Annotated in this window: 39 protein-coding genes and 1 pseudogene; 19 read left to right on the top strand and 21 right to left on the bottom strand. The window is 65.2% G+C overall.

The genetic code is table 11. The features are described from left to right. Positions 1-117 precede the first annotated feature (117 nt). From C2U70_RS15495 to trhA, 3 genes are all read right to left on the bottom strand, one after another. Complete coding sequence (locus C2U70_RS15495; RefSeq protein WP_140979247.1) at positions 118-2,211, bottom strand: methyl-accepting chemotaxis protein; 2,094 nt, start codon at positions 2,209-2,211, stop codon at positions 118-120. 212 nt (positions 2,212-2,423) lie between these two features. Next, positions 2,424-3,218 carry an SDR family oxidoreductase gene (locus tag C2U70_RS15490; RefSeq protein ID WP_140979245.1) on the bottom strand — a complete coding sequence of 265 codons (795 nt, stop codon included), beginning with the start codon at positions 3,216-3,218 and terminating at the stop codon, positions 2,424-2,426. A 37-nt stretch (positions 3,219-3,255) separates the two neighbouring features. Then, positions 3,256-3,951 carry a PAQR family membrane homeostasis protein TrhA gene (gene trhA / locus C2U70_RS15485; protein ID WP_140979243.1) on the bottom strand — a complete coding sequence of 232 codons (696 nt, stop codon included), beginning with the start codon at positions 3,949-3,951 and terminating at the stop codon, positions 3,256-3,258. A gap of 181 nt (positions 3,952-4,132) precedes the next feature. Here trhA and C2U70_RS15480 point away from each other — a divergent pair, with 181 nt between their 5' ends. Both C2U70_RS15480 and C2U70_RS15475 read left to right on the top strand, forming a co-directional pair. Continuing rightward, positions 4,133-5,602, top strand: coding sequence for a YcjX family protein (locus tag C2U70_RS15480; RefSeq protein ID WP_140979242.1), 1,470 nt, complete (start codon positions 4,133-4,135; stop codon positions 5,600-5,602). Beyond that, positions 5,599-6,627, top strand: a complete 1,029-nt coding sequence (locus tag C2U70_RS15475; RefSeq protein WP_140979240.1) for a YcjF family protein — start codon at positions 5,599-5,601, stop codon at positions 6,625-6,627. Before C2U70_RS15480 ends, C2U70_RS15475 begins: the two co-directional genes overlap by 4 nt. On the opposite strand, the gene C2U70_RS15470 is transcribed toward C2U70_RS15475, so the two are convergent. Continuing rightward, positions 6,580-8,184, bottom strand: a complete 1,605-nt coding sequence (locus C2U70_RS15470; protein ID WP_140979255.1) for a glycosyltransferase family 39 protein — start codon at positions 8,182-8,184, stop codon at positions 6,580-6,582. The genes C2U70_RS15475 and C2U70_RS15470 overlap by 48 nt on opposite strands. A gap of 393 nt (positions 8,185-8,577) precedes the next feature. Between C2U70_RS15470 and C2U70_RS15465 the strand changes: the two genes are divergently transcribed. The 4 genes from C2U70_RS15465 to C2U70_RS15445 all read left to right on the top strand — a co-directional run bounded on the left by C2U70_RS15465 (position 8,578) and on the right by C2U70_RS15445 (position 12,581). Continuing rightward, positions 8,578-10,311 (top strand): adenylate/guanylate cyclase domain-containing protein, encoded by a 1,734-nt coding sequence (locus C2U70_RS15465; RefSeq protein WP_140979238.1) that lies wholly within the window; start codon positions 8,578-8,580, stop codon positions 10,309-10,311. A gap of 341 nt (positions 10,312-10,652) precedes the next feature. Further along, positions 10,653-11,852 carry a molybdopterin-dependent oxidoreductase gene (locus C2U70_RS15455; RefSeq protein ID WP_140979235.1) on the top strand — a complete coding sequence of 400 codons (1,200 nt, stop codon included), beginning with the start codon at positions 10,653-10,655 and terminating at the stop codon, positions 11,850-11,852. Positions 11,853-11,863: 11 nt separating this feature from the next. Beyond that, positions 11,864-12,172 carry a cytochrome c gene (locus tag C2U70_RS15450; RefSeq protein ID WP_433960679.1) on the top strand — a complete coding sequence of 103 codons (309 nt, stop codon included), beginning with the start codon at positions 11,864-11,866 and terminating at the stop codon, positions 12,170-12,172. A gap of 208 nt (positions 12,173-12,380) precedes the next feature. Next, positions 12,381-12,581 carry a cold-shock protein gene (locus C2U70_RS15445; RefSeq protein ID WP_027527932.1) on the top strand — a complete coding sequence of 67 codons (201 nt, stop codon included), beginning with the start codon at positions 12,381-12,383 and terminating at the stop codon, positions 12,579-12,581. 165 nt (positions 12,582-12,746) lie between these two features. Here C2U70_RS15445 and C2U70_RS15440 read toward each other — a convergent pair whose 3' ends face one another. Continuing rightward, positions 12,747-13,208 carry an Lrp/AsnC ligand binding domain-containing protein gene (locus tag C2U70_RS15440; protein ID WP_140979253.1) on the bottom strand — a complete coding sequence of 154 codons (462 nt, stop codon included), beginning with the start codon at positions 13,206-13,208 and terminating at the stop codon, positions 12,747-12,749. Positions 13,209-13,321: 113 nt separating this feature from the next. On the opposite strand from C2U70_RS15440, the gene putA reads away from it, so the two are divergent. The 3 genes from putA (at position 13,322) to C2U70_RS15425 (ending at position 18,413) form a co-directional block, all read left to right on the top strand. Next, on the top strand, positions 13,322-16,327 hold the full coding sequence (putA, locus tag C2U70_RS15435) for a bifunctional proline dehydrogenase/L-glutamate gamma-semialdehyde dehydrogenase PutA (RefSeq protein ID WP_140979232.1): 3,006 nt from the start codon (positions 13,322-13,324) through the stop codon (positions 16,325-16,327). A gap of 112 nt (positions 16,328-16,439) precedes the next feature. Further along, the gene (locus C2U70_RS15430) at positions 16,440-17,645 is read left to right on the top strand and encodes a CaiB/BaiF CoA transferase family protein (protein ID WP_140979230.1); all 1,206 of its coding nucleotides are present in this window, start codon (positions 16,440-16,442) and stop codon (positions 17,643-17,645) included. Positions 17,646-17,765: 120 nt separating this feature from the next. Next, on the top strand, positions 17,766-18,413 hold the full coding sequence (locus tag C2U70_RS15425; protein ID WP_140979228.1) for a glutathione S-transferase family protein: 648 nt from the start codon (positions 17,766-17,768) through the stop codon (positions 18,411-18,413). On the opposite strand, the gene C2U70_RS33025 is transcribed toward C2U70_RS15425, so the two are convergent. The 6 genes from C2U70_RS33025 to C2U70_RS15400 form a co-directional block, all read right to left on the bottom strand. Continuing rightward, positions 18,414-18,578, bottom strand: a complete 165-nt coding sequence (locus tag C2U70_RS33025; protein ID WP_186294281.1) for a hypothetical protein — start codon at positions 18,576-18,578, stop codon at positions 18,414-18,416. A gap of 57 nt (positions 18,579-18,635) precedes the next feature. Then, positions 18,636-20,177: a hypothetical protein gene (locus C2U70_RS15420; protein WP_140979227.1), complete on the bottom strand. Its 1,542-nt coding sequence runs from the start codon at positions 20,175-20,177 to the stop codon at positions 18,636-18,638. Between the two features lie 97 nt (positions 20,178-20,274). Then, the gene (locus C2U70_RS15415; RefSeq protein ID WP_140979251.1) at positions 20,275-21,249 is read right to left on the bottom strand and encodes a hypothetical protein; all 975 of its coding nucleotides are present in this window, start codon (positions 21,247-21,249) and stop codon (positions 20,275-20,277) included. Positions 21,250-21,538: 289 nt separating this feature from the next. Then, entirely contained in the window at positions 21,539-22,036 is a 498-nt protein-coding gene (locus C2U70_RS15410; RefSeq protein WP_140979225.1) for a TPM domain-containing protein, read from the bottom strand. Between the two features lie 5 nt (positions 22,037-22,041). After that, positions 22,042-22,938 carry a TPM domain-containing protein gene (locus tag C2U70_RS15405; protein WP_140979223.1) on the bottom strand — a complete coding sequence of 299 codons (897 nt, stop codon included), beginning with the start codon at positions 22,936-22,938 and terminating at the stop codon, positions 22,042-22,044. A 15-nt stretch (positions 22,939-22,953) separates the two neighbouring features. Then, on the bottom strand, positions 22,954-23,556 hold the full coding sequence (locus C2U70_RS15400) for a LemA family protein (RefSeq protein WP_140979221.1): 603 nt from the start codon (positions 23,554-23,556) through the stop codon (positions 22,954-22,956). Positions 23,557-23,721: 165 nt separating this feature from the next. On the opposite strand from C2U70_RS15400, the gene C2U70_RS15395 reads away from it, so the two are divergent. The 3 genes from C2U70_RS15395 to C2U70_RS15385 are packed head-to-tail and all read left to right on the top strand — an operon-like array spanning position 23,722 to position 26,940. Beyond that, on the top strand, positions 23,722-24,576 hold the full coding sequence (locus tag C2U70_RS15395; RefSeq protein WP_140979220.1) for an enoyl-CoA hydratase: 855 nt from the start codon (positions 23,722-23,724) through the stop codon (positions 24,574-24,576). Positions 24,577-24,580: 4 nt separating this feature from the next. Further along, positions 24,581-25,729, top strand: a complete 1,149-nt coding sequence (locus C2U70_RS15390) for an acyl-CoA dehydrogenase family protein (RefSeq protein ID WP_140979218.1) — start codon at positions 24,581-24,583, stop codon at positions 25,727-25,729. A gap of 14 nt (positions 25,730-25,743) precedes the next feature. Further along, on the top strand, positions 25,744-26,940 hold the full coding sequence (locus C2U70_RS15385) for an acyl-CoA dehydrogenase family protein (RefSeq protein ID WP_140979217.1): 1,197 nt from the start codon (positions 25,744-25,746) through the stop codon (positions 26,938-26,940). A 227-nt stretch (positions 26,941-27,167) separates the two neighbouring features. On the opposite strand, the gene C2U70_RS15380 is transcribed toward C2U70_RS15385, so the two are convergent. The 3 genes from C2U70_RS15380 to C2U70_RS15370 form a co-directional block, all read right to left on the bottom strand. Further along, positions 27,168-29,492: a xanthine dehydrogenase family protein molybdopterin-binding subunit gene (locus C2U70_RS15380; RefSeq protein ID WP_140979215.1), complete on the bottom strand. Its 2,325-nt coding sequence runs from the start codon at positions 29,490-29,492 to the stop codon at positions 27,168-27,170. 185 nt (positions 29,493-29,677) lie between these two features. After that, the gene (locus C2U70_RS15375; RefSeq protein ID WP_140979213.1) at positions 29,678-30,553 is read right to left on the bottom strand and encodes a dihydrodipicolinate synthase family protein; all 876 of its coding nucleotides are present in this window, start codon (positions 30,551-30,553) and stop codon (positions 29,678-29,680) included. 64 nt (positions 30,554-30,617) lie between these two features. After that, positions 30,618-31,598, bottom strand: coding sequence for a VOC family protein (locus C2U70_RS15370; RefSeq protein WP_140979211.1), 981 nt, complete (start codon positions 31,596-31,598; stop codon positions 30,618-30,620). Positions 31,599-31,778: 180 nt separating this feature from the next. On the opposite strand from C2U70_RS15370, the gene C2U70_RS15365 reads away from it, so the two are divergent. Further along, positions 31,779-32,645, top strand: coding sequence for a S1C family serine protease (locus tag C2U70_RS15365; protein ID WP_140979209.1), 867 nt, complete (start codon positions 31,779-31,781; stop codon positions 32,643-32,645). Next, positions 32,642-33,013 carry a response regulator transcription factor gene (locus C2U70_RS15360; RefSeq protein ID WP_140979207.1) on the top strand — a complete coding sequence of 124 codons (372 nt, stop codon included), beginning with the start codon at positions 32,642-32,644 and terminating at the stop codon, positions 33,011-33,013. Before C2U70_RS15365 ends, C2U70_RS15360 begins: the two co-directional genes overlap by 4 nt. Here the strand turns inward: C2U70_RS15360 and C2U70_RS15355 are convergent. The 4 genes from C2U70_RS15355 to C2U70_RS15340 form a co-directional block, all read right to left on the bottom strand. After that, a complete protein-coding gene (locus C2U70_RS15355; protein ID WP_140979205.1) occupies positions 33,003-34,070 on the bottom strand; it encodes a sensor histidine kinase in 1,068 nt (355 codons plus the stop codon). The genes C2U70_RS15360 and C2U70_RS15355 overlap by 11 nt on opposite strands. Further along, on the bottom strand, positions 34,057-34,749 hold the full coding sequence (locus C2U70_RS15350; protein ID WP_140979204.1) for a response regulator transcription factor: 693 nt from the start codon (positions 34,747-34,749) through the stop codon (positions 34,057-34,059). The genes C2U70_RS15355 and C2U70_RS15350 overlap by 14 nt, the downstream gene beginning before the upstream one ends. A gap of 94 nt (positions 34,750-34,843) precedes the next feature. After that, entirely contained in the window at positions 34,844-35,293 is a 450-nt protein-coding gene (locus C2U70_RS15345; RefSeq protein WP_140979202.1) for a hypothetical protein, read from the bottom strand. A 128-nt stretch (positions 35,294-35,421) separates the two neighbouring features. Then, positions 35,422-37,755 carry a Tex family protein gene (locus C2U70_RS15340; protein WP_186294280.1) on the bottom strand — a complete coding sequence of 778 codons (2,334 nt, stop codon included), beginning with the start codon at positions 37,753-37,755 and terminating at the stop codon, positions 35,422-35,424. 379 nt (positions 37,756-38,134) lie between these two features. Between C2U70_RS15340 and C2U70_RS15335 the strand changes: the two genes are divergently transcribed. Then, entirely contained in the window at positions 38,135-38,422 is a 288-nt protein-coding gene (locus C2U70_RS15335; protein ID WP_140979198.1) for a hypothetical protein, read from the top strand. A gap of 43 nt (positions 38,423-38,465) precedes the next feature. On the opposite strand, the gene C2U70_RS15330 is transcribed toward C2U70_RS15335, so the two are convergent. Then, positions 38,466-38,828, bottom strand: coding sequence for a hypothetical protein (locus C2U70_RS15330; RefSeq protein WP_140979196.1), 363 nt, complete (start codon positions 38,826-38,828; stop codon positions 38,466-38,468). Between the two features lie 140 nt (positions 38,829-38,968). Between C2U70_RS15330 and C2U70_RS15325 the strand changes: the two genes are divergently transcribed. Both C2U70_RS15325 and C2U70_RS15320 read left to right on the top strand, forming a co-directional pair. Further along, entirely contained in the window at positions 38,969-40,762 is a 1,794-nt protein-coding gene (locus C2U70_RS15325) for an adenylate/guanylate cyclase domain-containing protein (protein ID WP_140979195.1), read from the top strand. 105 nt (positions 40,763-40,867) lie between these two features. Next, positions 40,868-42,343, top strand: a complete 1,476-nt coding sequence (locus tag C2U70_RS15320) for an amidase (protein ID WP_186294282.1) — start codon at positions 40,868-40,870, stop codon at positions 42,341-42,343. Positions 42,344-42,361: 18 nt separating this feature from the next. Here the strand turns inward: C2U70_RS15320 and C2U70_RS15315 are convergent, their stop codons facing one another. Further along, positions 42,362-42,676, bottom strand: a complete 315-nt coding sequence (locus C2U70_RS15315; protein ID WP_140979194.1) for a hypothetical protein — start codon at positions 42,674-42,676, stop codon at positions 42,362-42,364. Positions 42,677-42,806: 130 nt separating this feature from the next. On the opposite strand from C2U70_RS15315, the gene C2U70_RS15310 reads away from it, so the two are divergent. Further along, positions 42,807-43,715: a PaaI family thioesterase gene (locus C2U70_RS15310; protein ID WP_140979192.1), complete on the top strand. Its 909-nt coding sequence runs from the start codon at positions 42,807-42,809 to the stop codon at positions 43,713-43,715. Between the two features lie 68 nt (positions 43,716-43,783). Next, positions 43,784-44,149 (top strand): hypothetical protein, encoded by a 366-nt coding sequence (locus tag C2U70_RS15305; protein ID WP_186294279.1) that lies wholly within the window; start codon positions 43,784-43,786, stop codon positions 44,147-44,149. Positions 44,150-44,160: 11 nt separating this feature from the next. Here the strand turns inward: C2U70_RS15305 and C2U70_RS15300 are convergent. Further along, positions 44,161-44,506, bottom strand: a pseudogene (locus C2U70_RS15300) (2-dehydro-3-deoxy-6-phosphogalactonate aldolase); the annotation flags it as partial.

Raw genomic sequence — 44,506 nt, 5'->3', positions numbered from 1 at the left:
TTTTTCAGCAGACTGCTAGAGCTTTATCCGTTCCGATGGAATCGGAACGGAGCTCTAGATTCTTGTTTTGACGCGTTTTCTTGACGCGAACCGGCATCCACTTCGCTGGAAAACGCTCTACGCTGCGCGAATTCGTCCCAGGAAGGCATCGACCTGGCCGCGGAGCTGCTGGGCCTGAAGCGCCACCATCTCCGAGGCGGTCTTGACGTTCTGCGCCGCCGCCCCCGTCGCATCCGCGCCGGCGCTGACGCCGACGATATTGTCGGAGACGTTCCTGGTGCCTTGCGCAGCCTGCTGCGTGCTGCGGGTGATTTCCTGGGTCGCCGCGCCCTGTTCCTCGACCGCTGCGGCAATCGCGGTTGCGACTTCATTGACCTCGCCGATGATGCCGCCGATCGTCTGGATCGCCTGAATGGCTTCGCCAGCGACTTTCTGGATGTCGGCAATCTGGCCCGAAATGTCCTCGGTCGCCTTCGCGGTCTGGCTGGCGAGCGACTTGACCTCGGAGGCCACCACCGCGAAGCCGCGGCCCGCCTCGCCGGCGCGCGCGGCCTCGATGGTTGCATTCAGCGCCAGCAGGTTGGTCTGCGACGCGATGTCATTGATGAGCCCGACGACCTCGCCGATGCGATTGGCCGTCTGCGCCAGCCCCTGGACCGTGCCGTCCGTCGCACGGGCCTGATTGACGGCGCGGCTGGCGATCGACGCGGCGTGAGAGGCCTGCCTCGAGATGTCGTTGATCGACGCGCTCAGCTCTTCCGCGGCCGACGCGACACTCTGCACATTGACCGACGCCTCGCCCGAAGCCTTGGCAGCGACCTGGATCGTCGCGTTGGTCTCGGTCGACACCGCAGACATGCCGTCCGACGTCGTCCGCATCTGGTTGGAGGCGTCACTGAGCTGCTCGAGTGTCCCGCGCACCTGGCTCTCGAATTCGCCGATCGACTGCGTGATGGTTTGCTGCCGGCTCGCGGCAGCCGCGTTGCGTTCGCGCTCGTGCTGCTCGATCGCCGCCTTCTCGACGGCCTGCTGCTTGAACGTCGCCAGCGCACCGGCCAGCGCGCCGATCTCGTCCTTGCGCTCGCCATAACCGACATCCACCGTGAGGTCGCCGGCGGCAACCTTCAGCATGCCGTCACGAATATTGTGCAGCGGCGTGATGGCGCGACGGCCGACCAGCACCATGCTGCCGACCGCCAGCGCAACGAAAGAGATCAGGAGCGTCAGGTTCAGGATCAGGGCGCGCTGCGCCGAAGCCCAGAGTGCCGCGGTGTAGCTCTTGGCTTCGGCCAATGCACCTTCGGCCAGCACAACCGCCGTACCGAGGCGCGCGACGGCACCCGTGCGCCATTCGCCCGATGTCAGCCCGAGCGGCTCGCCTGCGATCGCCGCATTGAGCAGCTTCTCGGAGCCCGCCAGATGCTGGGAATCGAAATAGCCCGACTTCGCTGCGGCCATGGCCTTGACGAGATTCGGCGGCAGCTGCAGTCCCGCCACCAGGGCCTCAAGCGCATTCCAGCTGAACTCTGCACCGGTGAGGAATCTCGTATAGGTCTGGCGCGCTTCGGGCGGCAGGCGGCCGGTGGCGAACGCCTGCGAAAGCTGCAGCGCGGCCTGACCTCCGGAGTCGCGCACCAGCCAGGCAAGCTGCTTGATCGCGAGCAACTGATCGACCACGGGATCCATATGGTTCACGGCTGCGGTCAACTGCGTCGACGTCCTGTCGAGCGTCTGCAGCAGCGCCGTCGCGGCGTCGGTATATTCCTTGGCAAGCTCAGGCCGTCGCGTGGCCTTGGACTTGCTCATCGCTTCCCAGGTCTCCGCCTGGAGTTTCTTCAGGGTCTCGATCTGGCGATTCAGGGTGGGAAGCAACGTGCTCTTCTCGGCGAACTCGACCTGCGCGCTGAGGTCGGCGGCCGACCTCATTGCGGGATTCTCGGTGTCGCGGTAGTCGCGAAGCGCCTTCTCTGCAGAGGCGTCGATCGCAGGCTCGCCGTTCAAGGTCTGGACGGTGGTGGCACGGTCGGTCCGCAAATTGTGCATCGCCTTGAACGCGCCTTCCGAAGCCTCCGCAATGATGGACATCCGCGCGGCGGCTTGCAGCCGCCCCCAGGACTCCCAGGCCGTCATGAGCAGGAAGATCGTCACGCAGCTGGCCATGACGGCAATGACCGACTTGAGCAGCACGGAAATGGTCAAACGGTTCAACATGAAGAATTCCCCCGAACCCGTGCAGTAGGGGGACAAATGGTAAATATTCGGGCTTGGGGCCGCCCGGTAGAACTACGGTTCGACAGCGAGTTGCGAACGGCCGAGGACAGCCTGAGCTACATAGTAGGTACCGCCGAGGTGAGGACGCAGGCTTGCCCGTCTCGCGTCATTCCGGGATGGGCCGCAGCACCGACCCCGGAATGACCTCACGCTCACTTCCCAAAATCTTCCCGCATCTTGGCCTGGATCTTGGCCATGCCGCCGATCCAGCGGTCGTAGTTCTCGGTCTTCTTGCGCATGTAGCCGAGGACCTGGGGGTGCGGCAGGATCAGGAATGTTTCCTGCTCGATGCCGACGAGCGCGTCTTTCGCCACCTGCTCGGGCGACAGATTGCCGTCGCTGGATTGCGGACCCTTGGGGATCCCGCGCAGCATGTTGGTGTCGACGCCCTGCGGGCAGAGGATCGAGACCTTGATGTTGTCGGCCTTGTGCGAGATCGCGAGGTTTTCGGCAAAGCCGACCGCGCCGTGCTTGGTGGCGGAATAAGCGGGGCTGCCGACCTGCGACAAGAGGCCCGCGGCCGAAATGGTGTTGAGGAAATAGCCGCCGCCGCGCACCTTCATGCGGGGAACGAGGTGTCGCGCGGCATAGACATGGGCCATGACGTGGATCGCCCAGCTGCGCTGCCAGGGTTCGTCCGAGGCACCGCCGGCATTGACCGACATCGGATCAAAGCCGCCGCCGATGCCGGCATTGGAGCAGAACAGCGCGATGGGGCCGAACTGCCGCTCGGTCTCCTCGATGACGTGCAAGATGTCTTTTTCCTGGGCCACGTCGCATTTGAAGGCGGCACCGTCCACTGTTGCCGCGACCGCTCGCGCGTTGGCGGCGTCCATATCCGCGACCACGATTTTGGCCGCGCCCGCCTCGTGAAAGGCTTCGCACAGCGCCCTGCCGATGCCATTGGCGCCGCCGGTGACAACCACGACCTTGCCGGCAACCTGCATCCGACTCTCCCTTGAGATTGAGTTTCTTATGTCGTGCTCAGCTCAGGACCAGATCGAGCACCGCGGTATAATGGCATGCCGCGCCGGCCAAGACAAAGCCATGCCAGATCGCGTTCTGGAAACGCAGCCGCTGCCAGGCGTGAAAAATTACCCCGCAGGTGTAGAGCGCGCCGCCGGCGACCACGAACCACAGCGCCATGGCCGGCAGCGCCTTCACCACGGAATCGTAGAGCATCATGCCGCTCCAGCCCATCGCGAGGTAGATGCCGACCGCGACGCGGTCGAAGCGGCCGGGAAAGACGAGCTTGAGCACGATGCCGAGAATCGCGACGCACCAGACGCCGACGAGCAGCGCGAGCGCGAATGTGCTGTCCTTCAGTTCCAGGATGAACGGCGTGTAAGTCGCCGCGATCAGGAGATAGATCGCGGAATGGTCGAACCGTCGCAGCACCCACTTGGCGCGAGACACGGGCCAAAGATTATAGGTCGCCGACAAGACCAGCATGGACAGCAGGCCGGCGACGTAGATCGACACCCCGACGATATCGATCGCGCTCGCATAGACCACGGTCAACACCACCAGCACGGTCGCGGCGACGATACCGGAGAGCACGCCGATCGCATGGATCACGCCGTCGGCGATCAGCTCGGCACGGTCGTAATTCCAGTGGAAGGCATCCGCCGCGGCATGCAGGGAGGTGGACGCCAGTTGTTTCAGCCTGAAAACGCTCATGCCTGCCCACACGCAACGAGGAGACGATTCAATATTGGTCTTTCGCAGTTAACGCCACGTTCAACGGCTGGTTCGCCCCAAAACGCGGTGGAAGTATGAAGCTTGATTTTCGTCGGACAGTTGCCACTTTTGTGACCAGTCTACGCCATCAGCGCCCGCCGTCACGAGATCTGCTTCACACATGGCTTTTACCTTCCAGGATATGGTCGAGGAGGCACGCCTGTCGGCCCGGGCGCTGCTGGACTATGGCGAGCATTTTTTCAATCCGACGGTGCGGCTCGGCGTCACGGGCCTGTCGCGCGCCGGCAAGACCGTGTTCATTACCGCGCTGATCCACGGGCTGACCCGGGGCGGCCGCTTTCCGGTGTTCGAGGCCTATGCCTCGGGGCGGATCGCACGCGCCAATCTGGCGCCGCAGCCGGACGATGCCGTGCCGCGCTTTGCCTATGAGAGCCACCTGCGCGCGCTGATCGAGGAGCGGCGCTGGCCGACCTCGACCACCGACATCAGCGAACTCCGCCTGGTGATCGACTACCAGCGCCAGAACGGCGCGGATCGCACCTTGACGCTCGACATCGTCGACTATCCCGGTGAATGGCTGCTCGATTTGCCGCTCTTGCAAAAGAGCTACGAGCAATGGTCGGCGGAAAGCCTGGCGCTGTCGCGCGAAAAGCCGCGCGCGCATCTTGCCGCCGAATGGCACGCGCATCTGGCGACCCTGAGGCCGGACGAGCGCGAGGACGAGCAGGCGACGCTGACGGCAGCAAAGCTTTTCACCGATTATCTGCGTGCCTGCCGCGACGAGCGCTTTGCGATGAGCCTGTTGCCGCCCGGGCGCTTCCTGATGCCCGGCAATCTCGCAGGCTCACCCGCGCTGACCTTTGCGCCACTCGCCGTGCCCGTCGACGGACAGGCGCCGGAGGGATCGCTGTGGGCGATGATGGTACGGCGCTATGAGGCCTACAAGGACGTCGTGGTACGACCGTTCTTCCGCGATCATTTTGCGCGGCTCGATCGCCAGATCGTGCTGGCCGACGCGCTCTCCGCCTTCAACTCCGGCCCCGAGGCGCTGCGCGATCTGGAAGCCGCGCTCGCCGGCATTCTTGACTGCTTTCACATCGGGCGCAGCACCATCCTCTCCAGCCTGTTCCGGCCCCGCATCGACCGCATCCTGTTTGCGGCGACCAAGGCTGATCATTTGCACCATTCGAGCCATGATCGTCTCGAGGCCGTGCTGCGCCGCGCGGTGGCTGGCGCCGTGACGCGGGCGGAAAGCACTGGTGCCGAGATCGACGTGGTGGCGCTGGCGGCGGTGCGCGCCACGCGCGAGGCGCAGGTCTCGCGCGGCCGCGACAAGCTGCCGTCGATCCTCGGCACGCCTGCGGCCGGCGAAAGCGCGGGCGGCGAATTCTTTGACGGCAACACGGAGGTCGCGACCTTTCCCGGCGATCTGCCCGCGGATCCCGAGGCGCTGTTCAACGGCACCGATACTTTTCGCGGGCTCTCGACAGCGGCCGCGGAAAAGAGCGACTTCCGCTTTCTGCGCTTCCGCCCGCCAAAGCTCGAGCGCGAGGGCGACGGCGAGCCGACCCTGCCTCACATCCGCCTTGACCGTGCCCTGCAGTTCCTGATCGGAGACCGATTGCAATGAACGACCGATCCGAGCCACGGCGTCCCGCGACGTTCCGCCTCGACGATCCCGGCGTCGTCGTGACGGAAGCCGATGAGACCAGCCGCGCAGCGCGCGGCACGATCCAGATCACGCCGGAGTCCGATCCGGCGCTGCTGCCCGTTCCGGTTCAGGCGCAGCTTCCGGCACGGCGCGGCTTTCCCTGGGGCACGCTGTTCTGGTCCGGGCTTGCGGGCCTGACGCTGCTCGGTGTCGGGCTCGGCGTCGTTCATCTGATCGAGGATCTGTTTGCGCGCAGCGAAACGCTCGGCATTGTCGGGCTTGGCTTCGCATCCGTCACCACGCTGGCGCTCGCCGTCGTGATCGGCCGCGAAGCCTTTGGCCTGGCGCGGCTTACGACCATCGAAAAATTGCACCAGCGCGCCACGGCCGTGCTTGCGAGCGACGACCGTGCGGAGAGCCGCGCCATCGTGCAGGACCTGATCAAGATCGCGCATCAGAACCCGCAGCTCGCCCGCGCCCGCGCGGCGCTGCAAAGTCACACCAGTGAGATCATCGACGGCGCCGACATGGTGCGGCTGGCCGAGCGCGAATTGATGGCGCCGCTCGACGACGAAGCGCGGCGGCTGGTGTCGACGGCGGCGCAGCGGGTCTCGATCGTCACGGCGGTCTCGCCGCGCGCGCTGATCGATGTTCTCTTCGTGTTCGTGGCATCGCTGCGCCTGATCCGTCAGCTGGCGCGGCTCTATGGCGGCCGGCCCGGCGCGCTCGGCATGATCCGCCTGCTCCGCCACGTCATCGCGCATCTCGCGATCACCGGCGGCATGGCGGCAAGCGACAGCCTGATGCAGCAGATGCTCGGTCACGGCATCGCGGCAAAACTCTCGCAGCGGCTGGGTGAAGGCGTGCTCAACGGCCTTTTGACGGCGCGGCTCGGATTGGCCGCGATCGACGTCACGCGCCCGCTGCCGTTCGCGGCACTGCCACAGCCAAAGCTGTCAGATCTGGCGTCGGATCTGCTGCGGAAGAAGGATGACGAGGCGTAGCGAGGTTGTCACGTCAGCCAGCACGCGCCACTGGAACAGCGGCGAATCCTTCGGCGGCGACAGCTCCGGCGTCCAGCCGGTGAGCTTTTCCAGCGCGTAGGTGTCCATGACGAGGCCGCGCCAGCGACGCTCGACCTTCTCGAGCGGCTCGCGTTTCGCCGGGATCGTTTCCCAGAGCGGCGCAAAATTGTCAGGCCAACGGCCGACATAGATGCCAGCATGGTCGCGGATCCTGTCCATGCCGGGATCGCGAAAGCCCTGGAAGCGCCCGCGCTCGTTGATTTCAACAACGGGCACGCGGTCGCGCAGCAGCCAGCGCATCATGGCATAGGTGCGGTAATCCGTTGTCGCGACCCAGGTCGCGCCAGTCTTTTCGAGCTCGGCCTCGACGCGCGCGACGACCTGCTCGTAACCGGCCTCGCCGCCGATCGGATCGATCTTGCCGAGCAGGTTGAAGGGCGCGGCAACGTAGTAGAGGAACACGAGAACGACGAAGGCAATGCCTGTCGTGACCGCGGTATTGGCCCAGAAAATCGTCGACTTGATCATCCAGGCCGGCCAGCCCTCGCGCGTCAGCACCGCGATGTTGATGGCGGCGGCGGCAAAGCCGACCGGCCACATGAACATCGGCCAGGTGTCGCCGACCCGCAGCGTGAACGATTTCCAGAGGAAATAGAGGAACGGCACCAGCACCGCCGTCGACAGCAGGATCGCGACCGGCTCCCGCTTGCGATAGCCGCGCCATGCCGTGAGCGTCAGGCCCGAGAGCACCACCGGCAGCATGACGAAGCCGACCAGCCCGAACTGCAGGCCGATATAGTCGCCGAGCGTGCGCCAGGAGAAATCATAATTGGCGGTGGCGCGCACGAGCTGGAAGCGGAACGTGGCCCAATCATGCTGCGCGTTCCAGATCAGCACCGGCGAGAAGAGGACGATGGCGATGACAGCCGCGAGATACGGATAGGGACTGCGCAGCCAGCGCCAGCGCCAGTCCGGCACCAGCGCAAAAGCAAGCACCGCCGGCGCGAACATGATGGCGGTGAATTTTGCCAGCAGCGACAGCCCCGCAAACAATCCCGCCAGCAGCCACCAGCGGCCGTCGCCGGTCTGCGCCATCAGGACCAGCGACCAGATCATGGCAACCGCGAACGGGATCATCGCGATGTCGGGCGAGACCTTCGACATCAAGAGGCCGTAATAGAGTGCGGCCTCCGGCATCAACACCGCGAACACGATCGCGCGCATATCATGCGTGACGCGGCGGACGATGTCGGCGAGCAGGAGTTGCGTTACCAGCATCGCGAAAATACCGCCGAAGCGCACCCCGAGCGTGGTGTCGCCAAAAATCGCGGTGCCGAAGCGGATGAACCAGGCGATCATGGGTGGATGATCGAGGAAGCTCAGCACGCTCTCCTTCGACCAGGTCCAGTAATAGGCCTCGTCGGTGCGCAGCTCGACGACGCCGGCATAGACGATGCGCAGCAGCGTCATCGCAGCGATCACGGCGACGGCGATGACGAGCGACCGCCGGGCGGCGGCGTCGGGCGGGGCTGGCATGTCGGGGGCTGTCGTCACGGGCGCGCTTTTCCCCGACTTGGGGGGAGGAGTCAATGTGGGGCAGGCGGCGTCTCCCACTCCGCCGTCGTCCCGGACAAGCGCAGCTCTGGGCAACGCGTAGCGTTGCTTAGAGCGAAGCGCGGATCCGGGACCCATAACCACAGGAAGTCGTTGCGGCGCGAAGTTGGCAACTCCGAGTCCCCACAACATATCCGCCTGTGGCTATGGGTCCCGGATCGGCGCCATGCCAACGCCTGCGCGTTGTCATGGCTTGTCCGGGACGACAGTCGTACGTGCGGCCCCATGCCGCGCAAGTGATCGCGGGCGCTGTTCACTGCGGGAATTAAACTCTACGCTACCGGTTCTCCTTACCAAGCTGATACACAAACGCCCATGGCCGCCCTTCAGACCAGACTAGCCGACCTGCTCCACGGCACCAGCGCGCGCCAGATCCGGCTGGTCTGCGGCGTCATCCTGTTTGCCTATGTGGTCAGCCATTTCCTCAACCACGCGCTCGGCAATATCTCGGTCGAGGCCATGGAGGCCGGGGTCTACTACCACACCCTGTTCTGGCAGTTCCTGCCCGTCACGATCGTGTTCTACGGCGCCGCGCTGATCCACGCCGGGCTCGGCGTATTCGCGCTGTATCAGCGCCGGGAGTTTCGCTGGAAGACGATCGAACCGCTTCAGCTCGTGCTGGGCCTGAGCATCCCCCTGCTCGTCATGGCGCATCTGATCGGTATCAGGCTCGGCCTGACGATCTACGGGCACGAGAAGCTTTACCCGCAGGAGCTCTATCTGTTCTTCGTCCTGGCGCCCGCCCGGCTCTGGCAGATGACGATTTTGCTCGTGGTCGCCTGGGTCCACGGCTGCATCGGCATTTACTTCTGGCTGCGCATGAAGCCCTTCTTCGCGCGCGCCGCGCCCTATCTGCTCGCGGCCGCCGTGCTGATCCCGACGCTGGCGATGCTCGGCGTCTACCAGGGCGGGCGCAGCGTCGCCGCCGACAGCGACGATGCCGACTGGCGCAAGACGAATTATACGCGGCAGCAGGTCGGCACGGTTGCCGAAAACAAGGTGCTCGATCGCATCAGCGGCGGCCTTGTCGTGGGTTATCTCGGCCTGCTCGGCGTGGTGCTGCTCGCACGCGGCGTGCGGGCGCTGCGCGAGCGGCGCGGCGGCATGATCGCGCTGTCCTATGGCAACGGCAAGACGGTGCGCGTGCCCAAGGGGCTGAGCGTGCTCGAGGCGAGCCTGCGCCACAACGTGCCGCATGCCAGCGTCTGCGGCGGCCGCGCCCGCTGCTCGACCTGCCGCATCCGCATCATCGGCGATCACGCCATCCTCCCCGAACCCTCGCAGCGCGAAGCCTTCGTGCTCACGCGCGTCGGCACCAACGATCCGTCGATCCGGCTGGCCTGCCAGTTGCGGCCGACCTGCGATCTCTCCTTCTTCCAGCTCTTCATGCCGCAGACGCTGGCGGCGAACGCGCAGGGATCGGCGCCGGCGCGGATCGGCCAGGAGCGTTATCTCGTCAGCCTGTTCGTCGACATGCGCGGCTCGACGCAGCTCGCCGAGAAGCGGCTGCCGTTCGACACCGTCTTCATCGTCAACCGCTTCCTTGCGGCGGTGTCGCAAGCCGTGCTGGAGAATGGCGGCCAGCCGAACCAGTTCGTCGGCGACGGCATGCTGGCGCTGTTCGGACTGACGGCCGACCCGCAAACCGCCTGCCGCCAGGCGCTGAAGGCCGCCGCCGGCATCGCTGTCCATGTCGACGAGCTCAACCAGCTCCTCAGCCACGATCTGCGCCAGCCGATCCGCTTCGGCATTGGCATTCACGGCGGTGAAGTCATCATCGGCGACATCGGCTACCGCGATCACATCGTATTCACGGCGCTCGGCGACGCCGTCAACGTCGCCGCGCGCCTGCAGGACATGACCAAGACGCTCGCCTGCGAGGCCGTGGTCTCCGACGAGGTGCGGCTGACGGGAGGCCTCGCCGAGGAAGCATTGCCGGCGCAGGAAGTCGCGATCCGCGGTCGCGACGAACCGATGGTGGTGCGCGTGGTCGGCGATACCAGGCAGCTCACCTCGCTCGTTGACGGCACCGAGCGCGCAGCGGCGTAACGACTGCCACCCCCTTCACCTCTCCCCGCTTGCGGGGAGAGGTCGGATTGCATCGAAGATGCAATCCGGGTGAGGGGGACTCTCCGCGAATCCAACTCTCACCGTCCCTGCGGAGACTCCCCCTCACCCCAACCCTCTCCCCGCAAGCGGGGCGAGGGAGCGCACCGTCGCTGCAGCCACAGCTCGATCTCGTCGCCGCATAGCCTCGACGTGCTGCAACGCAGCGTCGTGCGCACACTGCGAAAGCACGAATTGACTTCGCGCTGATGGAAGCAACAGATGCGTGCGGGGTTCGTGGTGATGACCCGAATCTCTGAGAACAAGCTCCGTGGGGAGAAACAATGATCGACAGACGCGACCTGCTCAAAGGAGCAGGCTTGACTGCATTGGCCGCTGGCCTCGGCTCAACCAAAGCATTGGCGCTCGACACCGTGACGCTGCCTTTCGCCAACGGCGAACGGCCGCTGGTGAAGTATCCGCAGAAGCGGCCGATGATCGGCCTCACCAGCCGGCCGCCGCAGCTCGAGACGCCGTTCGCGGTGTTCAACGACGGACCGATCACGCCGAACAACGCGTTCTTCGTCCGCTATCACCTTTCCGACCTGCCCTACGATCTCGACCCCGACAAGTTCACGCTCGAAGTCAAGGGCAAGGTCGACAAGCCGCTGAAACTGTCGCTGAAGGACATCCGCAAGATGAAGGCGACCGAGATCGTCGCCGTCAACCAATGCTCCGGCAACAGCCGCGGCTTCTCCGAGCCGCGCGTGGCCGGCGGCCAGCTCGCCAATGGCGCGATGGGCTGCGCGCGTTGGCGCGGCGTGCCGCTCAAGACCGTGCTCGAGATGGCCGGCGTGCAGGCCGGCGCCAAGCAGGTCACCTTCGGCGGCATGGACGGGCCGGTCAGCGACAAGACGCCCGACTTCGTCAAGGCGCTCGACATCGACCACGCTCGTGACGGCGAAGTGATGCTGGCCTATGGCATGAACGGCGAGGATTTGCCGTTCCTCAACGGTTTTCCGCTGCGCCTCGTCGTGCCCGGCTATTACGGCACCTACTGGATGAAGCATCTCAACGAGATCACCGTCATCGACAGCGTCTATGACGGCTTCTGGATGAAGTCGGCCTATCGCATCCCCGACACGCCGAACAATGCGATCGAGCCCGGCACCGCCCCGAAGGCGACGATCCCGATCAACCGCTTCACCATCCGCTCCTTCATTACCAACGTCGCGGACGGCGCCAAGCTGAAGGCGGGCAGCACCACGCTGCGCGGCATCGCCTTCGACGGCGGCAAGGGCATCAAGGAGGTCTCGGTCTCCACCGACGGCGGCAAGACCTGGACGAATGCAAAACTCGGCAAGGATCTCGGCAAATACGCCTTCCGCGAATGGAAGCTGCCGGTGAAGCTTGCGGCAGGTCCGGTCGAGCTCAAGGTCCGCGCCACCGGCAATGCCGGCGAGACGCAGCCGGATACGCCGCGCTGGAATCCGGCCGGCTATTTGCGCAACGTCGTCGAAACCGTTCGCGTGACCGCAGCGTGAGGAGCATGATCATGAATCGGACCTCCCTCACCCTGCTCGGCCTTGCACTCGCCGCCTGCATCGGTGCGGCGACCGCCGCCCCGATCGCCTACAAGACCCCGGACGAGGTGGCGGCGTTCAAGCCCGGCCCCAACGTCGATGTCGTCAAGAACAATTGCAGTGCCTGCCACTCGGTCGACTACGTCGTTACGCAGCCGCCGATGAAGGACAAGAAGGGTTTTTGGCAGGCCGAGGTGACCAAAATGATCAAGGTCTATGGCGCACCGATCGACGATGCCGACGTCGGCAAGATCGTGGATTATCTGGCCGCGACCTATTGAGGGGTCGCGGTCGGCGGATGTGTCAAATGATCGCGAAACGGGCAAATCTGGCAAAACCGCCGTCAAGTTGAGCGATTTTCGGCCTGACGCCGTTGTGGTTTGATCTATCAAGCCCGCAACATTCCGCGTATCCTGTTACGACCGAGCCGGCCGGTTTGCGGGGACTGGCGGCTCGTGCTCGTGGAGGAAGACCCGCGGAGAAGACGTGATGCCCAAAGGTACGGTTAAGTGGTTCAACCCGACGAAGGGTTATGGGTTCATCCAGCCTGCGTCGGGAGGCAAGGATGTGTTCGTGCATATCTCGGCAGTGCAGAAGGCTGGTCTGTCGACCCTCAACGAAGGACAGACGGTCGAATACGAAGAGATCGCAAACCGGGGCAAGACGTCCGCAGAGAACCTTAAAGTTTAAGCCCGACGGCAATTAGCCGCTCCCGGATCCCATCCGGGAGTTGGGCCAAAAAAATTTTAGACGATTGGGTGCATTCGACAGGGCTTGCGATTGCGCGCACGTGGTTTTTTGCGTGCTCAGAACATCTGGTCGTTACCATGCATAAGACAATCGCGGCAGCACGTTTTAGCCGACAGGCAAGGGTGCGTCGCGCTTGATCTCCTCCATCACAGCATAGGTGCGCGTCTCGCGCACGCCCGGCATCGACAGCAGCCGCTCGCCGAGAAAGCGCCGATAGGCCGTCATGTCCGACAGCCGCGCCTTCACCAGATAGTCGAAGCCGCCGGCAACCATGTGACACTCCAGAACCTCGGGCGCCAGTTTCACCGCGCGCGCGAACCGCTCGAAATTGTCGGGCGTGGTCTTGTCGAGCAGCACTTCGACAAACACCAGAAGCCCTAAGCCCAGCCGCTGCGGATTGAGCCGGGCGCCGTAGCCTTCGACAAAACCCTCGCGCTGCAGCCGCTTCAGCCGTTCGCCGACCGAGGTCGGGGACAGGCCAATACGCTCTGCCAAGTCGACATTCGCAATGCGTCCATCCTCTTGAAGAATCGAGAGGATTTTGCGGTCTATGCGATCAATATCCATAATATCTGCGGTCAAATATCGCCCTGGCTTCATTTTCTAAGGCAAAATTGCTATTTTGTCTATCGAACTACGGCCGTGCGGGATTTACGTTCGACTCCGTCACAGGACACGCCATGCCGAACGCCCCTTCCTTGCCACCCTTCAGCGCGCCTTACGCGCCTGATGATGCCGAGATCGCCGTCGCACTGCTGCGAACGGCCCACCTCTCCCCGCCACAGGATGCCCGGATCGACCGAACGGCCACGCGGCTGATCGAGGCGATCAGGACCCGCGACGACCGCCTCGGGGGCGTCGAGGACATGCTTCGCGAGTTCGCGCTCTCGACCAAGGAAGGGCTGGCGCTGATGGTGCTCGCGGAGGCCCTGCTCCGCGTGCCCGACGCCCGCACCGCCGACCAGTTCATCGAAGACAAGCTCGGCGAAGGCGACTTCGTCCACCACGAGACCAAGTCCAGCGCCTTCCTGGTCAATGCCTCGGCCTGGGCACTCGGCCTGTCGGCGCGCGTGATCCAGCCCGGCGAGACGCCTGACGGCACGATTGGCCGGCTGGTGAAGCGGCTCGGTGCGCCCGCGGTACGCGCCGCCACCCGCCAGGCGATGCGGCTGATGGGCAATCACTTCGTGCTCGGCGAGACCATCGAGCAGGCGCTGGAGCGCGCGCGGCCGCGCTCGGGCCTTAAGCCCCGCTATTCCTTCGACATGCTCGGCGAGGGTGCGCGCACGGCATCCGACGCCAAGCGCTACTTTGACGCTTACGCCAGCGCGATCGAGACGATCGGCAAGGCCGCCGGCGATCGCCCCCTGCCCGACCGGCCCGGCATCTCGGTCAAGCTCTCGGCACTGCATCCGCGCTTCGAGGCGATCAGCCGCGAACGCGTGATGCGGGAGCTGGTGCCTGATCTGCTCGATCTCGCCAAGCGCGCCAAGGCGCATGACCTGAACTTCACGGTCGACGCCGAGGAAGCCGACCGCCTCGAACTCTCGCTCGACGTGGTCGCGGCAACGCTGGCCGATCCCGCGCTCGCCGGCTGGGACGGCTTTGGGCTTGCGATCCAGGCCTACCAGAAGCGCGCCGGCGATGTGATCGACTACATCGACGGCCTTGCCCGCGCGCATGACCGCAAGTTGATGGTGCGGCTGGTCAAGGGCGCCTATTGGGACACCGAGATCAAGCGCGCGCAGGAGCGCGGGCTCGACGGCTATCCGGTCTTCACGCGCAAGGCGATGACCGATCTCAACTACATCGCCTGCGCGCGAAAACTGCTGGCGCTCCGTCCGCGCCTCTTTCCGCAATTTGCGACCCACAACGCGCTGACGGTCGCAACCGTGCTGGAGCTTGCCGGCAACGACGGCAGCTACGAGTTCCAGCGCCTGCACGGCATGGGCGAAGCGCTCTACGAGCGGCTGGCGCAGGACCATGCCGGCATCGCCTATCGCACCTATGCGCCGGTCGGCAGCCATCGCGACCTCCTCGCCTATCTGGTGCGGCGCCTGCTGGAGAACGGCGCCAATTCTTCTTTCGTGGCGCAGGCCTCCGACTATCGCGTGCCGGTGGCGACGCTGCTGATGCGCCCGGCCGATGCGGTGACCAAGCCGCAGCAGGCAAGCCATCCCAAGATTCCATTGCCGCGCGATCTCTTCGCGCCAGCCCGCAAGAACTCGCAAGGCGTCGAATTCGGTGAACGTGCCGCGCTCGATCGCCTGCTTGCCGACATCGCCGGCGAAAAGACCGATCTCAAACCGGTCAAGGACGCCACGCCGGAGCAGGCCAGTGCCGCGATCGCTGCCGCTCGCGCCGGGTTCGCGTCATGGAGCCGGACGCCGGCGGCGGTCCGCGCGGCTGCGCTGGAGCAGGCTGGCTTTCTCCTCGAACAGCGCAAGGCGCATTTCATGGTGCTGCTGCAGCGCGAGGGCGGCAAGACGCTCGACGACGCGCTGTCCGAGGTCCGCGAGGCCGTCGACTTCTGCCGCTACTACGCCGCGCAGGGCCGAAAGCTGTTCGGCGCCGACGAGGCGATGCCGGGCCCGACCGGCGAGAGCAACGCGCTCGGCTTGCGCGGCCGCGGCGTGTTCGTCGCGATCTCGCCCTGGAATTTTCCGCTGGCGATCTTCCTCGGTCAGGTCTCGGCGGCGTTGATGGCCGGCAATGCCGTTGTGGCGAAGCCGGCCGAGCAGACGCAGCGAATCGCAATTGATGCGGTCCGCCTACTGCACGAAGCGGGTATTCCAGCCGGCGCGCTGCATCTCGTCATCGGCGACGGCCGTATCGGCGCCGCCCTGACCGCGCATCCCGACATCGCCGGCGTCGTCTTCACCGGCTCGACCGAGGTCGCGCGCGCGATCAACCGGACGCTCGCAGCAAAGGACGGACCGATCGTGCCGCTGATCGCCGAGACCGGCGGCATCAATGCCATGATCGCGGATGCGACGGCGCTGCCCGAGCAGGTCGCTGACGACGTCGTCACGTCTGCGTTTCGTTCCGCCGGCCAGCGCTGCTCGGCGCTGCGGCTCCTGTTCGTGCAGGAGGACGTCGCCGACCGCATGATCGAAATGATCGCCGGCGCCGCGCGCGAACTCAGGATCGGCGATCCCAACGACATCGCCACTCACATCGGGCCGGTGATCGACGCGGAGGCCAAGCAACGCCTCGACGCCCATATCGCGCGCATGACCAAACAGGCGCGGCCGCATTTTGCCGGAACCGCGCCGGAAGGATGCTTCGTCGCGCCGCACATTTTCGAACTCGCAGACGCCGGCCAGCTCGCCGAGGAGGTGTTCGGTCCGATCCTGCATGTCGTGCGCTATCGCGCCGAGCACCTCGAGCGCGTGCTGCAAGCGATCGAACGCAGCGGCTTTGGGCTCACGCTCGGCATTCATTCGCGCATCGACGACACCATCGAGGCGATCATCGCGCGGCTGTCGGTCGGCAATGTCTACGTCAACCGCAACATGATCGGCGCGGTCGTCGGCGTGCAGCCGTTCGGCGGCAACGGCCTGTCCGGAACCGGTCCCAAGGCCGGCGGCCCGCATTATCTCGCGCGCTTTGCCACCGAGCAGACCGTGACGATCAACACCGCCGCCGCGGGCGGGAATGCGGCTCTGCTTGCAGGAGATGAGTGAAGCGCGGAAGGAACGTTGCATCCCGGTCAAACATCGGTCTAATGCTCCCATGACCTGCCCGCGGCAATTTCCAGCGCGCGGGAAACGACAAGCGCGAGGGAGCGACGCCGCGATGGAAAAGGGCATTTTTGCAGGGTTGAAGGTGCTGGACTGTGCGAGCTTCATCGCTGCCCCTGCTGCCGCGACCGTGCTGTCGGATTTCGGCGCCGACGTCATCAAGATCGAGCCGCCCGGCATGGGCGATCCCTACCGCAATCTGCCCAACCTGCCCGGCTATCCCGCGAGCGAGCACAATTTTGCCTGGCTGCTGGAAGCCCGCAACAAGAAGAGCCTCGCGCTCGACCTCACAAAACCCGAGGCGCAGGCCGTGCTCTACAAGCTGGTGGCGGAGACCGACGTCTTCATCACCAACATGCCGCCGCAGGTGCGCGCCAAGCTCGGCATCACCCATGAGCATCTCGCCCATCTCAACGCGCGGCTGATCTACGCCTCCTTCACCGGCTATGGCGAGAAGGGCGAGGAGGCCAACAAACCCGGCTTCGACAGCAACGCCTATTGGGCGCGCTCCGGCCTGATGGACCTCGTGCGCGCCGACATCCACACCACGCCCGCCCGCTCCGTCGCCGGCATGGGCGATCACCCCTGCGCCATGGCATTCTACGGCGCGATCGTTACCGCGCTCTATCAACGCGAGAAGACCGGCAAGGGCTCGCATGTCGCCTCCAATCTGATGGCGAACGGCGTGTGGGCCGCGAGTGTGCTGGCGCAGGCAAAGCTCTGCGGCGCCAAATTCGGGGAGCGGCGGCCGCGCGAGCGCGCGCTCAATGCCGTGGCCAACCACTATCAATGCAAGGACGAGCGCTGGCTGATCCTGTCGCTGCTCAACGAGGAGCGGCAGTGGCCGACGCTGGCCCGCTGCCTCGGGCGTGAGGATCTGATCGACGATCCCCGCTTTGCCACCAAGGCCGACCGCCACGCCCGTTCGGTCGAGCTGATCAGGATTCTCGACGAGACGTTCGCGACGAAGGATCTCGCCGAATGGCGAAAAATCCTCGACGGCAACGGTCTGGTGTTCGGCGTCGTCGGCATCCTCGACGATCTGCCGACCGACCAGCAGATGCTCGACAATGAGGTGCTGGTGCCGTTCGAGAACGACACCATGCTCACGATCAACAGCCCGATCTGGATCGACGGCGCCAAGAAGGTGCAGCCGCGCAAACCGCCAGCGGTTGGCGAGCACAGCGACGAGATTTTACGTCAGGCGGGCTACGACGAGGCGACGATCAAAAAGCTGCGGGCGGCCGGCGCGGTGGCGTGACGCCGTCGTCCCGGATCAGCGCTCTGATGCATATCTGGATTGCTTCGCTGCGCTCGCAATGACGATGCGGGACGATCTCCGCTATAATCAGGGCTGAAAGCCCGCGTCGCCTGAGGTCCCATGCCCGCCTACCGCCTGCATTACTTCCCGGAATCCGGCAACAGCTACAAGCTCGCGCTGATGCTCACGCTGTGCGGCGAGCGTTTTGAGGGCGTGTGGACCGATTTTGCCGGCGGCGTCACCCGCACGGCCGAATGGCGCAAGACCGTGAACGAGATGGGCGAGATCCCGGTGCTGGAAGTAGACGGCGTCAGGAAGACGCAGACCGCGCCGATCCTGCTCGCCCTTGCCGAACAATATGGCCGCTTCGGCGGCGAGACCGCGGACGAAAAATTCGAACTGCTGCGCTGGCTGTTCTGGGACAACCACAAGCTCACCGGTTACATGGCGACCTATCGCTTCATGAGGTCGTTCACGCAAAACGGCGATCCGCAGGTGCTGAAGCACTTTCGCCGCCGGCTCGACGATTTTCTCGGCATTCTGGAGCAGCACCTTCAACACAATGCGTTTGCGATCGGCAAGAAGCCGACCATCGCCGACATCTCGATGATGGCCTATCTGCATTATCCGAGCGACGAGCATGGCTACGAGTTTGCGCAAAGCCATCCCGCAATCCATGCTTGGCTGGGCCGCATGGCAGAGCTCCCCGGATGGAAATCGGCCTACGATCTCCTGCCCGGCAAGCGGATGACGAACTACGCGAAGTGACTACCGCGTCGCGATCCAGCCGAGGGTGAACAGGATCGCGCCGATCATCACGGCGACGACCACCGCCCAGGTGCTGACGCGGATGCTGCCGGTGATCTGCCTCGCTTCCTCATTCTGCGCGATCTGGCGATTGCGCTCCTTGTTGGCTTCGCTGGTATCGGTCATCGGTCACCAATCGGTTGGTCGGCCATGCTGTGCGAGCATGACCCGATGGACCATGCGCTACCGCGTCTTCACGAAACACATTCCGATGCGGGACGAACTGCCCGCCGCCTGGCAGGTCAGGCCTTTCGCACAGGTCCATGACGTAAAACTCTTGTCGGCGGCGGATGATCCCGCGCCTGGCAGGGAACAATGGGCGCCCCAGCCGTCCTGATACTCGGTTCCCGCAAGCTCGGTGCTGCCGCGCAGTTGCGGCCGGCTGGCAAATCCGCGCGAGAAATCGGGTTTTTTGCCGTCGCGGAAGGCCACCAGAATGTCGCGGCGGCGGATCTGGTCGCCGAAAAAGTGCGGCGAGGCCGGCACGATGGTGGAGTTGGACGGCTTCTCCACGGTCCAGTCGACGCCGGGGAAATGGAAGCCGCCGATGCCGCGAGTCTGGTGGCAACCGGCGCAGGTGATGTCGTTGAGTCGGCGTTGGAAGCCCGCCACGGATCGGATGTTTTGCAAGCCGATACCGCGTTCGGCGGCCTTCTTGAGCGCACCCACCACGTCGTTCTCGGGGAATGCGGGATCCTTCTCGCCTTCCCCCTGCATCAACCCGAATTCAGGCTGCAGGCCGGAGGGATCAAGACCGCCCGGCGTCGACACCACGGCGCCCTTGGCGAGGAATTTTTCCGGAATCAGCACCGTGCCGCGATCGAAGTCGCGCAGATGCTCGGGGTCTAGCAGCCACGCCTTGAAGTCGCGCCGCAGGCCCTCGTCCGCGAGCAGCCGCGTGCGGTCGATCTGGTTCTCGAGTGTCGATTCCTCGAAAGCCCTGGTGTCCGTGTTGTACTTGAACACTTTCAGGAGATAGTCGGTGCGGAAATCATGCGACGCCGATTTCGGGATGACAGCAACTTGCGTGTTGGTCTCGATCCGATCGATCAGCGCGTCCTCGGGAAACGGCAGGCCATCGACCAACTCTAGCCAATCGCCATTAGAGAGCCAGCGGCGCGCGATCTCCGCGCAGGTCACCTCCTTGAACTTACGCCCTTCTTGCCGGGGGTCCCGTGCCTTCAGCACGAGATTGAGCGTCATCGGCAGGCGTGTCGCTGCCTTGCCATCCCAGGGCGCCTCGAACCGGGTGAGGCGATAGATCAGGCGGATCTCGCCGCAGGACTCTTCCGACACATAGGCACGGTCCATGCGGTTGACGATGCCCGCGAGCACGAAACGTGTCTGCTTGGAGTTGAGCATGGCGCGATCGAACAGTTGAACGTCAAAGCCCTCGCCGACGCCGATGGTTTCGTTCGGCGCGCTTTGCTTGTACCGTGCGATGTAGCGCTCGAACTCGGCGTCGATGGCGGGACGGATCTGCGCGAGCTGCCTGAGCCAACCAAACAGCATGTCCGTCGTCAGCGGGAAATTCGCATTGCGTTCCCGCCACAACAGCCGCGAGATCGTCAGCACATCGTTCTGCTCGAGCTTGCGCAACAGATCAGGATCGGTGATCGCGGTGCCGCGTTCCAGCGTGGTATCCTCCGCCGCCGACAGCGACAGCGTGCCGCTGCATAGCGCGACGAGAGTGACGAGAATTCGCAAGGCACGGCCGTGGCTCATGCCTCCACTAACACCGCGACGACTGGGCTATTCAAGCAAAAAGGGCGCTTCACATCACGGTGAAGCGCCCTTTGAATTTCCTGAGATCGGCTGCGAGCTAACGCGCGACGATCAGACCCTTGGGGGTGACGACCACCCAGCGGCCGTCCTGGCGGCGGATCGCATCGACCCGGCCAAGGCCCGGAATGGGATCGCCGGCGTAGACTTCATAGAGTCCCGAGCGGCCCTCGATCAGCGCGCCGCCATTGGCGACGTCACGCAACCGCCAACCCTCGACCGTCGGTAACCGGCCGACCTCGACTTTCGGCGGAGCAGCGGCCGGCGCGGCTGCGGCGACCTGCGCAGGAGCAGCGGCGGGTGCCGGTGCTGCAGCGGCGACCTGCGCCGGCGCGATCGAACCGGTGACCTCCTTCGAGGCAGTGGTCTGCGCTGGCGCGGCAGCCTGCGCGGCGCGGAGCTTGTCGACGCTGTCAGACAATTTGGCGAGCTTCGCCATCGGCTCGGCTTGCGCCTTCTCGAGCTTGTCGAGCCGGTCATTGGTCTTGTTGAACTGGCCCACTCCCGTCTTGGAGGTGTGATCGAGATTGGCCTTGAGCGCGACGACGTCGGCATCGATCCGCGCGACCGAGGTCTCGAGCGCGCTGGTGTCGACGGCCGCGACCTGAGGCTGGTTCGAGGCAAAATGCATGACACCGACTGTCGCCATCGCCCCGCTGATGGCGCCAACGACGGCCGCCAGCGCAACCACCGCCGCCATCGCGGAGAGCCGGCGCGTGCCCGTCGCCTTCTCCTCCGCCTTCATCTGCGGAGCAAAATCCTCGCGATCCCAGGCGCGGTCGGCGGCCGGCATCACGATCAGCTTGCCGAGTTTCGGCTCGACCTTGTCGGCAGCCTTGGGCTCCACCTCGAGCTTCGGCGGTTCGATTTTGGGAGGCTCAATCCTGGGCGCTTCGGCCTTGACCGGATCAGGCTTGGGTGGCGCCTCATGATCGGGGGCAATCGACGGGGCGTCGATGGCGGCTTCCGGCGATGCAGCCTGGGCGGCGGCTTCTGCGCCGGCCTGGTCGGACATTGGTTCGCTCACGGCTCAAATACTCCAGTCAGGATTGACCTTTTGGTAACTTTCATTGCTTGCGAATTCCTTACTTCGGCACTCGCTTACCGAAATTTTAGGAACTGATCCGAGGCCGAATTGAGCCGGGATCGTGGAACCGGCGTGGCGGCATGAAACGAAATGTTGCGAATGCTGCCCCGCGGCATCGCCCCAAATCGGGGAAGCCGTTGTTTGCCTGACAAAATTGCGCGGTTAACAGGGCGCTAACCGTCCCGCCGGGTAACCGCGAGCGAGCGTCGGCGATCCCTCACATCACCACCGGTGCATCCGGCAGCTCGTTGGAATGCGGGCCGCCCGGCGGAAAATGTTTTGCCAGCTCGCGCGACACGGCGTCGATGCCGGCGAGCACGCCGCGCTCGAACTCGCCGGCGCGGAATTCCGCCTCCATCGCGCGGCAGATTTTTTCCCAGCCCTCGGCACCCACCTTGGCGTTGATGCCACGGTCGGCGACGATCTCGACGTCGCGGTCGGCGAGCAACAGATAGATCAGGACGCCGTTGTTATGCGCGGTGTCCCAGATCCGCAAATGCGAGAAGACATCGATTGCGCGCTCGCGCGCCGGCTGATTACGGAACAGCGGCTTGCCGTCGAGCGCGCCTTCCACCACGAAGCGGACCTGGCCGGAATGCGTGGTCTCGCTCTGCCTGGTCGCCTGCTCGATCCGGTCGAGCACTTTTGGCGTAAAAATCTGCTTGGCCCGCCAATTGTGATGCACCAGATGTCTGGCAATGCGCTTGATGCTCATGACCGCTACCAGCTCCCCGAGGCGCCGCCGCCACCGAAACTGCCACCCCCGCCGCTGAAGCCGCCGCTGCTGCTCGATGACGATCCGCTGCTCCAGCCTCCCGACGAAGACCCGCTCGACCAGGAGCCGCCGCGCGACGATCGCGTGCCGGGCCCGGCGCCCCCCAGCAGGTCCGCCATGAATCCGATGATGAAACCGATGACGCCGGCGATGATGGAAATCGGGACAGAGCTGACGAAGAACCACGCGATGACCGCAATGATCCCGCCGGCCACCAGCGATCCTAGCAGCCGCCCCAGCACGGCACGGAAGAACCCCCCAATCCCCAGCGAGCCGAACATCGTCACGGCAAAGAGCGGCCCGAACGCATCGAAATCATCGGAACTGCCGAAGTTCGTGTTGCGCGCGGGTGCAGGCAGCGGCTCGCCGTCGATCACGCGGACCATGCGGTCGACGCCGGCGATGATCCCGCCGGCAAAGTCGCCGCTCCTGAATTTCGGCGTGATGTCCTCGTCGATGATGCGCCGCGACGTCACGTCCGTCAGCGCGCCTTCGAGACCGTAGCCGACCTCGATGCGCAGATGGCGGTCGTTCTTGGCGACGATCAGGATTGCGCCGTCGTCGACCTTCTTGCGGCCGATCTTCCAGGCGTCCGCGACGCGGATCGAGAACTGCTCGATCGTCTCGGGCTGCGTCGTCGGCACGATCAGCACCGCAATCTGGCTGCCCTTGCGCGTCTCGAAGTCGCGGAGCTTTTGCGACAACGCGGCGATGTCGCCGCTCGACAGCGTGCCGGTCTGGTCGACGACACGTCCCGTAAGCGGAGGGACGGCGACGTCGGCCGTTGCGGCAAACGCCCAGCCGAGGAACAAGACGAGCAAGAAGGCCTTTGCGGCGCGCATCGTCGGCCGACGGCGCTACTTCGACGGCGCCGGGTTGAAATCGACCTTCGGCGCGGTCGATATCTCCTTCTCGTTCTCCACCGAGAAGTTGGGCTTGTCCTTGTAGCCGAACATCATCGCGGTGAGGTTGCTCGGGAACGAGCGCACCGTCGTGTTATACTCCTGCACCGACTTGATGTAGCGGTTGCGCGCCACGGTGATGCGGTTTTCGGTGCCCTCGAGCTGCGACATCAGGTCCTTGAACAGCGTGTCCGATTTGAGCTGCGGATAGTTTTCGGTGACGACCAGGAGCCGCGACAACGCGCTGGAGAGCTCGCCCTGGGCGGCCTGGAACTTCTGGAACGCGGCCGGATCGTTCAAAACCTCCGGCGTCGCCTGGATGCTGCCGACCTTGGCGCGTGCATTGGTGACGCCCAGCAGCACGTCCTTTTCCTGCTGCGCAAAGCCCTTCACCGAATTGACCAGGTTGGGCACGAGATCCGCGCGGCGCTGATACTGGTTCACGACCTCGGACCAGTTGGCCTTGATCTGCTCATCCTGGCTCTGGATGGCGTTGTAGCCGCAATTGGTCAGGCTCAGCGACGCGAGTGCCGCCAGCACCGTCAGGAACTTGCGCATGAAATTTCTCCCGGTGGAATCTCGGGGCCTCAATATCAGATTGCGCCGCCCGGGTGTCGAGATTTTCGTACCGTCGTTGCGGGTAGCCGAAGGACGCAAGCCCCTTGCCTATCCCCGGCTGACATAGTCACATGGAGCCATAATAAGAACGACACGGAAACGCCAATGACCGCGTTCGAGACCATCCTTGTGGAGAGGCCGGAGCCGTCCATCACCCGCATCGTGATGAACCGGCCCGATGCGCGCAACGCGCAGAATCTGCAGATGACCTACGATCTCAACGCCGCCTTCGACGCGGCGGTGCAGGACGATGCGGTCAAGGTCATCATTCTCGCCGGCAGCGGGCCGCATTTTTCGTCCGGGCACGATCTGCGCCCGGGCGGCAAGAATGCGGCCGGCGTCGATTTTCCGCCAATTGGAAATTGGGGCGGGTTCGCCGAACCCAACGCCCATGGCCGCTTCGCGCGCGAGCAGGAGATCTATCTCCAGATCACGCGCCGCTGGCGCAACCTCGCCAAGCCGACCATCGCCGAAGTGCACGGCAAGTGTATCGCGGGCGGGCTGATGCTGGCCTGGGCGTGCGATCTCATCGTCGCCAGCGACGACGCGCAGTTCTGCGACCCTGTCGTTACCATGGGCGTGTGCGGCGTCGAATGGTTCGTGCACCCCTGGGAGCTCGGTCCGCGCAAGGCCAAGGAGTTTTTGTTTACGGCCGATAGCTGGAGCGCGCAGGAGGCGCATCAGCTCGGCATGGTCAATCAGGTCGTGCCACGCGCTGATCTGTCGTCATACGTCATGGTGCTGGCGCGCAAGATCGCGGCAAAGCCGGCGTTTGCGCTGAAGCTGACCAAGGAGGCCGTCAACCGCTCGGTCGATTTGATGGGGCAGCCGGCGGCAATCGACCAGGCGTTTGCGCTGCATCAGCTCTGCCACGCCCACAATCTTCAGGAATTTGGCATGGTCGTCGACCCCTCAGGCCTGCACCCCTCGGTGCGCAAGCCGCCGACGGCTGCGGAGTAACGCAATGGATCTCAATCTGAGTGACGAGCAACGGCTGCTGCGCGAAAGCGCCGAGCGCTTCATCGCCGAGAGCTACGACGCCGACCATCGCCGGCGGATGGCGAACGATCCGCTCGGCTTCAGCCCTGCGGTCTGGAAGCAGTTTGCCGAGCTCGGCTGGCTCGCGCTGCCGATTCCGGAAGCCTATGACGGGCTCGGCGGCGGCGCCGTCGACATCGGAATCCTGATGGAAGCGTTTGGGCGCGGCCTCGTCTCCGAGCCTTATGTCGCCACCGTCGTGCTCGGCGCGGGGCTGGTCGAGAAATGCGGCAGCGAGCAGCAGAAGCAGGGGATCCTGCCCAGGATTGCCGACGGCACGCTCAAGCTCGCCTTCGCCCATTCCGAGCGCAGCGCGCGGTTCGACCTGTCCAAGGTCGCGACAACAGCCAACAAGACGGTGCAGGGCTGGCGCCTCACCGGCAACAAGATCGCGGTGCTCGACGGCCACGCCGCCGATGAGATCATCGTCTCCGCGCATATCCATGATCATCAGGGACCGTCGGGGCGGATCGGCCTGTTCCTGGTGCCGGCGCAGACGCCGAGCCTCGTGATCTCCGACTTCGCGCGCCTCGGCGGCGGACGGGCCTGCAACATCGAATTCTCCGACGTCCATCTGCCGGAAGATGCAAGACTCGGCGACGGCCATGACACCCTGCCCGCGATCGAATGGGCGGTCGATCGCGCCATGGCGGCGCTCGGCGCGGAAGCTGTCGGCATCATGCAGACGCTGCTCGACGCAACGCTCGAATACACAAAGATCCGCAAGCAATTTGGCAGGCCGCTGTCGGCCAACCAAGTCATCAAGCATCGGCTGGCCGATATGGCAATGAGTTGCGACGAGTCGCGCTCGATGGCATTGCGCGCCGCGCTGAAGGTCGATGCCGATCCGATCGAGCGCGCCCGTGCAGCGTCCGGCGCCAAGGCGAAGATCGGCAAATGTTCGCGCTTCGTCGGCGAGCAGTCGATCCAGCTTCACGGTGGCATGGGCGTCACCGAAGAGCTCGAGGTCGGCGCCTATTTCAAGCGGCTGGTCGCCTTCGACACGCTGTTCGGCGGCAGCGCGCATCATTATCACCGCCACGCCGAGCTTGGTCGCAAAACTGTTTCGGCCTGAACGAGGAGCGCAACATGGACCTGTCCTTCAGCAACGAAGAGCGCGCCTTCCAGGCCGAGGTGTGCGACTTCATCGCCAAAAATCTCACCGACGAAATGAAGCGCGCCACGGCGCTGACGCCGTCGGTGTTTTCCGACCCCGACATCGGCATGGCCTGGCAACGCGCGTTGCACAAGCAGGGCTGGGGCGCACCGGGCTGGCCGGTCGAGCATGGCGGGCCGGACTGGACGCCGGCGCAACGCTGGATCTTTGAGACCGAATGCGCGCGCGCCGGCGTGCCCAATGTCAACGTGATGGGCGTGAAGATGGTCGGCCCCGTCATCATCGGCTTCGGCTCGCCGGAGCAGAAGAACTTTTACCTGCCGCGCATCCTCTCGGGCGAGGACTATTGGTGCCAGGGCTATTCCGAACCGGGCTCCGGCTCCGACCTGTCGTCGCTGAAGACGCGCGCGGTGCGCGACGGTGACGACTACGTCATCAACGGCACGAAGATCTGGACCACGCATGCCCACCACGCCAACCGCATGTTCGCGCTGGTGCGCACCAGCGACGGCCCGCGGCAGCAGGATGGCATCAGCTTCATCCTGATCGACATGAAGACGCCGGGCATCACCACGCGTCCCATCCTCACCATCGGCGGCGACCACGAGGTCAACCAGGTCTTCTTCGACGACGTGCGGGTGCCGGTGGCGAACCGTGTCGGCGACGAGGGCAAGGGCTGGACTTATGGAAAATACCTGCTCGAGTTCGAACGCGGATCAGGCATCGCGTCGGCAAAACTGCGCGAGGGCTTGCGGGCGATTGCGGACCTTGCGGAGTCCGATCTGACCGGGCGCGCGATCGACAGCCCGGACATTTCGACCCGCATCTCCGAGGTCGAGGTTGACATCGACGCACTGGAGATGACCGAGCTGCGCGTGCTGTCGGCGCTGCAGACCGGGCAAAATCCGGGCGCGGTGTCGTCAATCCTGAAGCTGCGCAACAGCGAGATCCGCCAGGCGGTGACGAAGCTGGGCGCCGACGTCATCGGCCATGACGCGCTCGCGGTCGAGCCGATGCGCCCCCTCTACAAGCTCAACCACGAGCCGGCGATTCCGGAGGACATGCTCACGGTCATCCCAGAATATCTCAACGGCCGCGCCTACACGATCTTTGGCGGCACGTCGGAGATCCAGCGGGATATTATTGCGAAGATGATGCTGGGGATTTGAGGGGGCGAGTTTTGGGGACGGCGGCCCTACACATTCAGTGTCGTCCCGGACAAGCGTAAGCGCAGATCCGGGACCCATAGCCACAGGCGGCTGTTGCTACGGGGACTCGGAGTTACCGCCTTCGCACCACAACCACTCCCTGTGGCTATGGGTCCCGGATCTGCGCGCGCTACTGGACAACGCTCCGCGTTGCCAGGGGCGCGCTTGTCCGGGACGACAGCGGAGATTTACGCGTCCACCTTCGCGTCCCTGATCGCCTGCCAGATTTTCTGCGGCGTCAGTGGCGTGTTGAGCTGGGTGATGCCGAGCTCGCTGAGCGCGTCCATCACGCCGTTGGTGACGCAGGGCGGGCCGCCGATGGCGCCGGATTCGCCACAGCCTTTGGCACCGAGCGGATTGGTGCGGCACGGTGCGGAGTCGTCGAGCGTCACCTCGATCGGCGGGACATCGTCGGCGCGCGGGATGCAATAGTCCTGGTAGCTCGCGGTGAGGAGCTGTCCTTCGGCATCGTAGGACACGCCTTCGTACAGAGCCTGCCCGATACCCTGCGCGACGCCGCCATGGATCTGTCCGGTCACGAGCATCGGGTTCACGGCAACGCCGACGTCGTCGACCGTGGTGTAGCGCACGACCTTGGAGACACCGGTCTCAGGGTCGATCTCGACCTCGCAGATATGCGTACCGTTCGGCCAGCTCGGACCGTCGACCTCGCCTTCGGAATCGACGCTGAGCTTGGCGCCGCTTTCCTTCTCGGCGAGCTCGAACAGGCTGATGCGGCGGTCGGTGCCGACGACGGTGAGCATGCCACCCTTGTACTCGATGTCCTCGACCGAGGTCTCCAGCACGTTCGAGGCCTTTTCGCGCGCCTTCTGGATCATGTCGTTGGAGGAGACCGCCACGGCCGTGCCGCCAACGAACAGCGAGCGCGAGCCGACGCTGCCGAAACCGGTGGCCAGATCCGTATCGCCCTGCACGACGTCGATCTTGTCCATGGGAATGCCGAGCGTATCCGAGATCATCTGGGTGTAGGTGGTCTGCAAGCCCTGCCCCATCGCCATTGTGCCGGAATGCAGGATGACGCGGCCCTGCGAGGTCGCATGCAGGCTGACCTTCTCGGTATGCGCGCGGCCGCCGGTCCATTCGATGTAGGAGGTCAGGCCGCGGCCATAGAGCAGGCCTTTCTTCTTGGCGGCGCGCTTACGCGCGGCAAAGCCATCCCAGTCGGCGAGCTTTGTGGCGCGGTCGAGCATGTGAGCGAAGGCGCCGGAGTCGTAAACCTGGCCGGCAGCGTTGGTGTAAGGCAGCTGCGCCGGCTTGATGTAGTTCACTTTCCGGATCGCGCGCGGATCCATGCCGATCTTGCGTGCAGCGGCATCGAAGAGACGCTCGACGATGAACACGGCTTCGGGGCGACCTGCTCCACGATACGCGCCCACAGGTGCGGTGTGGGTCATGACCGTCTTCACTTCGAAATGCACCAGCGGCAGATCGTAGACGCCGGTCTGCACGAAGGGGCCGAGCACCAGCGGGATGATGTTCGCCGCACCCGAGGAGTAAGCACCGGTGCAGCCGATCGACCTGACGCGATAGGCCAGCACCTTGCCCTTCTCGTCGAGCGCGAAGGACGCCGTCGAGGTGAGATCGCGGCCATGGGTGCCGCCGACGAACTCGTCGGTGCGGTCGCCGCGCCAGCGGATCTTCTTGTTCAGCTTGGTCGCGGCGTAGGCGACGATGCCGTCTTCCGGATAAAGATTGGTCTTCTGGCCAAAGCCGCCGCCGATGTCGCCGACCAGCACGCGCACGCTGTCCGGCGGCCGCTTCAGGATGGCGCCGGCGAGCACGTCACGGGTCGAGGCCGGCGTCTGCGATTGCACATGCAGCAGCAGGCGGCCGGTCTTCTTCTCGATCTCGGCAATGGTCGAGCGGGGCTCCATCGCCGACGGCACGAGCCGCTGGCTGACGATGTCGAGCTCGACGGTATGCGCGGCCTTCGCAAAGGCCTCGTCGACCTTGGCGGCGTCGCCATAGGACATCGCACCGACGATGTTGTCGGGCGCCTCACCCCACACGACGGGCGCGCCGGCCTTCACGGCCTCAACGGGATCGACGACGGCAGGCAGCACCTCGTACTCGACCACGATTGCCTCGGCCGCACTCTGCGCCAGCACGCGCGACGTCGCGACCACGGCCGCGACGGACTCGCCGGCATAGCGCACGATCTCATGGGCGAGCAGGCGCCGCGGCGGCACCGTCATCGGCTTGCCGTCGGGGCGCTTGAAGATGTTGAGCGTTGGGATCTCGCCGATATTGTCCTTAACTAGATCGGCGCCGGTGTAGATCGCGGTCACGCCCTCCATCGCGCTGGCGGCGCTGGTGTCGATCGACACGATCTTGGCATGCGCGTGCGGCGAGCGCAGCACGTGCAGCCACAGCGCGCCCTCCTCCGGCTTGTCGTCGATGAACTGTCCCTTCCCGGTGAGCAGCCTCTGGTCTTCCAAACGCTTGACGGGTAGTCCCGCCCCGAAACGCAAATTGCCGGGAAGAATGTTCATTCCAATGGGTCCTCAAAGTGAAGCGCGGGCCGCCTTTTAGCGGATGGATGCTGGCGAGACCAGCCGCGGTTTTAGGCTGCCAAACCCACATTTTCGTCATGCCCGGGCTTGTCCCGGGCATCCACGTTTCCGCGCGGTGAGACGTGGATGGCCGGGTCAAGCCCGGCCATGACGAGGGGATAGAGTTAGCCCACCTCCCGCAACGCCGCTTCCACGACCTTGCGCTGCTCGGCCGTCAGCGCGGCCTGCGGCGGGACGGGATCGCCGACGTCATAGCCCTGGATCGACAGGCCCGCCTTGATGCAGGCGGCCAGGTTGAAACGGGCAAAGGCTTCGTTGATCCGCCACAGCTTCCGTTGCAGCGTCATGGCTGCATCCCAGCGGCCGGCCCTGCAGAGGTTGTAGAGTTCGACGCTCTGGCGCGGAATGATGCAGGCCGGTCCCGCCATCCAGCCGAGGCCACCGATCAGCATCACGGCCGCCGGAATATGGGCGGAGGCCGAGAATACGCGAATGCCGTCGCCGCAGCGGTTCATGATCGAGAGCAGGCGCCCGGTATTGGTCGAGGCATCCTTGATGTAGCCGATGCGCGGATGCTCGGCGAGGCGCGCGATGACATCGAGCGTGAGGTCGGAGCGCTGGAATTGCGGATTGGTGTAGATGACGACGGGAATGTCGACGGCGTCGGCGATGGCGCGGAAATAGGACTCGATCTGCGCGTCCGCGATCGGGAAGTAGGCCTCCATGATCGCCAAAATGCCGTTGGCGCCAAGCTTCTGGTAGGCCTTGGCCTGCGCCACCGCATCAGCCGTTGAGGTAGAGGCGACCCCGGCCACCACGGGAACGCGGCCCTTCGTGGCCTCGATCGTGGTCTGCACCACGGCCGTGCGCTGCGCGGCATTGAGATAGGCGAATTCGCCGGTCGAACCGAGCGGCGTCAGGCCGTGGACGCCGGCACCGATCAGATCGTCGCAGAGTTTGCCCAGCACCTTCGTGCGCACGGTGCCGTCGGCATCGACGGGCGAGACGAGATAGGGGAATACGCCGTGGAATTCGGGCATGTCGGGTTGGATCCCGGGAGGCTGGATTGCACTCTCCAGGTCTTAGCAATGCCCGTGCCCGCGATCAAACCTTGATCAGCCGCACCCGCGTGCCCCAGGGGTCGACGGCCTCGACGCCATTTGCGAGCGCCTCGAGCTTGGCGCCGGCCTTGCGCAGGCGCGTTTCCTGGGCGGCGAGGAGATCGGGTTTCTCGGTGACCAGCGAGAACCAGGCGAGCCCGGTCATGCTGTCGTCGCGCACGCCCGCGCCCTGGCTCTGCCACACGTTCATGCCGAGATGGTGGTGATAGCGGCCCGACGACAGAAACGCGGCGCCGTTACGCTTGCGTGTCGGATCGAGGCCGACGGAGCCGTGATAGAATTTTTCGGCCTGCACGAGATCGCCGACGCGCAGGTGCATGTGGCCCACCCGCATTCCGTCCGGCGCCTTGGCATAGTCGCTGACCCGCGTGTTCGTGAGTGACAGTAAGTCCGGGATGTTGAGCTCGTCGGTCGCCATCTTCACCGAACCCTCGCTCCACTGCCATTGCGAGGGATCGCGGTCGGCATAGACCTCGATGCCATTGCCTTCGGGATCGTCGAGATAGACGGATTCCGAGACGAGATGGTCGGCAAAGCCCGACAGCGGCACCTTGTGCGAGGCCGCGTGCACCAGCCAGCGCGCGAGATCCTTCCGCGTCGGCATCAGGAACGCGGTGTGATAGAGGCCGGCCGCGCTGCGCGGCTCGATCGCAGCATCGGGACGCGCCTCCAGCACCAGCAGTGTGACGCCGCCGGCACCGAGTTGCGCTGAGGTGGCGGAGCGCTCCATCACGGTCAGCCCGAGCACGTCGCGATAATAATCGGTGACGACATCGAGCTGCATGACCCGCAGCGTCACCATGCCGACCCGCATCGGCGTGCGGCTGGCGTAGGTCGGCCCGCTGCCTTGACCCCCACCTTGCGGGTTGCCCTCGGCCCGCGCCGCAGCGGCAGCCGCCATCGCAAGCGAGGTGGCGCCGGCCAGATGAAGCAGCGTGCGGCGGGTGAGGTCGAGGGTCTTCATTCAGGGCTCGCGAGGATTGAGGGCGGCAATTGAAGGCGTTGCTACACTTTCCCGTGACCGGCTCCCAATCACATGTTCGTCGAATCGGCCTACCCGAGCACCACAGGTGCAGTCCTCCCCATCCGGCCAGTTTCGCAAATCGGCCCGACATCCCAGATTGGAGACAACAGGAGCCTTGCCATGACCGATTCCACATCCCTCGCCGCGCTCTCGTCCGCTGTTGCCGACGTCGTCGCACGCACCGCGCCGTCCGTTGTCTCCGTGCATTCCCATCGCCAGCGCGCCTCCGGCTTCGTCTGGAAGCCCGGCCTCATCATCACCGCCGACGAGGCGCTGGCAGATGAGGGCGACGTCGAGATCAGGCTGCCCGACGGCAGCACCAAGCCGGCCACGATCGCCGGCCGCGACCACACCACCGACATCGCGCTACTGCGCGTCGAGACCGACATCGCCCCGGCCGCGCTGTCGCCGACCGTGCCCGCGCTGGGCTCGCTCGCAGTCGTGGTCGCTTCCGACCGCGGTGCGGCGACGGCAGGCCTCGGCCTGGTGTCGCTGGCGGGCGCACCATGGAAGAGCCTGCGCGGCGGCGAGATCGACGCGCGGATCGAGCTCGATGTCCGCCTGCACCACAGCCAGCAGGGCGGGCTCGCGCTGGACGCATCGGGCCAGGCGTTCGGCATGGCCGTGCTGGGACCGCGGCGTGTGCTTGTCATTCCGGCTGCGACGATCACACGCGTTGCGACCCAGCTCGAGACGCGCGGCCGCATTGCTCGTGGTTATCTCGGGCTTGGCCTGCAACCGGTGCGGCTCGATGACGGCGTCGGCGCGATGGTGATGAACGTCGACAAGGGCGGCCCGTCGGCCGCTGCCGGCATCCGGCAGGGTGACGTGATCGTCGCCGTCAACGCCGAAAAACTCTCCGGCGTGCGCGCACTGGCCCGGACGCTGGGCCCGCAAAGCGTCGGCGCGACCGTCGATGTCGCGGTGCGCCGTGGCGGCGAACCCGTGAGCTTCAAGGTCGTGATCGCCGAGAGGCCCGAGGCGTGAGCGCAGACGAAACGACTGATATCGCGATCTCGGTAGAGATCGACGACCCCGTGCTGGCCGACCGGCTGGCGGCGATGCTCGATGGCGTCGCCGGCCTGCGCCTCGCCGCTCCCGGTGAAGCCGCGCTTTCGATCGTCGCGCGGAACGGCAGCGCGACTGCGCCCACCGAATTCGAGCTGACGCCGCGCGAGCTCGACGTGCTCGGCCTGATGGCCGAGGGCGCCTCGAACAAGATGATCGCGCGCCAGCTCGGCATTTCCGTGCATACCGTGAAGTTCCATGTCGGCTCGCTGCTCGACAAGCTCGATGCCACCGGCCGCACCGATGCGGTCGCACACGCCGCCCGCCGCGGCGTGATCAATCTCTAGGAAATGTGAGCTTGAATACCAGGCCTGGCGCGGTGTCCGAAAGCTCGATCGCCGCACCATGGAGCCGCGAGACCGCGGCGACGAGGCTCAGCCCAAGGCCATTACCCGGCGCGTAGCGGCTCTGTTCCAGCCGGTAGAAGCGCTTGAAGACGTGGTCGCGCTGGTCGGCGGGAATGCCGGGGCCATCGTCGGCCACGGAAATCACCGCGCCGCTTTCGACAGCCTTGCAGGTGACGAGCACGCGGCCCTTCGCACGGCCGTGCTTGATCGCGTTGTCGACGAGATTGGATATTGCGTCGAACAGCAAGTCGCGGTCGCCGGTGACAGGCACGTCGCTATCTCCAGCCAAAATGAGATCAGTACCGTTCTGCTCGGCCGCGGCGTCGTAGAGCTCGACGACCTCGCCGGCGATCTCCGTCAGATTGAGCTCACGGAATGCACCCTTGCGGGCGCGGGTCTCGATTTCCGAGATCCGCGTGATCGAGGTGAACATGCCGAGCACGGCGTCGAGATCGGCGATGGTGTCACCGATCAGCGCCGCGTCAGCCTCGCTGTCGCGGGGCGCATGATAGGCCTTCTCCAGCCGGCCGCGCATCCGCGTCAGCGGCGTGCGCAGATCATGCGCGACGTTGTCGCTGACTTGCTTGACCTCGCCCATCAGCGTCTCGATGCGGTCGAGCATCTGGTTGAGGTTTTCCGCGACGCGGTCCCATTCGTCGTGGCTGCCACGCAGCGGGATGCGCTGGTCGAGGCCGGACAGCATGATGGCGCGGCTGGTGGCGTTGATCTGCTCGATCCGTCCCACCGTGCGCCGCGTCACCAGCACGGCCGCAACGCCGGCCAGCACCAGCAGCAGCACGGCAAACGCGATCAGTGCGAGCTCGATCGTCGCCGCAAAGCTGTCGTGACCGCCGACATCGCCGACCCTGCCGCGCACATAGGCAAGCGTCGCGAAATAAACATAGGCGATGATCCCGGAGACGATCAGGCCGAATGTCGCGATCGCGATCAGCGCCAGCCTGAAGGTCGATGATTTGAGCGTCTTAGCCAGGAGCACGGAGACAATATCCGATGCCGCGGATGGTGTGGATCAGCGGATAGGCCTGGGCATCGTCGACCTTGCGGCGGACGCGGCCGACATAAACGTCGATGATGTTGGTGGAGGGATCGAAATGCAGGTCCCAGACGTGCTGCAGCAGCATCGCGCGGGAAACGACTCGGCCTTCGTTGCGCACGAGATATTCGAGCAACTGGAACTCGCGGGGCAGCAGCGGAATTTTTCGCGACCGCCGGCTCGCGGTGCGCGCGATCAGGTCGATGGCGAGGTCACCGACCCGCAAAATGGTTTCCTTCGCGATGGTCTCGCTGCGGCGACCGAGCGCCTCCAGCCGCGCGAGCAATTCGACGAAAGAGTACGGCTTGACGAGATAATCGTCGCCGCCGGCGCGCAGGCCCCGGACGCGATCGTCAACCTCGCCGAGCGCCGAAATGATCAGGAACGGCGTGCTGATGCCGTCGTCGCGGAGCTGCCGCATCACGGTGATGCCGTCGATGTCGGGCAGCATGCGGTCGATGGTGATGACGGCATAGTCGCGCGCGGCGCCGTGGCTCAGCGCCTCGCGGCCGGTGGCGGCGAGATCGACCTCGTAGCCGGAGGTCGTGAGCTCCTCCACGAGCTGGCCTGCGGTCTCCAGGTCGTCCTCGACGACCAGGATGCGGCGGCTCCCTCCGGTCATGACATGCTCCGCGCGACGATCGCCGCCAGACTATCCCGTTCCGGGGCAGGGCGGAACTGCCCGGCGACGATCGCGACAATGGTGCGGTCCGTCGTTAGTACCAATAATCCCCGCACACATTGACCCATTGCCAGCCATAGGGCGTCGGCGCCCGCCGCCAGCACCCGTCGTAATAGCCGGCATAGATGGCCGGCGCGCCGATGAAGGCGAAGCGATGGAAGCGGTGATGGCGGAAGACGCCGTGATGATGGCCGTGCCAGCCAGCGCCGGCAAAACGCGGAGCAAAGGCCGCGCGCGCCATCGGCGCTCCGGCAAAGCGCGGACCGAACGCGGCATGGCCCATGGCCGGGCCGGCAAAGCGGGCACCGCCGAAATGCGCACCACCGACATGGGCGCCACCCATATGCATCCCGCCGCCGCGCATGCCGCCACCGAAGCCGCCATGCCCGCCTCCGCCGCCACCTCGCGCCAGCACGGGCGATGCGACGGCCAAGGTCGCGGCGACCGTCGCCGCGACGAGGCCCGTGAGAAGCCTGTTGTTCATCGAAAGACCCTCCTGCCTTGCGGCGACCTGGTGCGCCACAAGCAGGATCAGGAGACGAGACGGGCCCCTCGCCTTCAACTTACAAATGCGCCAGATTCTGACGCCGGAGTTAGTTTGATGAACGCGAGTTACGCCCGCTTGCCGCCGCTCTTCTCGGCTGCGCGGCGCAAGGCCTCGGCGAGCGCGCCGCCGCCGGACGATTCCTGCGGCTTGCGCGGAGCCGACGACGTCATCCTGCCCTGATTGCGCGTGTTGTCGCGCGCCATGCCCGGCGCGTCCTTCTTGGCGCCAACCTCGTCGTCGAGCCGCAAGGTGAGCGAGATGCGTTTGCGGGCGACCTCGAAGTCCAACACCTTCACCTTGACGATGTCGCCGGGTTTCACCACCTCGCGCGGATCCTTGATGAAGGTCTTTGACATGGCCGAGATGTGCACGAGCCCGTCCTGGTGCACGCCGATATCGACGAAGGCGCCGAAGGCGGCGACGTTGGTCACGGTGCCTTCCAAGATCATGCCCTTCTGGAGGTCCTTGATCTCCTCGACGCCCTCCTTGAACACGGCCGCCTTGAAGGCCGGGCGCGGATCGCGGCCGGGCTTCTCCAGTTCGCGCAGGATATCGGTGACGGTCGGCAGACCAAAGGTCTCGTCGACAAAGTCCTTCGGCTTCAGCGTGCGCACGATCTCGCTGCTGCCCACCAGCGCCTTGATGTCGCTCTTGGTCGCCGCGAGAATTCTGCGAACCACAGGATAGGCTTCCGGATGCACGCCGGAGGCGTCGAGCGGGTCCTCGCCACCGAGGATGCGCAGGAAGCCCGCGCACTGCTCGAAAGCTTTTGGCCCGAGCCGCGGCACGTCCTTCAGCGCTTTGCGTGACTTGAACGGACCGTTGGCGTCGCGGTGCTGCACGATGCTCTGCGCAAGGCCCGCGCCGACGCCCGACACCCGCGCCAGCAGCGGTGCGGAGGCGGTGTTGACGTCGACGCCGACCGCGTTCACGCAATCCTCGACCACGGCATCGAGCGATTTTGCAAGCTTGGCCTGGCCGAGGTCGTGCTGGTACTGCCCGACGCCGATCGCCTTGGGCTCGATCTTGACGAGCTCGGCGAGCGGATCCTGCAGCCGCCGCGCGATCGAGACCGCGCCGCGCAAGGTGACGTCGAGCCCGGGCAGCTCCTCCGAAGCGAAGGCCGACGCCGAATAGACCGACGCGCCAGCCTCAGAGACCACGATCTTGTTCATCTTCAGTTCGGGAAGCCCCTTAACGAGATCGGCCGCGAGCTTGTCGGTTTCGCGCGAGGCGGTGCCGTTGCCGATCGCGATCAGCTCGACGCGATGCTTCAGCGCAAGCTTGCCGAGGATCGCAAGCGACTCGTTCCACTGCCGCTGCGGCTCGTGCGGATAGATCACGGCGGTATCGACGACCTTGCCGGTCGCATCCGTCACGGCAACCTTGACGCCGGTGCGGTAGCCGGGGTCGAGGCCCATCGTGGCGCGGGCGCCGGCGGGCGCAGCCAGCAAGAGATCGCGCAGGTTGGAGGCGAACACGCGCACCGCCTCGGTCTCGGCCGCGTTCCACAGACGCATGCGCAGATCGATGTTGAGATGCACCTGGATTTTCGTGCGCCAGGCCCAGCGCACGGTGTCGAGTAACCAGCGGTCGCCGGCGCGCTTGAGATCGGCGATGCCAAAGCGCTTCATAATCTTCAGCTCGTAGACACCGGGCACGCCGGCGGGCGGCGCTTCCTCGGCCTGGATCTGGAGATCCAGAATCTCCTCCTTCTCGCCGCGGAACATCGCCAGGATGCGGTGCGAGGGCAGCTTGGTCAGCGGCTCGGAGAACTCGAAATAGTCGGCGAACTTTTCGCCCTCGGCGTTCTTGCCCTTGCGCACGGTCGAGGTCATGCGCGCATTGGTCCAGACGTCCTCACGCAGCGAGCCGATCAGGTCGGCGTCCTCGTCAAAACGCTCGACCAGGATGGCGCGGGCGCCGTCCAGCGCGGCCGCGGCATCGGCGACGCCCTTTTCGGCGTTGATGAACGTCTCCGCAAACACTTTTGGATCGGTGTCGGGCTTCGTCAGCAACGTATCGGCGAGCGGCTCGAGGCCGGCTTCCCTGGCGATCTCCGCCTTGGTGCGGCGCTTCGGCTTGAACGGCAGGTAGATGTCTTCCAGGCGCGCCTTGCTGTCGGCGGCCATGATCGAGGCTTCCAGCGCGGCATCGAGCTTGCCCTGCTCGCGAATCGATTCGAGGATGGCCTTGCGGCGGTCCTCGAGCTCGCGCAGGTAGGCGAGCCGCTCTTCCAGCGTGCGCAATTGCGCGTCGTCGAGCGCGCCCGTGACCTCCTTGCGATAGCGGGCGATGAAGGGAACGGTCGCGCCTTCGTCGAGCAGCGTCACCGTGGCCTGGACCTGCTCCTCCCGTACACCGAGCTCTTGCGCAATTTTCTGATTGATGTTTGCCACGCGAGAATCCCTCATCCAAGCACGCGACGCAACCGAACACCGGCTACGGGGATGCCGCTTATGGACCAACCTCGGTTGATTCATCAAGGTGCGGCTACGAGCCTTCGACAGGGGATTTTATCGCAGCCCGTCCGCCGTGTCGCCACATTCCCTATTGACGTCGGCAAAAGAGTCCAAATCACCGTCGCTTCGCTCCACGACGCTGCGCCTGAGGCGACATCGCCCCTCGGCACGAAACCATTTTCGTGGCCCGATGAAACGGTCCTGAAACGGAATTGCCTCGAAGGAGATGAACGATTTTCAATGTGGGGGCGACCCAAAACCGATAGCGCTCGCGACCAGCAATGGTGCGTTGATTAAGACTCGAACGGAGATTGAGATGAAGCGACTTTCCTTTATCACCTGTATTGCTTCGGTTGCATTGAGCGCAGCGGCAGCCTCCGCCGCAGAGCTTCCGAGTTACGAAGTCGCGGGCATGCCGATCTCGACCCATCAGGTCGCAGTGATCGGCGCTGCCAATGTCGAGGAGCAGTCCACCCTCGCTTCACTCAGCTCGGGCGGAATGCCGGCCTCTCCGGCCCAGCTCATGGTGCTGTCGTCGCGTCATCGCATCATCGAGCAGGCCGCGATGGTTACCCCGGCCACTGTCGGCGTATCGACCCGTTAGCCATCCCTCGCGTGCCCGGAAGGGAAAACCCGACCAGCACGCGTCAGCTCACCCCGGGCGGACAGCGCCGCCACTCCCGCAACGAGGCATCGCCGCGCTGGCGCTCGTGGGCCAGATCTTCGCTCAGCAACTGGATTTCGGCCGTCGCGCCGGCGCCGGTCTCGCCGGTCGGAATCACATATGAAAAGAAATGCCGGTCGTAGGTGCCGGTGATTTGCTGGCCGCCGGGCGTGACGATCGCCGGCCCGCGTATCGACATTCGCTGGCCGTTGGCCTGGCACCAGTTGCCGTCGATTGCATCGGCGAATGCGACACTGCCGAGCCCCAGGAGGACGCTTGTCGCCGCCGTCAGAGCCAGTATCAGCCTGTGCATGAGACACTCCTGCTTGATTGGAACGTCGGTCATGTTATCCGATCGCGCCGTCGGCCGACCACCATCATTGCGACCTTTACCGTCCACTTTTCCGTGTGCCGCGACGTTGGCCCCTAGCCCTGCAGCCTGCCCCTATGCTTTGATGCCTGAGGAGACCGATCGGGGGACTTCCCTTGAGTGGCGAGCGGGTCGAACGGCGACTGGCGGCAGTGCTCGCGGCAGACGTCGCGGATTTTGGCCGCCTGATGCACGCCGACGAAGAAGGTACCGTCGCCCGGCTCAAGGAAATCAGGAAGGCCCTGGTCGACCCCGCGATCGCCTCGCATCGCGGCCGCGTGGTCAAGACGTCGGGTGATGCCATGCTGGTGCAGTTCGCCAGCGCCGTCGAAGCAGCCCGTTGCGCCATCGAGGTCCAGCGCGAGATGCAGCGACGCAACCACGGTCAGCCGCGCGAGCGCGGCATCGAATTTCGCATCGGCATCGACGTCGGCGACATCATCATCGATGACAACGATATCTTTGGCGATCACGTCAATATCGCCGTGCGGCTGGAGGGCATCGCCGATCCCGGCGGCGTGCTGATCTCGGATGCCGCCTATGGCCAGATCCGCGACAAGCTCGACATCGCCTGCGACGATCTCGGACCGCAAACGCTAAAGAACATCGCCCGGCTGATGCGGGCGTGGCGGCTGCGGCTCGACGATCAGAGCGCGCCTGGTTCCCGTCCTGCCACGCCGCAAGCGGCTCTCTATGCCGGTCCCGCACCTGTCCTGCCCGACAAGCCGTCGATCGCGGTCTTGCCGTTCGAGAATTTGAGCAACGACCCCGAGCAGGAGTATTTTGCCGACGGCCTGGTCGAGGACATCATCACCGCGCTGTCGCACTTCAAATGGCTGTTCGTGATCGCCCGCAATTCGTCCTTCACCTACAAGGGCAAGACCGTCGACATCAAGCAGATCGGTCACGAGCTCGGCGTGCGCTATGTGCTGGAAGGCAGCGTGCGCAGGGCCGGCGCAAAGCTACGGATCGCGGGCCAGCTCGTGGAAACGGCGACCGGCACGCATCTGTGGGCCGACAGGTTCGACGGCGAGCTCGCCGATGTCTTCGACCTCCAGGACAAGGTCGCCTCCAGCGTGGCGGGCGTTATCGATCCCGTGATGCACGATGCCGAGATCCGGCGTGCATCGGCCCGCCCCACCGCCGACCTGACCGCCTACGACCTCTATCTGCGCGCGCTTCCGCCGTCGCGGGCGTGGTCCCGCGAATCCACGAAAGAGGCCATTGCGCTTCTGGAGCAGGCGATCGCGCGCGACCCGCGCTATGGACCTGCGCTGTCCCTGCTTGCGCTCTGCCACGGCCAGAATTTCGTCAGCGGCTGGAGCGAGGATCCTGCCACGGAAATCACCAGGGGACGTGCGCTCGCGCGACGCGCGGTCGAGGCCGCACCCGACGATCCCGTCACACTCGGCATGGCCGCAGGCGCGCTGACCAATTTCGGCGGCGACGTCGACTATCTGAAGGGACTGGTCGGCAACGCGCTGCACCGCAACCCGAGCTCGGCCTTCGCCTGGCTGTGGAGCGGCTGGACCCATACCATCGCCGGCGAGACCGAGCTAGCGATCGAGCACTTTGAAAGCTCGCTGCGGCTCGACCCGCGCGCGGCGCGAAAGGCTTTCCACCTGACCGGCCTCGGCATCTGCCATTTCTTCGGCAAGCGCCTCGACAAGGCCCGTTCCTATCTTGAGCCTTCGTTGCACGAGTTGCCGACCTATGTCCTGACGATCTGGTTCCTGGCCTCCTGCTACGCCCATATGGGGCGCTTGGACGAAGCACGCGCGTTCGCCGCACGTCACGGCATTCGGCCGGACGGACCATGGCTCGGGGTGAAGGCGCTGTATCAGGATCCCGTCGGCTGCGAGTATTTTTTTGCAGGTCTCAGGCTGGCGACCGCCGGACAGGCCACGTAGTCCGGCCCCTCCCCGCGACGCAACCCAGCTCCTCGCCCGGCCTCGATTGACTGGCATCGCACGATGGATGAGGAAGGTCGCTGCACGAAGAGGGAAGTGAGCAGCATGACTTTGCCGATGAGCTGGAATGAATGGGCGCAGCATGACGGCGTGGGGCTTGCCACACGCGTCAGGAAGGGTGAGCTGAAGCCCGCTGAACTGGCCCGGCAGGCCGCCGCCGGCGTTGCCAAGGTCGATTCCGCGCTGTCGGGCGTGGTCGAGCTGTTCGACGATGTGATCGCCGATCCGGCCAGGGACGGCGCCAATCTCGCCGGTCCCTTCGCCGGCCTGCCGTTCCTGATGAAGGATCTCGGCCCGACCATGAAGGGCCGCCTGCAGGAAATGGGCTCGCTCTTGATGCGCGGCAATCGCGCCGCCGCCGACACTTTCCTGACGACGAAGTTTCGCCAGGCCGGACTGAACCTGATCGGGCGGACCACCACGCCGGAATTCGGCGTCTGCAGCTCGGCGGAGAACCCCGCCGTCTACGTCACGCGCAATCCCTGGAATACCGACTACACCACCTGCGGCTCGTCTGCGGGAAGCGCGGCGATGGTTGCGGCCGGCGTGGTGCCGATTGCCCATGCGACCGACGGCGGCGGCTCGATCCGCATCCCCGCCGGCGTCAACGGCAATATCGGCCTCAAGGTCTCGCGTGGCGTGTTCTCACTGGCGCCGATGATGTCCGATCTCACCGGCCTCGTCTCGATCCAGGGCTGCCAGTCGCGCAGCGTGCGCGACACCGCGGCCTTCGTCGACCATGCGAGGGGCCCGGCGCCCGGCGAGTTCATGCCGTTCTGGAGCACGGCGCAGCCCTATAGCGAGATGATCAAGCGCGATCCGGGCAAGCTCCGGATTGCGCTCTCGACGCAATGGGGCGATTATCGCGCAACGCCGCATATCGCGGCCGAGCTGGAGAAGACCGGCCGCTTCCTCGAAGGCCTCGGCCATCACGTCGACTTCGCGCTGCCCGAGCTCGACTTCCGTGCTGCGTTCGACGCACAGACCACCTGCTACATCAGCAATTTTGCGGTGGTGATCTCCAACATGATCGCTGCGCGCGGGCAGGACGCGCCGCCGGAAGACCTGATCGAGCCGATGAACATCCGGATCTGGGAGGCCGGCCGCCACACCAGTTTTGCCGATCGCGCGCGCATGCAAGCCGTGTTCAACACCACCTCGCGTGCTTTCGGCAGCTTCTTCGAGCAATGGGACGTCATCCTGACGCCGGTCACCGCGCTGCCGACGCCGAAGGTCGGCACCACCGAATATCTGACCATCTCGGACAATCCCGACGTGCTCGACTGGTTCGGCAATCTCTGGCGCAACTTTGCCTTCACGCCGCTGGCGAATCTCTGCGGCATTCCCGCGATCTCGCTGCCGATGGCCACCCATGAGCACGGCCTGCCGCTCGGCATCCAGGCAATTGCAAAGCAAGCCAATGACGGCCTGCTGCTGCAGCTCGCCGCCCAGATCGAGCGCGCCATCGACGGCAAGTGGAACGCGGGCCAGAAGCCGAAGGTGCATGTGACCCACGGCTGAGCGGCGCGCGAAGCGCGCTCAGTTCTTCATCGCGGGAATGGGCTCTGCCTGGATCTGGTTCTGTCCCTGCTGAAACATGGTCAAGGCCTTGTCGAGCGCTTCGCGCAGCGCGGTCGCCGCCGCGGGGCTGCAGCGGATGTGGCCGGCCTGGATCACGTCGATCCGGACGCCGGCCCCGACGGGCATCAGCAGGTTGGTCGCGAGCTCGATCTGGATCGTGCCGTTGTGGTGGCCGAAGCAGGACACGCCGTCGAAATAGATGAACGGCGCGCGCTCCGCACTCGCCGGTGAAATGGTCACGCCCACCTGGTTGGTCGTGTCGGGATCTGCCATGGGGGCTCCTTGCGGGACATGAAGAGAGAGGTCGCGCAAGCATCGTCGGTTCCGACGCGCCTGTCGAGCCTCGGGCGGGCGCTCGCACGACCTTTTGCGCGCGAGGCGCCGCTGGTCTAGAACGTCACCCATGTCCAAATCAGACAACACGTCGCTTTCCTTTGACGAACTGGCTGAAGCCATCAAGGGCCGCCGCTCGGTCTACGGCCAGATCAGCGGCTTGCAGCTCGATCGCGCGGCACCGCGCGAGGCCTGGTCGAGCCTGCCTTATCGCCCGGTCTTCGTCGGCGACACCGAGACCGGCGTCCTACATGGCGGCGTCGTCACCGCGATGCTCGACGAGAGCTGCGGCATGGCGGTGCAGCTCGCGCTCGATGGTTCTCGCGCGATTGCAACGCTCGATTTGCGCATCGACTACCAGAAGCCGGCGACGCCCGGCCTCGCCATCAAGGCGCATTCGATCTGCTATCGCACCACGCGCTCGATCGCCTTCGTGCGTTCCACCGCCTATCAGGAGTCCGAGGACGATCCGGTCGCCACCGCCACCGCCTGCTTCATGATCGGCGCCAACCGCACCAACATGCTGATGGACCGCCCGGCCGGCGATCACGCGATCCCCACGCTGGACGCGCCTGATGACCCGACCGGCACCTTTGCCAACAGCCCGTTCGCGCGCTGCCTCGGCATCCGCTTCGCCGACAACGGCGCGCTGATTATGCCGTTCGCGCCGAAGATCATCGGCAACCCGATCCTGCCGGCCATCCATGGCGGCATGACCGGTGCCTTTCTCGAAACCGCCGCGATCGTCGGTGTGACGCGCGAACTCGGCGTATCGCCGCCAAAGCCGATCGGCCTCACCGTCAACTATCTGCGCTCCGGCCGTGCGCTCGACAGTTTTGCCAACGTCTCGATCGTCAAGCAGGGCCGGCGCATCGTCGCGTTCGAGGCGCGCGCCTGGCAGGACGATCCCGACAAGCCGATCGCCTCCGCATTCGGCCATTTCATGCTGCGGCCGACGCCGGGTGCCGAGGAAGAATAGGCAGATTCGGGCTTGACGGCCACGGTTCCGGCAACAACGATGTCGCGTTTCCTGCGAAAGGTACCGCGGTGCGGCATCCCATCGACATCATCGCCATGTTCGCCGCCATCTGGCTGTTGGCGTCCATGGTGCTGGATGCATTGACCCCGAAGGAATTGACGGCGGTCATGATCGGCATCGCGATCGGCCCTGCCATCGTCATCACCGCGGTGTTCTATTATCTGCGCTTTCCGCGCATGGATTTCGCGGTGCTGTTCGCCGCGCTCTGGCTGATCTCCGATATCGCCATTGCGTTCATCTCGCCAAAGCCACTGCCGGTCTTCATCATCGTTCTCGGCTTCGTCCCGGCGCTGCTGGTCGGCGTGGTCCTGCATTGGCACCGTTTTGCGCGCCGGCACGAGCGACTGGTCTGGCCATCCGCACGGCGAAGCTGACAAGCTCGATCCTACTTGCCTCCAAGCGCTTGGTCGTAGGCGTCCATCGTCGCCTTGGCGCGCACCGCCACGTCGGCGGCCGTCATGCCGGGCTTGTAGAGGCTCGAGCCCATGCCGAAGGCGTGGACGCCGGCTTTCATATACTCCGCAAAATTTGTCTCGGAGATGCCGCCGACGGCAGCGACCATCGTGTTGGGGGCAAGCACGGCGCGGATCGCCGAGATGCCGGATGCGCCCAGCACACTCGCCGGAAAGAATTTTAGGCTCGACGCGCCCGCCTTTGCGGCCAGCAGCGCTTCCGTCGGCGTGAACACGCCGGGCATCGTCACCATGCCGTGCTTGCCCGCGCGGGCAAGA

The sequence above is a fragment of the Bradyrhizobium guangdongense genome, assembly GCF_006483445.1.
Lineage (GTDB): Bacteria > Pseudomonadota > Alphaproteobacteria > Rhizobiales > Xanthobacteraceae > Bradyrhizobium > Bradyrhizobium guangdongense_A.
The sequence above is the reverse complement of the archived record's forward strand: the minus strand, read 5'-3'. Positions and strand labels throughout refer to the sequence as shown.

Excerpts from the sequence above, each read along its gene's own strand:
- C2U70_RS15440 (WP_140979253.1), bottom strand. The coding sequence starts at position 13,208 with ATGGATATTGATCGCATAGACCGCAAAATCCTCTCGATTCTTCAAGAG.
- C2U70_RS15450 (WP_433960679.1), top strand. The coding sequence starts at position 11,864 with ATGAATCGGACCTCCCTCACCCTGCTCGGCCTTGCACTCGCCGCCTGC.
- C2U70_RS15475 (WP_140979240.1), top strand. The coding sequence starts at position 5,599 with ATGAACGACCGATCCGAGCCACGGCGTCCCGCGACGTTCCGCCTCGAC.
- C2U70_RS15465 (WP_140979238.1), top strand. The coding sequence starts at position 8,578 with ATGGCCGCCCTTCAGACCAGACTAGCCGACCTGCTCCACGGCACCAGC.
- C2U70_RS15425 (WP_140979228.1), top strand. The coding sequence starts at position 17,766 with ATGCCCGCCTACCGCCTGCATTACTTCCCGGAATCCGGCAACAGCTAC.
- C2U70_RS15380 (WP_140979215.1), bottom strand. The coding sequence starts at position 29,492 with ATGAACATTCTTCCCGGCAATTTGCGTTTCGGGGCGGGACTACCCGTC.
- C2U70_RS15405 (WP_140979223.1), bottom strand. The coding sequence starts at position 22,938 with ATGCGCGCCGCAAAGGCCTTCTTGCTCGTCTTGTTCCTCGGCTGGGCG.
- C2U70_RS15495 (WP_140979247.1), bottom strand. The coding sequence starts at position 2,211 with ATGTTGAACCGTTTGACCATTTCCGTGCTGCTCAAGTCGGTCATTGCC.
- C2U70_RS15490 (WP_140979245.1), bottom strand. The coding sequence starts at position 3,218 with ATGCAGGTTGCCGGCAAGGTCGTGGTTGTCACCGGCGGCGCCAATGGC.
- C2U70_RS15415 (WP_140979251.1), bottom strand. The coding sequence starts at position 21,249 with ATGTCCGACCAGGCCGGCGCAGAAGCCGCCGCCCAGGCTGCATCGCCG.
- C2U70_RS15480 (WP_140979242.1), top strand. The coding sequence starts at position 4,133 with ATGGCTTTTACCTTCCAGGATATGGTCGAGGAGGCACGCCTGTCGGCC.
- C2U70_RS15335 (WP_140979198.1), top strand. The coding sequence starts at position 38,135 with ATGAAGCGACTTTCCTTTATCACCTGTATTGCTTCGGTTGCATTGAGC.
- C2U70_RS15375 (WP_140979213.1), bottom strand. The coding sequence starts at position 30,553 with ATGCCCGAATTCCACGGCGTATTCCCCTATCTCGTCTCGCCCGTCGAT.
- C2U70_RS15310 (WP_140979192.1), top strand. The coding sequence starts at position 42,807 with ATGTCCAAATCAGACAACACGTCGCTTTCCTTTGACGAACTGGCTGAA.
- C2U70_RS15320 (WP_186294282.1), top strand. The coding sequence starts at position 40,868 with ATGACTTTGCCGATGAGCTGGAATGAATGGGCGCAGCATGACGGCGTG.
- putA (WP_140979232.1), top strand. The coding sequence starts at position 13,322 with ATGCCGAACGCCCCTTCCTTGCCACCCTTCAGCGCGCCTTACGCGCCT.
- C2U70_RS15410 (WP_140979225.1), bottom strand. The coding sequence starts at position 22,036 with ATGAGCATCAAGCGCATTGCCAGACATCTGGTGCATCACAATTGGCGG.
- C2U70_RS15455 (WP_140979235.1), top strand. The coding sequence starts at position 10,653 with ATGATCGACAGACGCGACCTGCTCAAAGGAGCAGGCTTGACTGCATTG.
- C2U70_RS15330 (WP_140979196.1), bottom strand. The coding sequence starts at position 38,828 with ATGACCGACGTTCCAATCAAGCAGGAGTGTCTCATGCACAGGCTGATA.
- C2U70_RS15470 (WP_140979255.1), bottom strand. The coding sequence starts at position 8,184 with ATGCCAGCCCCGCCCGACGCCGCCGCCCGGCGGTCGCTCGTCATCGCC.
- C2U70_RS15365 (WP_140979209.1), top strand. The coding sequence starts at position 31,779 with ATGACCGATTCCACATCCCTCGCCGCGCTCTCGTCCGCTGTTGCCGAC.
- C2U70_RS15350 (WP_140979204.1), bottom strand. The coding sequence starts at position 34,749 with ATGACCGGAGGGAGCCGCCGCATCCTGGTCGTCGAGGACGACCTGGAG.
- C2U70_RS15430 (WP_140979230.1), top strand. The coding sequence starts at position 16,440 with ATGGAAAAGGGCATTTTTGCAGGGTTGAAGGTGCTGGACTGTGCGAGC.
- C2U70_RS33025 (WP_186294281.1), bottom strand. The coding sequence starts at position 18,578 with ATGACCGATACCAGCGAAGCCAACAAGGAGCGCAATCGCCAGATCGCG.
- C2U70_RS15370 (WP_140979211.1), bottom strand. The coding sequence starts at position 31,598 with ATGAAGACCCTCGACCTCACCCGCCGCACGCTGCTTCATCTGGCCGGC.
- C2U70_RS15420 (WP_140979227.1), bottom strand. The coding sequence starts at position 20,177 with ATGAGCCACGGCCGTGCCTTGCGAATTCTCGTCACTCTCGTCGCGCTA.
- C2U70_RS15345 (WP_140979202.1), bottom strand. The coding sequence starts at position 35,293 with ATGAACAACAGGCTTCTCACGGGCCTCGTCGCGGCGACGGTCGCCGCG.
- C2U70_RS15395 (WP_140979220.1), top strand. The coding sequence starts at position 23,722 with ATGACCGCGTTCGAGACCATCCTTGTGGAGAGGCCGGAGCCGTCCATC.
- C2U70_RS15315 (WP_140979194.1), bottom strand. The coding sequence starts at position 42,676 with ATGGCAGATCCCGACACGACCAACCAGGTGGGCGTGACCATTTCACCG.
- trhA (WP_140979243.1), bottom strand. The coding sequence starts at position 3,951 with ATGAGCGTTTTCAGGCTGAAACAACTGGCGTCCACCTCCCTGCATGCC.
- C2U70_RS15400 (WP_140979221.1), bottom strand. The coding sequence starts at position 23,556 with ATGCGCAAGTTCCTGACGGTGCTGGCGGCACTCGCGTCGCTGAGCCTG.
- C2U70_RS15385 (WP_140979217.1), top strand. The coding sequence starts at position 25,744 with ATGGACCTGTCCTTCAGCAACGAAGAGCGCGCCTTCCAGGCCGAGGTG.
- C2U70_RS15445 (WP_027527932.1), top strand. The coding sequence starts at position 12,381 with ATGCCCAAAGGTACGGTTAAGTGGTTCAACCCGACGAAGGGTTATGGG.
- C2U70_RS15390 (WP_140979218.1), top strand. The coding sequence starts at position 24,581 with ATGGATCTCAATCTGAGTGACGAGCAACGGCTGCTGCGCGAAAGCGCC.